Source organism: Burkholderia sp. Se-20378 (genome assembly GCF_017104665.1).
Classification (GTDB): Bacteria; Pseudomonadota; Gammaproteobacteria; order Burkholderiales; family Burkholderiaceae; genus Burkholderia; species Burkholderia lata.
Genome location: NZ_JAAGPG010000006.1, coordinates 1 through 57,671 on the forward strand (window position 1 = coordinate 1; position 57,671 = coordinate 57,671).

A 57,671-nucleotide genomic window follows, 5' to 3' on the forward strand; every position below is an offset into this window, starting at 1 on the left:
TACAAGGGCAAGAAGAAGTAACGCAGTCGCGAGCGCATCGTGCGGCCGGCCCGGTTCGCGCGATTGCGGTATCATCCGACGAAATGCAAGGAAACGCCGTCACCGAGGTGACGGCGTTTTTGTTTGTGCGCGGCGCGGGGGCGCTGCTTCGAAGGTCTTCATATAACAAGGGGAAGTGATGTCGTCGGTGCAGGTGAGGGTGCTCGCGCTGTTTTCGGTCGGGTATTTCGTGTCGTATGTATTTCGCGGCGTCAATCTGGGCTTCGCGCCGTTCGTCACGCATGAGCTCGGCTTGTCGGCCGCCGATCTTGGCCTGCTGACCAGTCTCTACTTCCTCGGCTTCGCGGGCGCGCAGATCCCGGCCGGCGTGATGCTCGACCACTTCGGCCCGCGCCGCGTGACGGCCGGCATGCTGCTGTTCGCGGCTGCCGGCGCGGCCGTGTTCGGCGCTGCGCACAGCCTCGGCACGATGATGGTGGGCCGGCTGCTGATCGGCGTCGGCGTATCGGTGTGTCTCGGCGCGGCGTTCAAGGCGCTCGCGCAGCATTTCCCGGTCGGCCGGCTGCCGCTCGTCAATGGCCTCGTGATGGCCGTGGGCGGCCTCGGCGGCGTGATGGTCGGTTCGCCGCTGACCTGGCTGCTCGGCTGGACGAGCTGGCGCGCGATCTGTTTCGGCCTCGCGGTGCTGACGGTGATCGTCGCGGCGTCGATCGGCCTGGGCGCGCCGGAGGCGAAGCAGGTGCGCCACCAGGGCGGGCTCGTCAGCCAGTTCAAGGGCACGTGGCATATCCTGAGCAGCCGCGCGTTCTGGAAGATTTCGTCGTTCTCGGTCGTCACGCAGGGCGTGTTCTACGCGATGCAGTCGCTGTGGGTCGGGCCCTACCTGCGCGATGTCGCGGGGTTCGATGCGCCGCATGCCGCGCGTCTCGTGTCGGTGCTCGGCTTCGCGATGATGGCCGGCTGCGTCGGTTTCGGCGCCGCGGCGCGCGTGCTCGAGCGGCGCGGCGTGTCCGTGTATGCGTTCTGCGGCGTCGGCATGGCGCTGTTCGTCGCGACGCAGGCCGCGATCGTCGCGCGCGTGCCGTTGCCGCCGGCCGTGCTGTGGGCCGCATACGGGATGTTCGGCGGCGTCGGCATCCTGACCTACGCGGTGATGGCCGGACATTTTCCCGCTCACCTGATCGGCCGCGCGAACACGACGCTCACGCTCGTGATCTTCCTGCTGATCTTTGCGTTCCAGATCGGTGTCGGCGCGGTGCTGTCGCACTGGCCGGCGGTCGACGGCCGCTATCCGGCCGCTGCGCACTTCACCGCATGGGGCGTGCTGCTCGCGCTGCAGCTCGCGAGCGCGGTCTGGTACGTCTGGCCCACGCGCGGCGCTGGTCAAGCGCACTGATCCGGCGGTACGCTGGCGGGTAGGGCGGCCGCGGAAACGGGGCCGCAGCGCGTTGCGCCGCGTCGCCGGACGCGGCGCGCGCACGATCGGACGGCCATATCGATTGAAGATAGGGCCATTTTCAGGCTATAATTTGAAAGTTTGTGCTGATCAACCTCGCACCCTAGCGCCCACCTCATTCATCCCGTTCATCCGCCGCACGCCGCCTGCCGGGCGATGCCGCGAAGCCTCGTGCGCCACGCGCCGGGTTCGCGTCTCGACAACGCAGGCCGCGTCCAGCAAGCGACCACGCGCGCCCACGCAGCGCGGCGCTCGCGCGGCAGGGTAGACAGGTCGGCAGCAGGGTGTTCCCCAAGGAGCCTCCCGTGTTGCCGTCTTTTACTCCCGCCTTGCTTGCACTCGCCGACGGCACGGTCTTTCGTGGTTATTCGATCGGGGCCGAAGGCCACACGATCGGCGAAGTCGTGTTCAATACCGCGATCACCGGCTATCAGGAAATCCTGACTGATCCGAGCTACTCGCGCCAGATCGTCACGCTCACCTATCCGCATATCGGCAACGTCGGCGTCAACGCCGAAGACGTCGAAGCCACGAAAGTCCATGCCGCCGGCCTGATCATCCGTGATCTGCCTTCGCTCGCGTCGAACTTCCGCATGGACCGCACGCTCGGCGATTACCTGCGCGACGAAGGCGTCGTCGCGATCGCCGGCATCGACACCCGCAAGCTGACCCGTATCCTGCGCGACAAGGGCGCGCAGAACGGCTGCATCCTGACGGGTTCGGACGACGAAGCGAAGGCGATCGAGCTCGCGCGCTCGTTCCCGGGTCTCGCGGGCATGGATCTCGCGAAGGTCGTGTCGACCACGAAGCCGTTCGAATGGAAGCAGACCGAATGGCGCCTCGAAGGCGGCTACGGCATGCAGGAAGCGCCGAAGTATCGCGTCGTCGCATACGATTTCGGCGTCAAGTACAACATCCTGCGCATGCTCGCGGAGCGCGGCTGCCACGTGACGGTGCTGCCGGCACAGGCGAGCGCGGAAGATGCGCTCGCACTGAATCCGGACGGCGTGTTCCTGTCGAACGGCCCCGGCGATCCGGAACCGTGCGACTACGCGATCGCGGCCACGAAGCAATTCATCGAGCGCGGCGTGCCGACCTTCGGCATCTGCCTGGGCCACCAGATCATGGGCCTCGCGGTCGGCGCGAAGACGCTGAAGATGAAGACCGGCCACCACGGCGCGAACCACCCGGTGAAGGATCTCGGCGACGGTCGCGTGGTGATCACGTCGCAGAACCACGGCTTCGCGGTCGATGCGGATTCGCTGCCGGCCAACGCGCGCGTGACGCACGTGTCGCTGTTCGACGGCACGCTGCAGGGCTTCGAGCTGACCGACAAGCCGGCATTCTGCTTCCAGGGCCACCCGGAAGCGTCGCCCGGCCCGCATGACATCGGCTATCTGTTCGACCGTTTCACCGCGCTGATGGACGCGGCGAAGCAGCGCAACGCTTAACGTCAACGACGCAACCGAAGGACGGGAGATTCGCATCATGTTCGGCCACGCACTCGGCATCACGGATATCTGGACCTACGTGTTCGGCGTGATCTTCATCATCCTGCTGCCGGGGCCGAACTCGATGTACGTGCTGTCGCTCGCGGCGCAGCGCGGCGTGAAGGCCGGCTATCGCGCCGCGTGCGGCGTGTTCGTCGGCGACACGGTGCTGATGGTGCTGTCCGCCGCCGGCGTCGCGTCGCTGCTGAAGGCGAACCCGCTGCTGTTCTCCGTCGTGAAATACGGCGGCGCCGCGTATCTGCTCTACATCGGCACCGGCATGCTGCGCAGCGCGTGGCAGAAGCTGCGCGCGCCGGCCCATGCGCCGGCCGATGCGCCGCCCGCGGTCGACGGCGAGCGGCCGTTCCGCAAGGCGCTGATCGTGAGCCTGCTGAATCCGAAGGCGATCCTGTTCTTCATCTCGTTCTTCATCCAGTTCGTCGACCCGGCATTCCCGCATCCTGCGCTGTCGTTCGTCGTGCTTGGGGCGATCGCGCAATGCGCGAGCTTCCTGTACCTGAGCACGCTGATCTTCGCGGGTGCGCGGCTTGCCGAGCACTTCCGCCGCCGCCGCAAGCTTGCAGCAGGCGCGGCGAGCAGCGTGGGCGGCCTGTTCATCGGATTCTCGGTGAAGCTCGCGCTCGCCACGATGAGCTGAGCGCAGCCGGCCGACCCACGACAACGATTACTTATTGAATTCACAAGCCATGCCAAAACGCACAGACATCAAGAGCATCCTCATCATCGGCGCCGGCCCGATCATCATCGGCCAGGCGTGCGAGTTCGACTATTCGGGCGCGCAGGCTTGCAAGGCGTTGCGTGAGGAGGGCTACAAGGTCGTTCTCGTCAACAGCAACCCGGCGACGATCATGACTGACCCGAACACGGCCGACGTGACCTACATCGAGCCGATCACGTGGGAAGTCGTCGCGCGCATCATCGAGAAGGAGCGCCCGGACGCGATCCTGCCGACGATGGGCGGCCAGACCGCGCTGAACTGCGCGCTCGACCTGCATCACCACGGCGTGCTCGAGAAGTTCGGCGTCGAGCTGATCGGCGCGTCGCCGGAAGCGATCGACAAGGCGGAAGACCGCCAGAAATTCAAGGAAGCGATGACCAAGATCGGTCTCGGTTCCGCGAAGTCGGGCATCGCGCACTCGCTGGAAGAGGCGACCCAGGTGCACGCCGAGATCATGGCGCTCACCGGCGGCAGCGGCTACCCGGTCGTGATCCGTCCGTCGTTCACGCTCGGCGGCTCGGGCGGCGGCATTGCGTACAACCGCGAAGAGTTCGAAGAGATCTGCAAGCGCGGCCTGGATCTCTCGCCCACGCGCGAGCTGCTGATCGAAGAGTCGCTGCTCGGCTGGAAGGAATACGAGATGGAAGTCGTGCGCGACCGCGCCGACAACTGCATCATCGTCTGCTCGATCGAGAACCTCGACCCGATGGGCGTGCACACCGGCGACTCGATCACGGTCGCGCCGGCGCAGACGCTCACCGACAAGGAATACCAGATCCTGCGTAACGCATCGCTCGCGGTGCTGCGCGAGATCGGCGTCGACACGGGCGGCTCGAACGTGCAGTTCTCGATCAACCCGAAGGACGGCCGCATGGTCGTCATCGAAATGAACCCGCGCGTGTCGCGTTCGTCGGCGCTCGCATCGAAGGCAACGGGCTTCCCGATCGCGAAGGTCGCGGCGAAGCTGGCAGTCGGCTACACGCTCGACGAGCTGAAGAACGAAATCACCGGCGGCCAGACCCCGGCATCGTTCGAGCCGACGATCGACTACGTCGTCACGAAGATCCCGCGCTTCGCGTTCGAGAAATTCCGCGAAGCCGATTCGCGCCTGACCACGCAGATGAAGTCGGTCGGCGAAGTGATGGCGATCGGCCGCACGTTCCAGGAATCGTTCCAGAAGGCGCTGCGCGGCCTCGAAGTCGGTGTCGACGGTCTCGACGAGAAGTCGACCAACCGCGACGAGATCGCGATCGAGATCCACGAGCCGGGTCCGGACCGCATCTGGTACGTCGGCGACGCATTCCGCATCGGCATGACCGCCCAGGAAATCTTCGCGGAAACCGCGATCGACCCGTGGTTCCTCGAGCAGATCGAGCAGATCATCCTGAAGGAAAAGGCGCTCGGCGGCCGCACGCTCGCGTCGCTGTCGTTCGACGAACTGCGCTACCTGAAGCAGAGCGGCTTCTCCGACCGCCGCCTCGCGAAGCTGCTCGGCGCGACGCCGGAAGACGTCCGCAAGCGCCGCGTCGAACTCAACGTGCGCCCGGTCTACAAGCGCGTCGACACCTGCGCGGCCGAATTCGCGACGAAAACCGCGTACATGTACTCGACCTATGAGGAAGAGTGCGAGGCGCAGCCGACCACCAACAAGAAGATCATGGTGCTGGGCGGCGGCCCGAACCGGATCGGCCAGGGCATCGAGTTCGACTACTGCTGCGTGCACGCGGCGCTCGCGATGCGCGAGGACGGCTACGAAACGATCATGGTCAACTGCAACCCGGAAACGGTGTCGACCGACTATGACACGTCCGACCGCCTGTACTTCGAGCCGCTGACGCTGGAAGACGTGCTCGAGATCGTCGACAAGGAAAAGCCGGTCGGCGTGATCGTCCAGTACGGCGGCCAGACGCCGCTGAAGCTCGCGCTCGACCTCGAAGCGCACGGTGTGCCGATCGTCGGCACGTCGCCGGACATGATCGACGCGGCCGAAGACCGCGAACGCTTCCAGAAGCTGCTGCAGGACCTCGGCCTGCGCCAGCCGCCGAACCGCACCGCGCGCGCCGAAGACGAAGCGCTCGCGCTGGCCGCTGAAATCGGCTATCCGCTGGTCGTGCGGCCGTCGTACGTGCTGGGTGGCCGCGCGATGGAAATCGTCCACGAGCCGCGCGACCTCGAGCGCTACATGCGCGAGGCCGTGAAGGTGTCGAACGATTCACCGGTGCTGCTCGACCGCTTCCTGAACGACGCGATCGAGTGCGACGTCGACTGTATCTGCGACGGCGACGCCGTGTTCATCGGCGGCGTGATGGAGCACATCGAGCAGGCGGGCGTCCACTCGGGCGACTCGGCATGCTCGCTGCCGCCGTACTCGCTGTCGAAGGAAACCGTGGCCGAGCTGAAGCGCCAGACGGGTGCGATGGCAAAGGCGCTGAACGTGGTCGGCCTGATGAACGTGCAGTTCGCGATCCAGCAGGTGCCGCAGGCGGACGGTTCGAAGCAGGACATCATCTACGTGCTGGAAGTGAACCCGCGCGCATCGCGCACGGTGCCGTACGTGTCGAAGGCGACCAGCCTGCCGCTCGCGAAGATCGCGGCGCGCGCGATGGTCGGCCAGAAGCTCGCGCAGCAGGGCGTGACGAAGGAAGTCGTGCCGCCGTACTTCAGCGTGAAGGAAGCGGTGTTCCCGTTCGTCAAGTTCCCGACCGTCGATCCGGTCCTCGGGCCTGAAATGCGCTCGACCGGCGAAGTGATGGGTGTCGGCCAGACGTTCGGCGAAGCGCTGTTCAAGTCGCAGCTCGCGGCCGGTTCGCGCCTGCCGGAGTCGGGCACGGTGCTGCTGACCGTGATGGACGCCGACAAGCCGAAGGCAGTCGAAGTCGCGCGCATGCTGCACGACCTTGGCTACCCGATCGTCGCGACCAAGGGTACGGCTGCCGCGATCGAAGCGGCCGGCGTGCCGGTGAAGGTCGTGAACAAGGTGAAGGACGGCCGTCCGCACATCGTCGACATGATCAAGAACGGCGAGATCGCACTCGTGTTCACGACGGTCGATGAAACGCGCCAGGCGATCGCCGATTCGCGTTCGATCCGCATGAGCGCACAGGCGCACAAGGTCACGTACTACACGACGATGTCCGGCGCGCGCGCGGCGGTTGAAGGCTTGCGCTACCTGAAGGATCTGGAAGTCTATGATTTACAAGGTCTTCACGCTCGCCTAAACTAAGCAGTCAGTTACCTGTCGAAGCAACACGTGCCGCGATTAGGCGGTGTTTCCAGTGCATCGGAAACGCGCTTAATCGCGGTGATTTTTTTTATAGCCGTTTTTAGCGATTGAGCCGTTTATGAGCACCATTCCGTTGACAAAGCGTGGCGCAGAACTCCTGCGCGATGAATTGCAGCGCCTCAAGTCCGTCGAGCGGCCGGCCGTGATCAACGCGATCTCGGAGGCCCGCGCACAGGGCGATCTGTCCGAAAACGCCGAATACGATGCTGCGAAGGAAAAGCAGGGCTTCATCGAGGGTCGTATCGCGGAACTCGAATCGAAGCTGTCGGCTGCGCAGGTCATCGATCCGACCGTGCTCGATGCCGAAGGCCGCGTGGTTTTCGCATCGACCGTCGAACTCGAGGATCTCGAGTCGGGCGACACCGTCAAGTACCAGATCGTCGGTGACGACGAAGCCGATATCGATCACGGCCTGATCTCGGTCAGTTCGCCGATCGCGCGCGCACTGATCGGCAAGTCCGAAGGCGACGTCGCGGCCGTGCAGGCGCCGAGCGGCGTGCGCGAGTACGAAATCATCTCGGTCAGCTACATCTGAAGCGGGGCGACGTGATGCCGCATCGCGTGTTCCGTCTGCTGTCGGCCGTGTGGGTCGGCAGCCTGCTGACGATCGGGTATGCGGTCGCGCCCGTACTGTTCAAGACGCTGGAGCGGATGACGGCCGGTTCGGTCGCCGCCCAGCTGTTCCGTATCGAGGCGATCCTCGGTGTCGTATGCGGCGTGCTGCTGCTTGCGCTGTCGAACCAGCAGGTGCGGCGGGGCAGCAACGAATATCGCCGCGTGCGCTGGGTCGTCGCCGCGATGGTCGTGTGCGTGCTGGTCGGGTATTTTGCGCTGCAGCCGTTCATGAACGCGCTGCGGGTGGCTGCGATGGACGCGGGCACCGATATTGCGAACTCGCCGTATGCGAGCCGCTTCGGGATGCTGCACGGCGTCTCGAGCGTGTTCTACCTCGTCGAGAGCGTGCTGGGGCTGATGCTGATCTGGCGTCTGCCGGCGCGCGACGCCTGACGCGAATGCCGCGCAGGCCCGGTCGATGCCGGGCCCGCGGGCAGGGCGGCGGTACGGCGTAGCCGCGCCGCCCCGATGCTTACTTGTCCTGGAACGGACGCTTCGTGCTGGCCTGGCGCTTCTTGGCGCGCTTCACGTTACCGCCTGCCGTCACACGCTCGTTGCCGCGTACGACGACCTTCGTTGGCTTCGGACGGCGCACCGGGCTCGCGTTCGGCGACACCTTGACGACCTTGACGGTGCGCGGTGCACGGCCTTTCTTGTCGTCGACGGCTTCGGCCGCGCTCGGCAGCGTGCCGGCACGGCGGCCGCGGGCCGGGGCCGCCGCGGCGGCTTCGGGCTTCCAGATCACCAGCAGCTTGCCGATGTGCTGGATCGGCGCCGCGCTCAGGCGATCGCAGATCTCGTCGTAGATCGCGATGCGCTCGTCGCGCTCGTCGCCGAACACGCGGATCTTGATCAGTTGGTGCGCGTTGAGGTGCACCTTGATTTCCTTCAGCACGGCGTCGGTCAGCCCTTCGGCGCCGATCAGCACGACGGGCTTGAGCGCATGGGCCTGGGAGCGCAGCGCGGAGCGCTCGGCGGGAGAAAGCGAAAGGGCGGGCATGGAAATGTCGAAATCTAAATAAGGGCGCGCTGACCGAAAAGCGATCGCGGGAAGTTACCGCGTCAGCCGTGCGCCGAAACCACGTAAAATCGCGGCTTGGGCCTCAAAAGGGGCCGCAGCCGCGCGAAGAAGACGCGTATTATCCGCTAAAAGCGCGGCTTCACGAAGCAATTAGCAGCAATCTCTCTCTCGAATGGCAAAAAACCGCTTCAACCAGCACTGGCTGCACGACCACATCAACGACCCCTACGTCAAAATGGCGCAGCGGGAGGGCTATCGCGCGCGCGCCGCGTACAAGCTGAAGGAAATCGACGAGCAGGACAAACTGATCCGCCCGGGCCAGGTGATCGTCGACCTCGGCGCGACGCCGGGCAGCTGGAGCCAGTATGCCCGCAACAAGCTCGCGCAGGGCAAGAAGCGTGACGCGGAGCGCGAAGGCGGCATCGACGGCACGATCGTGGCGCTCGACATCCTGCCGATGGAGCCGATCGCCGACGTCCACTTCCTCCAGGGTGACTTCCGTGAGGATGAAGTCCTTCACCAGCTCGAAGAAGTGCTCGAAGGGCGCGACGTGGACCTTGTTATTTCCGACATGGCCCCCAACCTCTCTGGCGTGGCCTCGGCGGACGCGGCGCGCATCGAGCATCTATGCGATCTGGCGCTCGAATTCGCGCAGAATCATCTGAAGCCGGACGGTGCGCTGCTCGTGAAGTGTTTTCACGGCAGCGGCTACAGCCAGATCGTCGAGAAATTCAAACAGCAGTTTAAGATCGTCGCGCCGCGCAAGCCGAAGGCGTCCCGCGACAAATCGTCCGAAACGTTCATTTTGGGTCGGCATCTGAAACGTCCGCGCTGATGCGCAACGGGGTGCCGCAAACGGGCTCCGGCCCTTGCCAGACAAGCGACGCGCTATCGCGGCGGTTGTCAATGCTTATGGCGAGGGTGGTCGGACTGGATTAGAATGACCGAGGGGCGCCGCAAGGAAAATGTAGGCGCTCGTCTACGAGTGAAGGAGTGGTGCTTTGAACAACAATATGTTTTCGAAGGCAGCGGTGTGGCTGGTGATCGCACTGGTGCTGTTTACGGTGTTCAAGCAGTTCGACAAGCCCCGCGTCCAGGAAGGCGTGTCCTATTCGCAGTTCATGGATGACGCCAAGAACGGCAAGGTCAAGAACGTCATCGTTCAGGGGCGCAACCTCACCGTCACTCCGGCTGATGGCCAGAAATACCAGATCGTGTCGCCCGGCGACATCTGGATGGTTGGCGATCTGATGAAGTACGGCGTGCAGGTCAGCGGCAAGGCCGACGACGAGCCGAACGCGCTGATGTCCGCGCTGTACTACCTCGGGCCGACGATCCTGATCATCGTGTTCTGGTTCTACATGATGCGGCAGATGCAGGGAGGCGGCAAAGGCGGCGCATTCTCGTTCGGCAAGTCGCGAGCGCGGCTGATCGACGAGAACAACAACGCGGTGAACTTCTCCGACGTCGCGGGCTGCGACGAAGCGAAGGAAGAAGTGTCCGAGCTCGTCGACTTCCTGCGCGATCCGCAGAAATTCCAGAAGCTGGGCGGTCGCATTCCGCGCGGCGTGCTGCTCGTCGGCCCCCCGGGTACCGGCAAGACGCTGCTGGCCCGCGCGATCGCGGGTGAAGCGAAGGTGCCGTTCTTCAGCATTTCGGGTTCCGACTTCGTCGAAATGTTCGTCGGCGTCGGCGCGGCGCGTGTGCGCGACATGTTCGAGCAGGCGAAGAAGCATGCACCGTGTATCGTGTTCATCGACGAAATCGACGCGGTCGGCCGTCATCGCGGCGCAGGCATGGGCGGCGGCAACGACGAACGCGAACAGACGCTGAACCAGATGCTCGTCGAGATGGACGGCTTCGAGGCGAACTCGGGCGTGATCGTGATCGCCGCAACCAACCGTTCCGACGTGCTCGACAAGGCGCTGCTGCGTCCGGGCCGTTTCGACCGCCAGGTCTACGTTGGCCTGCCGGACATCCGCGGCCGCGAACAGATCATGCGCGTGCACCTGCGCAAGGTACCGATCTCGAACGACGTCGATGCGGCAGTCATCGCACGCGGCACGCCGGGCTTCTCGGGCGCCGATCTCGCGAACCTCGTGAACGAGGCTGCGCTGTTCGCCGCACGCCGCGGCAAGCGTATCGTCGAGATGCAGGATTTCGAGGACGCGAAGGACAAGATCTTCATGGGTCCGGAGCGCAAGTCGGCCGTGATCCGCGAGGAAGCGAAGCGTGCGACCGCCTATCACGAGTCGGGCCACGCGGTGATCGCGAAGCTGTTGCCGAAGGCCGACCCCGTGCACAAGGTCACGATCATTCCGCGCGGTCGTGCGCTGGGTGTCACGTGGCAGTTGCCGGAGCATGACAACGAGACGTACTCGAAGGATTACCTGATGGATCGTCTCGCGATCCTGTTCGGTGGCCGGGTGGCGGAAGAGTTGTTCATGAACCTCGTCAGCACCGGCGCCTCGGACGACTTCAACAAGGCAACGCAGACGGCGCGTGCGATGGTGGCCCGTTTCGGCATGACCGACGCGCTCGGGCCGATGGTCTACGTCGACGACGAGAACGATGCATCGCCGTTCGGCCGTGGCTTCACGCGCACGATCTCGGAAGCGACGCAGCAGAAGGTCGACTCGGAAATCCGCCGCGTGCTCGACGAGCAGTACGGCCTTGCGCGCCGCCTGCTCGACGAGAACCGGGACAAGGTCGAGGCGATGACCGCCGCACTGATGGAGTGGGAGACGATCGATGCCGATCAGATCAACGACATCATGGAAGGCCGTCCGCCGCGCTCCCCGAAGAGCTCGCCGGCTGTCGGCGGCGATTCGTCGGGTGGTGGCAGCAGCGCCGAGGTGAAGCCCGGCAACGCGCCGGCACCTGCTTCGCCGGCGGCGTAATCTCCGCATAGCGCTTTAGCGCCGTTCACGGGCTGGTGTGGCTTCACACCGGCCCGTTTTGCATTCATTCACGCCAGTTGCTCGTGCCCGATTCCGCTGTTTCCCCATTCATTCCCGCGCCACTCCAGTGCGGCCGCTTCGAACTGACGTTCGAACGCCCGCTGGTGATGGGCATCCTCAACGCCACACCTGATTCGTTTTCGGACGGCGGCCGCTTTCTCGCGCGCGACGATGCGCTGCGCCAGGCCGAGCGGATGATTGCCGAAGGCGTCGACCTTCTCGATATCGGCGGTGAATCGACGCGCCCCGGCGCGCCGCCCGTGCCGCTCGACGAGGAGCTCGCGCGTGTGATCCCGCTCGTGGAAGCGCTGTGGCCGCTGAACGTGCCGCTGTCGATCGATACGTACAAGCCGGCCGTGATGCGTGCGGCGCTGGCCGCAGGCGCCGACCTGATCAACGACATCTGGGGGTTCCGCCAGCCAGGTGCGATCGATGCGGTGCGCGACGGCAACTGCGGGCTGTGTGCGATGCACATGCTGGGTGAGCCGCAAACGATGCAGGTCGGCGAACCCGATTACGGCGACGTCGTGACCGACGTGCGCGATTTTCTCGCCGAGCGCGCGCAGGCGCTGCGCGATGCGGGGATTGCGGCGGAGCGGATCTGCGTCGATCCCGGCTTCGGATTCGGCAAGGCGGTCATCGACGACAACTACGCGCTGCTGGCCGCGTTGCCGGACACGGCACCCGCGCGGCCCGACGGACGCGCGTATCCGATCCTCGCGGGCATGTCGCGCAAGTCGATGCTCGGCGCGGTGATCGGCGGCAAGCCGCCGATGGAGCGCGTCGCGGCGAGCGTGGCGGCCGCATTGTGCGCGGTCGAGCGCGGGGCGGCGATCGTGCGCGTGCACGACGTCGCGGCGACGGTCGACGCGCTGAAAATATGGAATGCCGTGCGCGAAGCTGCGCGGCAACGATAAGTCAGAAGACGAAGGAGGAAGATTCGCTATGGGACGTCGATATTTCGGCACGGACGGCATTCGCGGCACGGTGGGCGAGGCGCCCATCACACCGGATTTCGTGTTGCGTCTCGGCTATGCGGCCGGCAAGGTACTGGCCAGCTCGGCCGATGTCGCGGCAGGCTCGCGTCCGACCGTGCTGATCGGCAAGGACACGCGCGTGTCGGGCTACATGCTCGAAGCCGCGCTCGAGGCCGGATTCTCGGCGGCCGGCGTCGACGTGATGCTGGCCGGCCCGATGCCGACACCGGGCGTCGCGTACCTGACGCGCGCGCTGCGCTTGTCGGCGGGCGTCGTGATCAGCGCATCGCACAACCCGTATCACGACAACGGGATCAAGTTTTTCTCCGCTGACGGCAACAAGCTGCCGGACGAGACCGAAGCCGCGATCGAAGCGTGGCTCGACAAGCCGCTCGAATGCGCATCGTCCGACGGTCTCGGCAAGGCGCGCCGCCTTGACGATGCGGCCGGCCGCTACATAGAGTTCTGCAAGAGCACGTTCCCGGCCGCGTTCAACCTGCGCGGGCTGAAGCTGGTGATCGACTGTGCGCACGGTGCCGCGTACCAGATCGCGCCGCACGTGTTCCACGAACTCGGCGCGGACGTGATCCCGATCGGCGTCGCGCCGAACGGCTTCAACATCAACGACGGCGTCGGTGCGACCGCGCCCGACGCGCTGGTGCGCGCGGTGCGCGCGAACCACGCGGATCTCGGCATCGCGCTCGACGGCGATGCGGACCGCCTGCAGGTGGTCGATGCGACCGGTCGCCTGTACAACGGCGACGAGCTGCTCTACGTGCTCGTGAAGGACCGGATCGCGACAGACGGCAACGTCGAAGGTGCGGTCGGCACGCTGATGACGAACCTCGCGGTCGAAGTCGCGCTGCAGCGCGAGGGCGTGAAGTTCGTCCGCGCGGCGGTCGGCGATCGCTACGTGCTCGAACAGTTGCGCGAGCACGGCTGGCAACTTGGCGCGGAAGGCTCGGGCCACATCCTGTCGCTCGACCGCCACTCGACCGGCGACGGCATCGTGTCGGCGCTGCTCGTGCTGGCCGCGCTGAAGCGCAGCGGCCAGACCCTCGCGCAGATGCTCGACGGTGTCACGCTGTTCCCGCAGAAGCTGATCAACGTCCGGATGAAGCCGGGCGCCGACTGGAAGGGCAGCACGTCGATTCGTGCCGCGATCGACGCGGCCGAAGCCGCACTCGCCGGCAGCGGCCGCGTGCTGATCCGCGCATCGGGCACGGAGCCCGTGCTGCGCGTGATGGTCGAAGCGCGGCAGGCCGCTGACGCGGTCCGTCATGCGGAAACGATCGCCGACGCGGTGCGCGCGGCGACGACCTGACGCGCAGAGCCCGGCGCGGGGTGGTCAAACGCCCTGGCGTCGGCGCTCCTGTCAACGTGCACGCGGCGCCTTCGGGGCGCCGCGATTTCGTCAGACGCAAAGGTTTGCGATACCGATAAGAAGGGCACGTTGCCCACTGAATTCCTCAGTCGAGAAATCGTCTGACCCCAGATATCGGGCCAGTCACGAGCGGGGACTTTCCATGGCGCAGACACTGCGCTACGATCCGCTCGCACCCAGGTAAAACGGGTAGTGTCCCCTCCCTTCCAGGCAGGCAGTTCTTGCCGCCACCGCCGTTCCGGCGCCGTCCGCGCGCCGCGCGACCGGCACCCGATACTCCCTTTCAACCAGTCATGTTACTGTCACGCCAGTTTCATCGATTGTCACATTACCGTCATGAGGAGCCCCTAACCTTCGCGGTGCCGTAGTCATCCGCTCACACACTGGAGGTCTCATGAAATTGATGCAAACCGCGATTGCCGGCCTGGCTGGCGCGCTTTTCGCCGTCGCCGCTCACGCTGCCGACATCACGGGCGCAGGCAGCACGTTCGCGATGCCGATCTATACGAAATGGGCTGCTGACTACCAGCAGACCGGCGGCGCGAAGGTCAACTACCAAGGTATCGGTTCGTCGGGCGGCCTGAAGCAGATCGTCGCGAAGACGGTCGATTTTGCCGGTTCGGACGCTCCGCTGAAGGATGACGAGCTTGCAAAGGAAGGCCTGTTCCAGTTCCCGACGGTGGTCGGCGGCGTGGTGCCGGTCGTCAACGTGCCGGGCGTGAAGGCCGGCGAACTGACGCTGTCGGGCCCGGTGCTCGGCGACATCTACCTCGGCAAGATCAAGAAGTGGAACGACCCGGCGATCGCCGCGCTGAACCCGAAGGTCAAGCTGCCGGACACGGACATCGCCGTGGTTCGCCGCGCTGACGGCTCGGGCACGAGCTTCATCTGGACGAACTACCTGTCGAAGGTCAACGACGAGTGGAAGTCGAAGGTCGGCGAAGGCACGACGGTCAACTGGCCGACGGGCACGGGCGGCAAGGGCAACGACGGCGTCGCAGCCTTCGTGCAGCGTCTGCCGGGCGCAGTCGGCTACGTCGAATGGGCGTACGCGAAGAAGAACAACATGGTCTACACGGCCCTGAAGAACTCGACGGGCACGGTGGTCGAGCCGAAGACGGAAACGTTCAAGGCCGCTGCTGCTGGCGCGAACTGGTCGAAGTCGTTCTACCAGATCCTGACGAACCAGCCGGGCAAGGAAGCATGGCCGGTCGTCGGCGCGACGTTCGTGCTGCTGCACGCGAAGCAGGAGAAGCCGGAGCAGGGCGCGGAAACGCTGAAGTTCTTCAGCTGGGCGTTCAAGAACGGCGAGAAGGCTGCTGACAGCCTCGACTACATCTCGCTGCCGCCGGCAGTCGAAGTGGAAATCCGCAAGCAGTGGAAGGCGAAGGTGACGGACGCTTCGGGCAAGTCGGTCGCCGCAGAGTAAGCATTGCAGCGGTTCGCTGCCTGGCCGTGCCGGTCGGGCAGTGTGTGCGGTAAAGCCGGGCGTTACGGCGCCCGGCAATCAAAAGCAGGCACCCATGTCTGATATTTCCTATACGTCCTCACGGTCCGCCGACGTTGCGCAGCAACGCGCGCCGAGCCGCCTCGGGGATGTCGTATTCGGCGGTCTTGCACGGCTTGCCGCCATCGTGACCCTGCTGCTGCTCGGCGGGATCATCGTTTCCCTGATCATTGCGTCGATGCCGACCATCCAGAAGTTCGGCCTCGGCTTCCTGTGGCAATCCGAGTGGGATCCCAACTCGGACATCTACGGCGCGCTCGTGCCGATCTACGGCACGATCGTGACGTCGGTCATCGCGCTCGTCATCGCCGTGCCGGTCAGCTTCGGCATCGCGCTGTTCCTCACCGAGCTGTCGCCCGTGTGGCTGCGCCGCCCGCTCGGCATCGCGATCGAGCTGCTCGCCGCGATTCCGTCGATCGTGTACGGCATGTGGGGCCTGCTCGTGTTCGCCCCGATCTTCGCGGAATATTTCCAGAAGCCGCTCGGCCACCTGTTCAAGGACGTGTGGATTCTCGGCCCGCTGACCGCCGGCCCGCCGATCGGTATCGGCATCCTGGCAGCCGGCGTGATCCTCGCGATCATGATCATCCCGTACATCGCATCGGTGATGCGTGACGTGTTCGAAGTCACGCCCGTGCTGCTGAAGGAATCGGCCTACGGGATCGGCTGCACGACCTGGGAAGTGATGTGGAAGGTCGTGCTGCCCTATACGAAGACCGGCGTGATCGGCGGCGTGATGCTCGGCCTCGGCCGCGCGCTCGGCGAGACGATGGCCGTGACCTTCGTGATCGGCAACACGAACCTGCTCGACAGCATTTCTCTGTTCGCCCCGGGCAACAGCATCACGTCGGCGCTCGCGAACGAATTCGCTGAAGCGCAACCGGGCCTGCATACGTCCGCGCTGATGGAGCTGGGCCTGATCCTGTTCGTGATCACGTTCATCGTGCTGTCCATCTCCAAACTGCTGCTGCTTCGTCTCGAGAAGGGAGAGGGCAAGAAATGAGCGAGCCCATCATGAATTTCCCGGGTCCGGACGGCGCCGTGCTCGACGCGATGCGCAACCGCCTGCAGCGCAAGCGCAAGGCCATCAACGCGATCGCGCTGGCCGCATCGCTCGGCGCGATGGCCTTCGGCCTGCTGTGGCTCGTGTGGATTCTCTACACGACGGTGCATCTCGGCGTGAGCGGCCTGTCGCTGCAACTGTTCACGGAATCGACGCCGGCACCGAACACGGAAGGCGGCGGTCTCGCGAACGCGATCGTCGGCAGCTTGCTGCTGTGCGGTTTCGGCACGCTGGTCGGCACGCCGATCGGCATCCTCGCGGGCGTCTATCTCGCCGAATACGGCCAGAAGAACCTGCTGGCGAGCACGATCCGCTTCATCAACGACATCCTGCTGTCCGCGCCGTCGATCGTCATCGGCCTGTTCGTGTACGCGATCGTCGTCGCGAAGTCGGGGCGCTTCTCGGGCTGGGCCGGCGTGATCGCGCTCGCCCTGCTGCAGATTCCGATCGTGATCCGCACGACCGAGAACATGCTGAAGCTCGTGCCGAACGCGCTGCGCGAAGCGGCCTTCGCGCTCGGCACGCCGAAGTGGCGCATGGTGCTGAAGATCACGCTGCGCGCATCGGTCGGCGGCATCGTGACGGGCGTGCTGCTCGCCATCGCGCGGATCGCCGGCGAAACGGCGCCGCTGCTGTTCACCGCGCTGTCGAACCAGTTCTTCTCGTGGGACATGAGCCAGCCGATGGCGAACCTGCCGGTCACGATCTACAAGTTCGCGATGAGCCCGTTCGCGGAATGGCAGTCGCTGGCGTGGGCGGGCGTGTTCCTGATTACGCTCGGGGTGCTCGGACTCAACATCCTGGCGCGCTCGATCTTCTCGAAAAAGTAACGGCGGAGCAATCCGATGAATATGGCAGAAAGCCACCTGAATCCTGTCGAGCGCACTGCAGCGCCGGCCGGCACGCAAGAAGCGGCGCACGGCCGTCCGCTCGAGCCGCTGAACGCGAAGATCGAGGTCAACAACCTCAACTTCTTCTACAACAAGTTCCATGCGTTGAAGAACATCAACCTGAGCATTCCCGAAGGGAAGGTGACGGCGTTCATCGGCCCGTCGGGCTGCGGCAAGTCGACGCTGCTGCGCACGTTCAACAAGATGTTCGCGCTCTATCCGGAGCAGCGCGCCGAAGGCGAAATCATGATGGACGGCGAGAACCTGCTGACGACGAAGCGCGACATCTCGCTGCTGCGCGCGCGTATCGGCATGGTGTTCCAGAAGCCGACCCCGTTCCCGATGTCGATCTACGACAACATCGCGTTCGGCGTGAAGATGTTCGAAAAGCTCACGCGCTCGGAAATGGACGACCGCGTCGAGTGGGCGCTCACGAAGGCTGCGCTGTGGAACGAAGTGAAGGACAAGCTGAACCAGAGCGGCTACGGCCTCTCGGGCGGCCAGCAGCAGCGTCTGTGCATCGCGCGCGGCATCGCGATCCGTCCGGAAGTGCTGCTGCTCGACGAACCGTGCTCGGCGCTCGACCCGATCTCGACGGGCCGCATCGAAGAACTGATCGCGGAGCTGAAGAGCGACTACACGGTCGTGATCGTCACGCACAACATGCAGCAGGCCGCACGCTGCTCGGATTTCACGGCCTACATGTACCTGGGCGAGCTGATCGAATTCGGCGAGACCGAAAAGATCTTCATCAAGCCGGTACGCAAGGAAACGGAAGACTACATCACCGGCCGCTTCGGTTGATGACGGAGAACAACAGCCATGTCGGATAAACATCTGTCGAGCCAGTTCGACGCGGACCTGAATGCCGTGTCGTCGAAAGTGCTGGAAATGGGCGGGCTCGTCGAGTCGCAGATCGTCGGCGCGATGCACGCGCTGAACGAATTCGATCGCGATGCAGCCGAAAAGGTGATCGCGAACGAGGAAGTCCTGAATGCGATGGAAGTCGACATCGACCAGGAGTGCGGCAACATCATCGCGCGGAGGCAGCCTGCTGCGCGTGACCTGCGCCTTTTGATGTCGATTTCGAAAACGATTACGAACCTCGAGCGCGCAGGCGACGAGGCCGAGAAGATCGCGAAGCGTGTGCGTCGCCTGGTCGACGAGCCGGCCGCGCGCACGGTCAACATCGCCGAGATCAAGGTGTCGGGCGAAATGGCCGTGACGATCCTGCGCCGCGCACTCGACGCGTTCGCGCGTCTCGATACGGTGGCCGCGGCACAGATCGTCAAGGACGACAAGGAAATCGACCTGGAATTCCGCGCGTTCGTGCGCAAGCTCGTGTCGTACATGCAGGAAGATCCGCGCACGATCTCGGTCGGCCTCGAGTATCTGTTCATCGCGAAGGCGATCGAGCGGATCGGCGACCACGCGAAGAACATCGCCGAATTCATCATCTACATCGTGAAGGGCACCGACGTGCGGCACCAGCCGCGCGACACGCTCGATCGCGAAGCCAACAGTTAATCGACTCCGTACAGGAAGAATAGAGGTGCCGATGCCCAGCAACATTCTCGTCGTTGAAGATGAGCCCGCGATTTCCGAACTGATCTCGGTGAATCTACAGCACGCCGGTCACTGCCCGATCCGCGCGTACAACGCCGAACAGGCTCAAAACCTGATCAGCGACGTGCTGCCCGATCTCGTGCTGCTCGACTGGATGCTGCCGGGCAAGTCCGGTATCGCGTTTGCGCGCGACCTGCGCAACAACGAACGGACCAAGCACATCCCGATCATCATGCTGACTGCCCGCGGCGACGAGCAGGACAAGGTGCTCGGCCTCGAAATCGGCGCGGACGACTACGTGACGAAGCCGTTCTCGCCGAAGGAGCTGATGGCGCGGATCAAGGCTGTGCTGCGCCGCCGCGCGCCGCAGCTGACCGAGGACGTCGTGGCGATCAACGGGCTGCGCCTCGACCCGGCCACGCATCGTGTCGCCGCGCATGCGGAAGGCAGCGAGATCAAGCTCGATCTCGGCCCGACCGAGTTCCGCCTGCTGCATTTCTTCATGACGCATCCGGAGCGCGTGCACAGCCGCACGCAACTGCTCGACCAGGTGTGGGGCGACCACGTGTTCGTCGAGGAGCGCACCGTCGACGTGCACATCAAACGATTGCGCGCGGCCTTGAAACCGGCCGGCTGCGATGCGATGATCGAGACCGTGCGCGGCAGCGGCTACCGGCTCGCCAAGCACGCGTAACGTATCCACGCATGCCGTGTGCCACGGCATGCCGTTCATTCTTTCGGGCGCTGAATCATGAACATCATCTGGGCGCGCTTTCTGGTGTCGCTCGTGCTGCTCGTGCTGATCGGCGTATTGGTCGGCGTCTTCGCCGGCCCGACCGCGGGCCTCGTGTTCGTGGCCGTGATGCTGGTCGCGCAGGGCTTTTTCAGCACCTTTCATACGCAACGTCTGTGGCGGCTGCTCGATGCACCGGTCTATGGCGAGGTGCCGAGTGCGCCGGGCATCTGGGGTGAGATCTACTATCGTCTGCACAAGCTTGCGAAGCAGTGGCATGCCCAGGTGCGTCAGGTCGAGCAGCAGCACTCGCGCTTCATCCAGGCGATCCAGGCGTCGCCGAACGGCGTCGCGATGCTCGACGACCACGACCAGATCGAGTGGTGCAATGCGATCGCCGAAGTCCACTTCGGCCTCGACGCGAAGCGCGACCTGCGCCAGCACATCACCAACCTGGTTCGCCATCCCGAGTTCGTCCGCTATCTGAACGCGCAGCATTACGACGAGACGCTCGTGATGCGCGGCATGGGCGATTCACGGCAGAACGTGCTGGAAGTGCAGGTGTTTCCGTACGGCGAGAATCGCAAGCTGCTGCTCACGCAGGACATCACCGAGCTCGAGCGGACCGACGCGATGCGGCGCGACTTCGTCGCGAACGTGTCGCACGAGTTGAAGACGCCGCTCACCGTGCTGTCGGGGTTCCTCGAGACGATGCGCGAGCTGCCGCTGAACGAGGAAGACCGCGCGCGCTATCTCGAGATGATGGAGCAGCAGGCCTCGCGGATGCGGCACATCGTGACCGACCTGCTGGTGCTCGCGAAGCTGGAGGGCGAGAGCAAGCCGCCGCTCGATCGCGCGATCGACATGCGCGCCGTGTTCGACCATCTGAAGGAGGACGCGCAGACGCTGTCGAACGGGCATCACGACATCGCGTTCACGATCGACGAGACGCTCGGCGTCACCGGCGCGCAGACGGAGCTGTTCAGCGCGTTCGCGAATCTGGTCACCAACGCGATCCGCTATACGCCGGAAGGCGGCAAGATCGTCGTGACGTGGCGGCGCGAAGGCGCGCAAGGCGTGTTTTCCGTCACGGACAGCGGCTTCGGTATTCCGGCCGCAGACTTGCCGCGGTTGACCGAACGCTTCTACCGTGTCGACCGCAGCCGTTCGCGCGACACGGGTGGCACGGGGCTCGGCCTTGCGATCGTCAAGCACGTGCTGCAGCGGCATGACGCGCACCTGTACGTGCAGAGCGAGGAAGGGCGTGGCAGCACGTTCACCGCGCGCTTCCCGGGCTCGCGCATCATCGCGATCCGGCCGGCCGCATACGAGGCATGATCGCGTAATGGCATCCGTCGCTCGTTCGGCGAGCGGCGGCATGTTGGATCCGCAACAAAAAAGCGCAGCCCGTGGGCTGCGTTTTTTTTATTGGCGACGCGGCGCGCGATTCGCGCCGCGCTACCGGTTCAAGAACAGAACTTCGCGAGCAACCCGAGTTGCGCGTTGCGGATCGTCTTGCCGGCGCGACGGCGACGGTAGTGGCCGTCGCTGTGCATCTGCCATGCCGACTGGTTGTCGCCGAGGCACACCGACAGGCCTTCGGCGATCACGCGCCGCTTGAGCTTGCGATCGCGGATCGGGAACGCGACTTCGACGCGGCGGAACAGGTTGCGGTCCATCCAGTCGGCGCTCGACAGATAGACGTCCTCGGCGCCGTTCGCGTGGAAATAGTAGATCCGGTGGTGCTCGAGGAAGCGGCCGACGATCGAGCGCACGGTGATGTTTTCCGACAGCCCCGGCACGCCGGGCTTCAGCGCGCAGACGCCGCGCACGATCAGGTCGACCTTGACGCCGGCCTGCGACGCTTCGTACAGCGCGGCGATCACCGTCGGCTCCAGCAGCGCGTTCATCTTTGCGACGACGCGTGCGCGCTTGCCGGCGCGTGCATTGTCGATCTCGACGCGAATCGCGTCGATGATGCGCGGATGCAGCGTGAACGGCGACTGCCACAGCTCGTGCAGCGTGAGCTCGCCGCCGATGCCGGTCAGTTGCTGGAACACGTGATGGACGTCCTCGCAGATTTTCTGGTCGGCCGTCATCAGCCCGAAGTCGGTGTAGAGGCGAGCCGTACGCGGGTGGTAGTTGCCGGTGCCGAGGTGCACGTAGCGGCGCAGCGACGCCTTGCCGGCCTGCACGACGCGTCGCACGATCAGCATCATCTTCGCGTGGCACTTGTGGCCGACCACGCCGTACACGACATGCGCGCCGACGGCTTCGAGCTGCGACGCCCAGTTGATGTTGGTTTCCTCGTCGAAGCGCGCGAGCAGTTCGACGACGACCGTCACTTCCTTGCCGTTGCGCGCGGCTTCCATCAGCGCGTCCATCAGCGGCGAATCGGTGCCGGTGCGGTAAATCGTCTGCTTGATCGCAACGACGCTCGGATCCCTCGCGGCCTGCTGCAGCAGTTCGAGCACCGGCTGGAAACTCTCGTACGGGTGGTGCAGCAGGATGTCGCCGTTGTCGATCGCGTCGAACATCGTCGGCGCGTTGGTGATCGCGGACGGGGTCGACGCGGTGAACGGCGTGAATTTCAGGTCGGGTCGATCGACGAGATCGGGAATCTGCATCAGCCGCACGAGATTCACCGATCCCGCCACGCGATAGCAGTCCTTCTCGCTGAGTTCGCTTTCCACGAGCAGGCGCCGCACGATGTGCGGCGGCGTGTCGGCCGACACCTCGAGGCGCACCGCGTTGCCGAGGTGGCGCGCGGGCAGTTCGCCCTGCAGCGCGACGCGCAGGTTCGTGATTTCGTCTTCGTCGACGAACAGCTCGCTGTTGCGCGTGATGCGGAACTGGTTGCAACTCTTCACGGTCAGTTGCGGGAAGAGTTCACCGACGAAGTACTGCATGAACGAACTCAACAGCACGAAGCCGTGCTCGAAGCCCGACAGCGCGTGCGGCATGCGCACGACGCGCGGCAGCGCGCGCGGCGCCTGCACGATACCCATCACGGCCTGACGGCCGAATGCGTCGCGGCCTTCGAGCTCGACGACGAAGTTCAGGCTCTTGTTCAGCACGCGCGGAAACGGGTGGGCGGGATCGAGGCCGATCGGCGTCAGCACGGGCAACAGCTCGTCGAGGAAGTAGTGCCGCGCCCATTCGAGCTGCTCGTCGTTCCACGTGTCGCTCGCATGGAAGTAGATGCCTTCCTGTTCGAGCGCGGGCAGCACGGTTTCGTGCAGCATCGTGTACTGTCGATGGACGAGCCGTTGCGCGCGTTCGACGACGAGGTCGTAAGCATGTTGTAACGACATGCCGTCGGGCGTCAGTGCGCCGGGGTTGTCGCGGATCTGCTCCTGCAGCCCGGCCATCCGGACTTCGAAGAATTCGTCGAGGTTGCTGCTGGTGATGCAGATGAAGCGGAGGCGCTCGAGCAACGGGACTTGCGGATCGGCTGCCTGGGCCAGCACGCGCTCGTTGAAACCGAGGATGCCGAGTTCACGATTGAGAAGCGGGTAACGGACGGACATCGGCAGAGTAGGGGGTGATTCAGGCGATGATTCGAAAGGACGCTCGGAAACTCTCACGGTACGATGACGTGCTGATGACAATAATGTATTTATATCGGGAAATTCTACGCTGTAACCATTTCGTCTCATAAATGTTTCGACGATATGCAAACGAGCAGAGTGCATGCCCGTGAAGCGTGGCAATGGCAAGCGTTCCACGCTTAAAATGTCGCCTTTGATTGATCGCCCAGGGTTGCCGCATAGGCTGCCGTGGGAGAACGCGCACGGAGCCCCCTTCTGATGGTTACAACCCCCCACTTGCTGGCTGCCGTGGATCTCGGCTCGAACAGCTTCCGGCTGATCGTCGGTCGTGTCGAGGAAACGCCGGCAGGCAGCCAGATCTATCCCGTCGACGCGCTGCGCGAGCCGGTCCGGCTGGCCGCAGGCCTGTCGAGCGACAAGATGCTCGATCGCGCGTCGCAGGAGCGTGGCTGGGAGGCGCTCAAGCGGTTCGGCGAGCGCCTGCGCGATTTCCATCCCGATCATGTGCGCGCGGTGGCGACCAACACGCTGCGCGTCGCGAAGAATGCGGGCGAATTTCTCGGTGAGGCCGAAGCGGCACTCGGTTTCCCGATCGAAGTGATTGCGGGCCGCGAAGAAGCGCGGCTGATCTACGCGGGTGCCGCGCACTCGGTGCCGGCAAGCGCCGGCAAGCGGCTCGTCGTCGACATCGGCGGCGGCTCCACCGAATTCATCATCGGCTCGCACTACACGCCGATCGTGATGGAGAGCCTCTATATCGGCTGCGTGAGCCACAGCCGCACGTTCTTTCCCGCCGGCAACGTCGACGAATACACGATGCGGCAGGCCGAACTCGCGGCCAAGCGCGAGATCCAGATCATTTCAAGCGAGTACAAGAAGGCGGGCTGGGACCAGGCGATCGGCTCGTCGGGCACCGCGCGTGCACTCGCGGAACTCGTCGAGGCGAACGGTTTCAACGATCCGGGCATCACGCACGGCATTTCGCGCGGCGGCCTCGAACGGCTGAAGCGGGCGCTGATCAAGTCGGAGAACGTCAACCGGCTGAAGCTGATCGCGCTGAAGCCCGATCGCGTGCCGGTGCTCGCGGGCGGCCTCGCGATCATGCTCGCGGTGTTCGAGGAACTCGGTGTCGACTACGTCGATACGACCGACGGCGCGCTGCGTCTCGGTGTGCTGTACGACCTGCTCGGCCGGACGCAGCACGAGGACATGCGCGCGGTGACCGTCGAGGGCTTCACGCGCCGCTACGGTGTCGATCGCGCGCAGGCCGAGCGGATCGGCGCGCTGGCGGGGCGTTTCTTCGACGAGCTCGAAGAAGCCGATGAAGAAGCGCGCGAGGAAGGGCGGATGTTCCTTGGCTGGGCGGCCGCGTTGCACGAGATCGGTTTGTCGATCTCGCACAGCGCGTATCACAAGCACTCGGCCTATATCGCGAGCAACGCGGACATGCCGGGTTTTTCGCGCACCGACCAGGCGCGCCTCGCCGCGCTGGTGCTCGGTCACGCGGGCAAGCTCGGCAAGCTGTCGCAGGCGCGCGAGGTCGAGTGGCCGCTGCTGTTCTGCCTGCGGCTCGCGGCGCTGCTGTGCCGGCGCCGGACCGATGCCGGGCTGCCGGACATTTCCGTTTCGCAGATGAAGAAGGGCGGGTATGAAGTGCGCCTGCCGAGCGCATGGGTCGAGCAGAACCCGCTGACCGACTACAGCCTCAGCCAGGAGGCAGCCGAGTGGGAGAAGGTCGGTATCCCGTATCGCGTGGTGTACACCGGCGCGTAACGGGTCGACGGAGGTCGATAGCGGGGCTGGGAGGGGCCGGGCAGCGGAAGGCTTGGCACTCCCTCAGGATGGCCGCATGATCGTCGTGATGGCCGCTCAGTCCGACGAGCAGACGATCGCGGTCAGGAATGGAAACGCCTGCTTGACGGTCGCGTCGCTGCCGGCCTTGCGCACGGCTTCCTCCACCGCGCTTTTCGTCCCGCGCACCACGACGCCATAGGCCCAGTCGCCGATCGGCGTGCCGTCGCCCGCGCGGAAGATCGGGTCGTTCGCCTGGTATCCGAGTACGACATACACGCCGAAGCCGTACGCCGTCAGCGAGCGGCTCGTGCGGAAGGCGTTGACCGAGTTCGATTCGACGTGCATCGGCTCCGACTGGATGTCGCCGGCGGCGAGCAGCGGTGCGACGAACTTGTGGCCGGTCGAGTGGCAGTCGAGCGCGTCGTCGAGTGCTTTGGCCGACGCGGTGCCGGCAGTCGCGAACGCGAGCAGCGATGCGCAGAGTGCGGTCTTGAGAATGTTGTTTTTCATGCGCGGTGGCGGGTTGTCCACGCGCATTATCGCGTGTTCCGGCAAGTGCCGTATGCGGGCTGCGGATGGCGCGTTGGCTCGTATGCCGTCGGCGACCCGATGAGCCGGCGAGGCGGGCGCTCGATCATTTCCAGCCGGTTTTCCTGCATTGAAAGCGAAAGGCCGTCGGCCATTTGCGCTGCGCTGACCATCGAACAATGGCCGCCGTGGTGCGTCGATCGTTGTCGCGTCGACGCCCAAATTGATCCCTACAATGAACTGAGGCGCTGCGAACCGGGAATCCCGGCTGACGCTCAAAAGGGCCCAGAAACGGAAAAGGGGCTACGGTGTTTAACCGTAACCCCTTGATTCCTTTGGTCGGAGCGATAGGATTCGAACCTACGACCCTCTGATCCCAAATCAGATGCGCTACCAGGCTGCGCTACGCTCCGACGAGCCAAAGATTGTATCGTTGAACGTTCGATCCGGTCAATCCCTATATGCGGGTAAATGCCGCGGCGGCGAGCCGTCCCGATTTGCGACAATTCGCCCGGTAATCGGCGGGCCCGGACGCATGGGCGCGGGGCCGCTCGCCGAAGCAAGGAGAACATCATGATGAACCTGATCCTGTGGCGCCACGCCGAAGCCGAAGACTACGCGTCGAGCGATCTCGCCCGCCAGTTGACCGTCCGGGGCCGCAAGGACGCGCAGGCGATGGCCAAATGGCTGCGCGGGCGGCTCGAGACGAACGCGGTGATCCTCGCGAGCCCGGCGGCCCGCACCGTGCAGACCGTCGAGGCGCTGACCGACCAGTACCGGACAGTCGATGCGCTCGCACCGGGCGGCAGCGTCGACGACGTGCTGGCGGCGGCCGGCTGGCCGGAAGGCATCGCGCCGACGGTCGTGATCGTCGGGCACCAGCCGACGCTCGGCAGCGTTGCCGCGCAACTGATCGCCGGCGGCGACGACAGCTGGAGCGTCAAGAAGGGCGGAATCGTGTGGCTCGCGAGCCGCACGCGTGACGGCAGCCGTCAGGCCGTGCTGCGCGCGGTATTGACGCCCGATCTGCTGTGAGGCCCGCCTGAAGGGCTTTGAAGGGATTCATCATACGGTTTCGCAAGCTTTCTGCTAAAGTCAATTCGGCGACACGTCATTGAAAGGACACGGTCGTGCCACATAACGGTCACGGCCGATTACTACATTGGCGGGCATGTCGTCCTATTCCTTACGACCAGGAAAGCCTAATGCGAGAACTGCCGACGCCTACGCTCCCTTTTGCCTCGCTGCCCCTCGACACGTCGCGGCGCCACCTGCCGCGCGCTGCTGAAACCGTCACATCGGAGTATCGCCTGCGCGCCGCGTGGGCGCGTACGGAAGACGAATTGCGCGAAGCCCAGCGCCTGCGTTACAGCGTGTTCGCCGAAGAGATGGGCGCGCAGGTCAGCGGCCCCTCCGGTCTCGACGTCGATCCGTTCGATGCGTACTGCGACCACCTGCTGGTTCGCGATCTCGACACCCTGAAGGTCGTCGGCACGTATCGCGTGCTGCCGCCGCACCAGGCGGCGCGTGTCGGCCGCCTGTATGCCGAAGGCGAATTCGACCTGTCACGCCTCACGCACCTGCGCGGCAAGATGGTCGAGGTCGGTCGCTCGTGCGTGCACAGCGACTACCGCAGCGGCGCCGTCATCATGGCGCTGTGGGGCGGCCTTGGCGCGTACATGATGCAGAACGGCTACGAGACGATGCTCGGCTGCGCGAGCGTGTCGATGGCCGACGGCGGCCACTATGCGGCGAACCTGTACCAGTCGCTGTCGGCAGGCTCGCTGACGGCGCCCGAATATCGCGCGTTCCCGCACACGGCCCTGCCGGTCGACGAACTGCAGACGGGCACCGTCGTGGCGCCGCCGCCGCTGATCAAGGGTTACCTGCGTCTCGGCGCGAAGATCTGCGGTGCGCCGGCCTGGGATCCCGACTTCAACTGCGCGGATTTCCTGACGCTGTTCCGCCTGTCCGACATCAACGCGCGCTACGCCCGCCACTTCCTGGGCTGAGCCGTCTGAATCGCGGTGCACCCGTCCGGGTGCGCGCAAGCGAACGCCGCCGCGTGGCACGAGCCGCGCGGCGGCGTTCGTCCATCTGGTCGATGTGTGTGAGTCGGACCCTGTTAATTTCGGCGATACGTGATCACCAGCGTGCCGCGGGACGGCACGTTCGGGAGCGGCCCCGGGAAGGGCCGGACGGCAGCGGCGCGCCTAGTGCTTGCGCCGCCAGTCGAGCAGGTGGTGTTCGGCCATCCAGTGATGGATCATCCCTTCGCCTTCATGGCTGCGCTTGTATTCGCGCGACTCGAAGAACGACAGGGCGACGAGCACCATCAGACCGACGAACAGGCCGATCAGGCCGGCAATTTCTTCAGACGACATGGCAGCCTCCTTTCCACGGCACAGCGCCATGCGTACATAGTAGGACATGCGCAGCGCGACTCCGAAGCAGGATTTCCGCTAGACTCGGCGCGGTCCCGGCGTGCGATGGGCGCGCCGATTTCCGGAGCCATACCCGATGACCCGTTTCATGCTGGCCGTGCTGGCCGCATCTTTCCTCGCCGCCTGTACCAGCGATCCGCATCAGGCCCGTCGCGGCCATCCGCCGGAAGATCCGGCCGACTATCACGGCGTGCCGACCGACATGACGCCGCCGTCGATGCTCGACGCGCCGCCGCCGAAACCCACGCAATAACGGCCGGGTCGACCCGCCGTCAGGCGCGGGCCGCGGGCGCGTCGGTGCCGATGTGCCGCAACAGCGCCGGCAGGTAGCGTGCCAGCGTCGCACCGCGTGCGGCCATGAACAGCAGCAGCGCGAACCAGAGGCCGTGATTGCCGAACGTGCCGACGGCGGCGAGCGTGGCCACGACGAAGATCGAGAGCGACGCGACCATCGCACGCATCAGCGATTGCGTCTGCGTGGCGCCGATGAACACGCCGTCGAGCAGGAAGCCCCAGACCGACACGATCGGCGAGATCGCGGCCCACGGCAGGTAGCGCAGCGCCACTTCGCGGATCTCGGCCTGGTCGGTCAGGCGCGCGACGATCCAGCCGCCGGCGGCCCAGTACACGAGCGCGAACAGCAGCGCGCCGAGCGCCGACCAGAACAGCGTGACGCGCACGGCCTGCCGGAACGCGCTGCGGTCGCGCGCACCGGCGGCCGCGCCGACGAGCGCCTCGGCCGCATGCGCGAAGCCGTCGAGGCCGTACGCCATGAACGTCTGGAAATTCAGCAGCAGCGCGTTTGCCGCGAGCGTCGCATCGCCCTGTTTCGCACCAAGGTGCGCGAACCAGCCGAATGCGCCGAGCAGGCACAGCGTGCGCAGGAAGATGTCGCGATTGAGCACGATCAGCCGCTTGAGCGCGACGCGATCGGCGAGCGCACGTACCGCGATCGGCGCAAGGCCGCGCGGCCGCAGTCGCCACAGCATCCATGCGCCGAGCGCGAAACCGCATGCGTCTGCGGTGGCCGTCGCGGCGCCGATGCCGGCAATACCCCAGCCGAAGCCATACACGTAGAGCAGCACGGCGCCGATGTTCACCGCATTGATGAACACTTGCGCGACGAGCGCGAGCCGCACGCGCTGCATGCCGAGCAGGTAGCCGAGCACGACGTAGTTCGCGAGCGCGAACGGTGCGCTCCAGATGCGCGCATGACTGTAGGCAAGCGCCGTCGTGCGGACGGCATCGCTGCCGCCGAGCGCGGACAGCGCAACGGACAGCAGCGGCACCTGCAGCGCCAGCACCGCGGCGCCGAGTGCGAACGCGACGATCAACGCGCGCAGCAGGTTCAGGCGGATCCCGGCGGCGTCGCCGGCGCCATGCGCCTGTGCGACGAGGCCGGTCGTCCCCATCCGCAGGAAACCGAACCCCCAGAACACGAAATTGAAGAACAGCCCGCCGAGCGCGACGCCGCCAAGGTACTGCGCGCCGTCGAGGTGGCCGGCGACGGCCGTGTCGACCGCACCGAGGATCGGCTGGGTCAGGTTCGCGAGGACGATCGGGAACGCGAGCGCGAGGACGCGCCGATGCGTGACGGGGGCCGAGCCGGCCCCGTGCGGTAACGCGGATTCGGACATGGCGGACGCGTCAGGCGCGTTCCTGCACGCAGACCCACGGCGATACGACGACCGCCCACAGCTCCGGGTTGCGCGCTGCGTAATCGGCGGCGGTTTCGGCCGGCATGCGTGCGACGAGGCCTGCCGACAGCCAGCGCGTGACCTGCTCGGCATCGTCGTCGGCAACGGCTTCCGCGACGCTGACAAGATCGAGGTCGCGTGCAACGGACAGCAGCTTGCCCTGCGCGAAGAAGCGTTCGAGATCGCACCAGTCGATCTTGGCGGTTTCGCCGAGGAGTTTGGCGTAGAGCGGGCTGTGCGACGCGCCCGCGTCGGAGTGGTGATCAGAGGACATCGTTTTCTTGGAAAGACTGCGTAGTGGCGCCACTATAAACCATCCGGACCGGCGGGCGGCGCGGGTGGCGGCCGGCCTACGCGTCGCGCAGCGCGCGGCGCACGATCTTGCCAGTCGCGGTCATCGGCAGGCTGTCGACGAACGCGATCGCACGCGGATACTCGTGCGCGGCGAGGCGTGTGCGCACGTGTGCCTGCAGCGCCTGCACGAGCGCATCGTCGCCGGTGTGGCCGGGATTCAGCACCACGAACGCCTTGACGATCTCGGTGCGCGTTGCATCGGGCACGCCGACGACGGCTGCCATCCGCACCGCCGGATGCGTGAGCAGGCAGTCCTCGATCGTGCCCGTGTCGCCGGTGAGCAGGTAGTCGCCGGCGAACTTGTCGCGCGTCGCGTCGGCGTTGCGCCAGTATTCGAGGAACATCACCGGATCGGGGCGGCGCACCGCGATGCGCCCTTCGACGCCGGGCGGCAGCGGCATGCCGTCCGCGTCGACGATCGCGACCGCATGGCCGGGCACCGCCTTGCCGATTGCGCCAGGCTGCGCATCGAACAGCGCCGCGCACGACGACAGCACCATGTTGCACTCGGTTTGCCCGTAGAACTCGTTGATCGTCACACCGAGCGCGTCGCGCCCCCAGGCCGTCAGCTCAGTGCCGAGCGATTCCCCGCCGCTCGCGACGGATTTCAGCGACAGCGCGTAGCGTTCGCGCGGTGCCGCGACGGTGCGCATCAGCTTCAGCGCGGTGGGCGGCAGGAACGCATGGGTGACGCCGTGCCGTGCCATCAGCGCGAATGCCGCATCGCCGTCGAATTTCTCGAAGCGGCGCGCAAGCACGGGCACGCCGTGATGCCATGACGGCAACAGCACGTCGAGGAGGCCGCCGATCCATGCCCAGTCGGCGGGCGTCCAGAACAGGCGCGCGTCGCGCGGGAAGTACTGCTGCGACATCTCGACGCCCGGCAGGTGGCCCAGCAGTACGCGATGCGCGTGCAGCGCGCCTTTTGGTTTGCCCGTCGTGCCGGACGTATAGATGATGACCGCCGGATCGTCGGCGGCCGTATCGGCCGGCACGAAATCGGGCGTCTCGGCGGCGAGCGCCGCGTCGTAGCGCAGCACGCCCGGCTGATCGGGCGCATCGTCGCCGATGCAGTAGACGGTATGCAATGCCGGCAGCTGGGCGCGCAGCGGCGCGATTTTCGCGTAGCCGGCCGCGTCGGTGACGAGTGCAGCCGCCTCGCTGTTCGCGAGCCGGTATTCGAGCGCATCGACGCCGAACAACGTGAAGAGCGGCACCGCGATCGCGCCGAGCTTGTACGCGGCGAGGTGTGCGATGGCCGTTTCGGGACCCTGCGCGAGAAAGATGCCGATACGGTCGCCGCGCCTCAGGCCTGCGCGCACAAAGCTGTTCGCGAGCCGGTTAGAGGCATTCTTCAAGTCGTCGAACGTGATGCGAAAAACGTCGCCTTGCGCCGTTTCGTGGATCAGCGCGAGGCGTCCGCTGCCGTCGGCCCATTTGTCGCAGACGTCCACGCCAATGTTGTAGCGCGCCGGAACGCCCCACGCGAAGCGGGAGAGCAGGTCGTCGTAGCGGTCGGCGGCGGGCAGCATCGAGGTGTCTCCTGGGGCGAACGGGGTGTCGCGCGAGCGGATTACATCAGGATTTCACGCAGACGAATCCACAATGGCGTCTGAGGGTAGGGAATCTTCGTACTCGTCCAATGGCCTCGGCTCAGTGCACGATTCCACAATGACGCATAAGATCACGAAAAAATCAGTGTGTGACCATGGATTTGCTTCTGATAGCTGCGGGGTTCAGCCTGATCGGAATTGGCGTACTGGTAGCGTTTGCCCGTCACGTCGATCCGTTGTCCGGCCGGTTCACCGGACGTCTGCGCAAGCGCTGACATCACCTTTCCCGAGTTTCGCCGCGACGGCACGCGATGCGCGCCGGCATCGCGTGTCGTCCATCGGGCGCTCAACGTGCCGGCAGGTAGCGTGACGGGTCGATCGATCGGCCGCCGTAGCGCAGCTCGAAATGCAGCGCGACGCGATCGCTGTCGCTGTTGCCCATCTCGGCGATCGACTGCCCCTGCGTGACCGACTGGCCTTCCTTCACCAGCAGCGCGCGGTTGTGCGCGTAGGCGGTCAGGTAGTCGGCGTTGTGCTTGAGGATGATCAGGTTGCCGTAGCCGCGCAGCCCGTTACCCGCGTAGACCACCACACCCGGCGCAGCCGCGACCACCGGCGTGCCCGGCGAGTTCGCGATGTCGATGCCCTTCGATTTCGAGCCGTCGAACGTGCGGACCACGTTGCCGGCTGCCGGCCAGATCAGCGCGATGCTCGTGGCCGGCTTGACGGCCGATTCGACCGGTGCGGAAGGCGCGGGGCGGGCCCGACCGGCACTGCCGGTGCCGGTGGTCGACGGCGTCGATGCGGTGGTCGTGCCGGGCGGCGGCGCGACGCGCAGCACCTGGCCGACTTCGATCGCATCGGGGTTCGTCATCTGGTTCCAGCGCACGACGTTCGACACCGACGTGCGGTTGTCGCGCGCGATCTTGTAGAGCGTATCACCGCGCTCGACGCGATAGAACCCGGGGCCGACAGGCGCGGAGCCGCACGCGACGAGCAGGGCGGCACAGGCGGCTGCGAAGAGTCGCTTCGTTGTTGTTCCGAACATTGAACCTCGCAAAACCCTGCCGCTCGTGACGCGGCAGGCAACACAAAACGTCCGATTTTAACGGGTTCGACCCGCGCACCGCAGTTTGGGTCGTTGCCGGGGCTGCGGCGCGCCGGTTCGGCGCGCGGATTGACGGTGTCTTAGCCTACGAAATCAGCCGGCGAGCGGGAGGACGCGAATCCGCAGGGTGGCGGTTTCCGTCGCGCCCGGCGCGAGCATGCGCAGCCCGAGGCCGTTGTGGATCGCATCCGGCAGGCCGAGCCACGGTTCGACGCAATAGAAGTCCGAATCCGGCTTTTCGGTCCAGGTCGTGACCGCGTACCACGGGATCGAGCCCGGCACGTCGAGCGCGATCTCGATCGTGCGGCGGCGGCCCGGCATCACGATGCGCACCGGCGTTGCCGGCACGCCGTCGAGGCAGTGGAAGCGATCGAGGATGTCCGGGTTGTCGAGGCGATAACGGGCTTCGCCCGGTTCGGGCGTACTGATCGAACCGTCCGCCTGCTGCGCGCAACGATCCGTCGGCGGCAGTTCGAGCGTGGTTTCGGCGCGCTCGCCGTGCGGCAGCGCGAAATAGAAGTGGTGGCCGGCGTAGTAGGGCAGCGACGCGTCACCGCGATTGGTCGTCGTCAGCGCGACTTCGAGCGTGTGCGAGTCGGCCAGCCGGTAGGTCGTTTCGAACCGGAAATCGAACGGGTAGCTCGCGCGCAGCGCGTCGGTCGCGTCGAGCGTCATCGTCAGCGCGGCGCCATCGGCCGACGGTTGCGCGGCAAACGGCAGGTCGCGCGCGAAGCCGTGCATCGGCAGGTCGCGCACCACGCCGGCGGCATCGCGCCAGCGGCCGAGTTCGCCGTCGACGCGGTGACGGCCGAGGAACGGGAACAGCAGCGGGTTGCCGCCGCGCACGCGCGCGAGGTTGCTCCAGTCGGCTGTTTCCGGCCAGAAGATCACCGGTTCGCCGTCGACATCCCATGACAGCAGGCGGCCGCCGAATTGAGGAGCGACCCGGACGAGCGACGGGCCGGCGTGAAGTTCGTGAATCTCGTGTTGCTGGAAGGTCGGCATGGCGAATCGGGTTGGGCGGTTGGACGGGAACGGCGCGCTCCATTATCGGGCCGTGGCGGCTCGGGGAAAACCCTTCTCGGGAAATCGCGAGTTTTTAAGACTGTCAACGGTCGGGATAATGCCTCTAAACCGGTGAGGTTGCCGGGTCATGACACTTCGTGGAGGGGGCCATGGATCTGGCAATGGCAATGGGTATCGCACTGTTCGGCATGTTCACAGGCAGCACGGTATTATTTTTCTATCAGCTCGGCCGCTGACGGCAATTCCTGCCGAAGTCGAAAGGCCCGCCATGCAAATGGCGGGCTTTTTGCTTTCTGACTGCTTACAAATTGCAAGCGTTTGTGTGCATTGCCGCAATATCCAGCCAAATGCCTTGGCGCAGTAATCGTGGCTCGGCATAATCGGGGCGCGTTTTTTTCGGACGCGCATCGCGTCGTCCGCTTTTCTTCCCGCTCAATCTTCACTAAAAGGACCGACGCGTGAGTCTCTGGTTTCTGGTATTCCTGAGCGTCCTGCAGGGCGTCACCGAACTCTTCCCCGTCAGCAGCCTTGGCCATACGCTGCTCGTGCCGGCGCTGTTCGGCATGCACATCGACAAGCACGCACCGCAACTGCTGCCGTTCCTCGTCGCGCTGCACCTCGGCACCGCGCTGGCGCTGCTGTGGTACTTCCGCGCACGCTGGGTCGCGCTGATCGGCGGCTTCTTCGCGCAGCTTGGCGGCCGCAAGAACGACGACGGGCACCTGATGTGGGCGCTCATCATCGGGACGATCCCGACCGGCATCGTCGGGCTGCTCCTCGAGAAGCGCATCGAACGCGTGTTCCACGACCTGCGGATCGTCGCGATCGCGCTGATCGTGAACGGCGTGCTGCTGTGGCTCGGCGATCGGATCCAGCGTAGCCGCGCACATCAGGCGCCCGAGAAAATGACGTTCAAGCAGGCGTTCTTCGTGGGTCTCGCGCAGATCGGCGCGCTGATTCCGGGTTTCTCGCGCAGCGGTCTGACGATGATCGCCGGCAATGCAGCAGGGCTGACGGCGGAGAAGGCCGCGGAATTCTCGTTCCTGCTCGGTACGCCGATCATCTTCGCGGCGGGTGTGCTCGAGCTGCCGAAGCTGTTCCATGCGCGCGACCAGCTCGCCGATGCGCTGCTCGGCGGCGTGCTGACGGCGATCGCCGCGTACCTGAGCGTGCGGTTCCTGATGCGCTACTTCGAAGGGCGTGGCCGGCTGGCTTCGTTCGGCGTGTATTGCGTGATCGCCGGCGTGTTCTGCCTCGGCTGGTTCATGCTGCATCCGCAGCCGGTTTGACGCTGGGTTGGCCGGCTCGCGTGATGTGGCGCGATGATCGGGTATAATTTCGGGCTCGGCTTCATGCCGGGCCCGTTTTGTTTCGGGGTTTCGAGTTGGGTGGTTTTGTCGTTGCTCGATGCCTTGTGTCAAATGCGGTCCGCGCCAGCCGTGTCTTTTCTCCCCGACCGCCCTTAGCTCAGTTGGATAGAGCAACGGCCTTCTAAGCCGTAGGTCACACGTTCGAATCGTGTAGGGCGGGCCAAGTCTTCCCCGTGAAATCAAGCCACTACGTCGCTTCCGGTGGCGGCATGTGTTCTGTGCAACGTTCTGAGATTGACCAAAATTTGACTGCTCTAGCGTACCCGTCCCGATGGCGTGGTGCGAACGGCTATCGGGCACGCTAAACCCGGCGGGCTAATCTATTCCCGGGCGTGCTTGCCCTGGATCTTTTCTTCGCGTTCGACGACGATATTCCTGAGTTTTTCGTTCCAACTTTGCCCATCTTCACCGCAATGAATTCTACGGTGGCAGGTTGGGCAGATCGCTCCAACATACAGAGGATGATCTAGGCCACCATCGGAAAGCCGATTGATGTGGTGTGGCTCAAGGTACGGCGTTCCGTCGCTCTTTCGGTTGAATGGCGCAGGTTCTGCGCATAGTTCGCACTTACCTTCGGCTCTTTCAAGAACGTACCGCTTAACTTTGACACTGCGTTGATAAGTTATCCGTATGGCTTCTTTGGGATCGGCGATCGCTTGTTGAATCTGACATGCCTCAATTGCGACAGTACGCAACGCGCGAAGATCCTTAGCTGATGCTGGCGAGTCGATCGCAGGCACACCGTTCTCGATCGCCGCGTCCTCGCCGAGTTCGGTGAGAAGAGTGTTTGATACGGGGAAGAGGCGAAAGATAATGACGTTTCGATCATCACCGTTCTTGTCCGGTCCACGTTCAATGAAGTGTGAGCTATAGGCGAACTCGCCGCGGTAGATACAGGGCTTTCCTTTTCCGGTGGTTTCGAAAACATGGAGCGCGCGCCCGTCATGCGCGTGCCTCGTAATCGCGAGGTTACCCCGCGTCATGACCATATCGCCGATCTGACCTTCACCGGTATAGAGGAAACAGTTCGATTCGTCGAAACGATCCGCGTAGCCGTACTGTTCGCCGGAGTCGCCGGTAAATAGAAACACTGCCTTAGACAGGCTTGACGGCGCGATGCCACTTTGTCCGCTACCGCCGTATTTACCGGTGACATCTTCGCTTCGACGATATTTCTGGCCGACAAGAAAAGTCGGAATCTCGCCAACTTGCGGCTCGGTGCCCCGGAGCCGGATGACATGAAAGCTGAGCGATTTGAGATAAGAGTTTGTCTGATGGCCGCCGGTAAATTTTGCGACCGGGACGCCGGTCGCCATCGAAACTATCTGTTTCGGTGGATAGAGTTTTCCAAGTGCCTCGATGGCAAATTTTTGACTGGCCTTGTCTTCCCAGCCTAACCATTCAGGTTGGGGCCGGAGATGTGAGTCAAATTTTGCCATCGCAGACTCGATGGCAGTTTTATCTACGAGTGGTAGCACTTGGTCTCCTGCGCTGAAATGTTCTTTGCGTACTTATTTTAAGATAAGCCGCGGCGCTGGTGATTGACCAAAATTTTTATAACGCTTCAGAACCTGACGAAAAACGATACGAAGGCGCAATCGATAGTCAGGCAAATACCACCGCAAATCATTGATTTGATTGAGCTCGCGCTCCTGTCCATTTGAAGCGTGCTTGAGCACCAAACCGTAGGTCACACGTTCGAATCGTGTAGGGCGGGCCAGCTACATCCCTCAAAGACCTTCACCAGTCCGCCCCGGGTTACCCAACCCCGTCACTCAACCGTCACCGATTTCGCCAGATTCCTCGGCTTGTCGATATCCGCGCCGCGCAAACATGCCGCGTGATACGCGAGCAACTGCAACGGCACCACATGCAGGATCGGCGACAACAGCCCGTAGTAATCCGGCATCCGCAACACCGACACGCCTTCGCTGTTGTCGATCCGCGTATCGGCATCGGCGAACACGTAAAGCTGCCCGCCGCGCGCGCGCACTTCCTGCATGTTCGACTTCAGCTTCTCGAGCAGCGCGTCGTTGGGCGCAATCGTCGCCACTGGCATCGTGTGCGTCACGAGTGCGAGCGGCCCATGCTTCAGCTCACCCGCGGGATACGCCTCCGCGTGGATATACGAAATCTCCTTCAGCTTCAGTGCACCTTCCAGCGCGATCGGGTAGTGCAGCCCGCGCCCGAGAAACAGCGCATTCTCGTGCTGCGAGAACTCCGCCGCCCAGCGCTCGATCTGCGGCTCGAGCCCGAGCACATCCTCGAGCGCGCTTGGCAGCCGCCGCAGTTGCATCGTATAGCGCGCAAGCTGCGCATCGTCGACATAGCCGCGCAGCCGCCCGAGCGTGACGGCGAGAATGAACAGCGCGACGAGCTGCGTCGTGAACGCCTTGGTCGATGCGACACCGATTTCCGGGCCGGCCCGGGTCAGGAAGCGCAGGCCGGTCTGCCGCATCATCGCGCTGGTCGGCACATTGCAGATCGCCAAGGTGTCGATATGGCCGAGCGCCTGCGCGTACTTGAGCGCGGCGAGCGTGTCGGCGGTCTCGCCGGATTGCGACACGCTCACCACCAGCGTATTCGGCATCGCGAGCGCGTCGCTGTAACGGTATTCGCTCGCGATCTCGACCTGCGCGGGCACGCGCGCGATCGTCTCGAGCCAGCGCCGCGCGGTCAGGCCGGAGTAGTGACTCGTACCGCACGCGAGAATCAGCACGTTGTCGATCTGCTCGAACGCCCGCGCGGCGTCGGGGCCGAATACGGCCGGATCGAACAGCCCCGCATCCGGGATGGTCGCGGCCACGGCCTCCGGTTGCTCGAAGATCTCCTTCTGCATGAAATGCCGGTACGGCCCGAGTTCGACCGCGGCCTGCGCGGAGGAAATGGTTTGTATCGCGCGCTCGACCGGTGCGCCGCCGCGATCGAGTACGCGCACGCCGCCCGGCGTCAACTCGACGATGTCGCCTTCCTCGAGAAAGATGAAGCGGTCGGTGATGCCCGCGAGCGCGAGTGCGTCGGAGGCGAGAAAGCATTCGCCGTCCTTCACGCCGACGACGAGCGGTGAGCCGACCTTCGCACCAATCAGCCGTTGTGGCTCGTGCTTGCTGAACACGGCGATCGCATAGGCGCCGTGAAGCTGTGAAGTCGCTGCGCGCACGGCGGCGAGCAGGTCACCGCGGTACTTGCTGTGGATCAGGTGCGCGACGACCTCGGTGTCGGTCTGGCCATCGAATTCGTAGTGCGCATCGGAAAGTTGCTTGCGCAACGTTTCGTGGTTTTCAATGATGCCGTTGTGAACGAGCGCGATTTCATCGCGCGAGAAGATCGGATGCGCGTTGCAGGTTGCCGGCGCGCCGTGCGTCGCCCAGCGCGTGTGCGCGATGCCGGTGCTGCCGGTCAGTCCGGCAGTGCGCACGTGCGCGTCGAGATCGGCGACGCGCGACACACTGCGTTCGCGACGCGCCTGGCCGTCGACGACCGTCGCCACGCCGCATGAATCGTAGCCGCGATACTCGAGGCGACGCAAACCTTCAATCAGAATCGGGACGATGTCCCGTTGCGCGACCGCGCCGACGATGCCACACATGACACGTCACCTCCCTGTTAGTCATCATGGACCGCGCGCACCATTGCGTCAGCGCGATGCGGTCGCCGTTGCCGCCGCCGTCGTGAATCCGCATCGAGCGGGTATGACGGGGTCGGCCATCCGGCTTTCGAATGCCAGATAAAGCGACTCCTCCAGTACGTTCCAGTGCGCGCCGTGCCGGTATGGGCCCGACCGGGCCTTCCAGCAGGCAACCGTGCCCCAATCGTTCATCTTGAGCGCGACCAGCGCGATCAGGCTCCACGGATAGTCGGTGTCGGCGAGTTGCGGCCAGCTCTTGCCGTACTTCCGCATCCACTGCGCGTAGATCGTCTCGCCGGATTGTTCGGGAACCTGAATACCGGACAGGAGCGGGAGGATCTGCGCGATCTTCGCCGGATAAAAGCTCGTATCGCTGACCTGTTGCGTGCTGGCGCGAAAGCCGGATTCGGTGCCGCGCCAGAAGACCTTCAGGATCGCGGATGCCAGCCGGTCGGCACGCTGGCTCCACGGCCCCGCATGCGTGTAGTCGGCGCGCCGGACGTAGTACGCCGCGAGGGCCTGGAATGCGCTGTGCACCTCGACGTTGTCCATCAGCAAGGCGACATGCAGCGATGACGAGATCTGATAGACGCCGGAGGGCTTGTCGAGCAGCGTGTCCAGATGCACGCCGGCGCGGTTCAGGCTGAGCTCCCATGCGGCGGGCAAGCCGTCGGGCGGCGCGAAGCGGGCGAGCAATTCGATCCAGGTCGCCATCATCGCGTCGTCGGTTTCCGCGTCGGCACATGCGCGGTAGCGGCCGTTCTTCACGCAGTAGCGATCGAAGCTGCCATCCGGGCGCTGGCGCGGCAGCAACCATGCGATCCACGCGAGTGCGGCCTGACGGGCGTCGAGTTGCGCGTCGGACGCGGCAAGCAGCGCCTTCGCCGCGAAATACGGGTCGATGCCGACGCCGTTCAGGCGCACGGTGATCGCACCGTCGGCGCGTTGGTACAGCCCGTTGAGGCGGAGTTCGGCGGCGCTCGCGTGCAGCGCGAAACCGCACGCGGCGATACAGCAGGCGACGTGCCACCGGCGACACAGCGCGACGGTGGCCGCTACGCGCGAGCGTACGGTCGGGCAAAGCGCGGGCCGATTCATGGTCTTGGGCTCCTGCGCGGCGGTCCTGTGCAATCGTCGCCGGGCGCGGCGTTGGCCGCGTCGCGCCTGGCGAGCGTGTCGACGTTGGGGCTCGGTTCACCGTGGCGAGGGTGAACCCGAGGCTGGTACCGATATTTGCGTTCACGGGCCGGTTCTTTACTCTGGAGCCGGAACCAGGCGCGTAGATCGCGCGTACTTCAACAGGGCACGTCGGCACGTTCGGCACGCAGGAGCGCTTGTCTTTCGCTCCGGGCGCACGCGTCGCGTTTCCTTCCTGTCTTGTTGCTGCGTGGGCGTCCCCGTTCGTCCGCTGCCGGGCGAGTGCTCCGGGGCACACCTGACTGTCATTAAGCAAGGCGTGAGCCATCGGCCGCGATGCCGCGCGCAGCAAGGGGCGGGGGTGGAGGGTGGGCGCGTGGCGCGAGCGACGGTGGCGAATTTTGATTCATCGAAGAATCAGCGTGCGCGCAGGCCGAATGCCCGCGCGCGATCGGCGTCGCAGCCCGTACGCGTCGTGCGTCGAGCGAATTGTCTGCCGAACCTGTGCCGCCTTGACGGCACGACGTTGCACGGAGATGCGCATCGCGTCGTTCGTTGCGTGTGCATCGGCCGGATTGCCGGAGTGCTCGACGAGAGCAGGTGCGCTGCATGGGCCGGACTCCGATGCAAGCACCCCGTTCCGGACCCGCGTTACACATTCGCAACATTTCCCGCCCCGTTGATTCGTGCGACGTGAATGACGTTGCGTGTCGGGTTGATCCCTCGTGCGCAACCGTGGCCACGCGTTCGATCGTGCGGCCGACTGCACAGACAAAAGTGGCGGATCAAGGAAGCGCAACGCGCTTCGACAGATACGAGCGATTCGATGCGCAATGGACGCTCGACATGCGTTCGAGATTCGTCGGACGACGTCGTCGGAGGGGCCGTGCAACTGCCCCGATGTTTGCCTGTATCGCGCCTGATTGGCGCTGAGACACGCGTAGCAGTTGTGAAACATTCCGTCGCGCACCGCGTGTGCGTGGTGCATGCAGTGTGAACCGGGCACGGTCGCAGGGCGGCTGGTTTGAATATTGCTGTAGAGGAAAAGACGTGACGAACAGACGTGACGCCTGGCCAAGCGAGGAACGACTCATGACGTGACAGATCAAGTGCAACGGGACGCCGGTAGTACGACGATTCGCGCGGCGTAGACCGCGTGAACCGGGCGGCGCGCTCGCTCCGCGACACCCCATCGTGTCGACCGCGTGCGAGTACGGGAGGTGCCGCCTGAATACATGCTTCGCGCCACGAGCAGGGTCATTCAGCGCGAAATGGCTCAACGAGGATAACGATGAAAAAGATTTTGCTTGTGTTCGGGACTCGGCCCGAGGCCATCAAGATGGCACCGCTGGTGCGTGCCTTGAAGGCGCAAGCGGGTGTCGACGCCAGGGTATGCGTGACCGCGCAGCATCGCGAAATGCTCGATCAGGTGCTGACGCTATTCGACATCAAGCCCGACTACGACCTCAACGTGATGCGCCAAAGCCAGACGTTGACCGACGTGACGACGGGGATTCTGCAGGCAATCGGCATCGTCTTCGACGAATTGCGTCCGGACGTCGTGCTGGTACACGGCGATACGACGACCACGCTCGCGGTCAGTCTTGCTGCGTTCTACCGCTATTTGCCGGTCGGGCATGTCGAGGCCGGCTTGCGCAGCGGCGACATCTGGTCGCCGTGGCCGGAGGAGTTGAACCGCCGCGTGACCGACGCGGTGTCGTCGTGGCATTTCGCGCCGACCGGGCAGGCACGCGACAACCTGCTCAGCGAGGGCGTGCCGGGCGGGGCGGTCGTGCTGACGGGCAACACCGTGATCGATGCGCTGCACGAGGTCAAGCGCATGCTGGACTGCACCGGCGCGCTGACGGAAAAGGTCGCCGAACAGTTTCCATTTCTCGAACCGTCGCGGCGCGTGGTGCTGATCACCGGGCATCGACGAGAAAGTTTCGGCGAACCGTTCCAGAATTTCTGCGACGCACTGTGCACGCTCGCGAATCGCTATCCCGACGCGCAGTTCGTCTATCCGCTGCACATGAATCCGAACGTTCGGGAGCCGGCGCGCGCACGGCTCGGCCACCTGTCGAACATCTACCTGATCGAGCCGCAGGAGTATCTGTCGTTCGTATTCCTGATGTCGCGTGCGCATTTCATCATCACCGATTCGGGCGGCATTCAGGAGGAAGGGCCGGCGCTGGGCAAGCCGGTACTGGTTACGCGCGAGACGACGGAGCGGCCGGAGGCGATCCAGGCGGGCACCGCGCGGCTCGTCGGCACCGACCAGGAACGGATCGTGTGGGAGGCGTCACGGCTGTTCGACAGCGAGAGCGCGTACGGGGAAATGGCGCGCGCGAGCAATCCGTATGGCGACGGTCATGCGAGCGAGCGGATCGTTCACGCGCTGATGCGCAATCCGGGAGTGCCGTCGAAGGCGACGAGCTTCTCGATGGGGGCGTCGGAGATGCCGTTCAACCCGCTCACGCTGGGGTTGCAGGCGTTGAGGTCGCGGTGAGCGCCCGATTGCGTGAAACACCTGCGCTCGGCTTCGACGCCACGTGAAGCCGACGGTGTTTCACGCGTGATTCATCGGGCACGGCGGTGCGGGACGGACGAAGCCGGACTCAATCGATCCGGTGCGTTTCGATCGCGCCTATCCGGCTTTCGCGTGCCGGCGCGCCGGTGCGCAGATGAATGACGAGATCGCGAGTCGTCGATGCGCGGGTCAACATCAGGCAGGTGACTTCGGGCTGCGCCACGCGCGTTGCATGCCACGTGCGCGGGTGCATCACGAGCCCTTGTCCCGGGTCGATGCGGAACGCGCGCATGGTCGACAGGTCCGGCGTATTGTCGGGCGTCGAACAGGCGACGACATGAACGATCGAACCGGTCAGCGGGACGATCGCCTGCTCGGTCAGGTCGTGTGCTTCGAGCGTGCTGACGCTCATGTCGCGATTGCGATAGCGGACCCACAGAATTTCAGCCGTGTCCGGCGTGCCCGGATCGAAAAGATGTTCGCGCCAGAAATCGGACGGTGGACTGAAGAACGCGGATGCATCGTCATCGGTTCTCGGCGGCTTGCCGAGCATCGTGCCGTAGGGCGAGCAGGCGTCCGCTGTTAACGGCTGAATCGAAATGATCGGCATGGCGCAGAGGGGTGTCGTCGGGATCAGGTGTTTGAAGGGGGCGCGTTGACGGTTTCCGGAAGCAGCGCGAATTGCGGTCCGTTCACGAGCGCGAAGTTGAGCATGACGGCGAGTGCGAGTTGCGCGATCGACTCGGGCAGCAGGCTGTCCGGATTGCGCCGGTAGGCGGCGATCAGCGGCAAGGCCGGCACGCGATGGGTGACTTTCAGCATTTGCAGTCGGGCGTCGGCCAGCTCCTTCATCACGAAGGCACTCGGCAGCACGGCGATACCGAAGCCGTCGATCACCATGTGGATGATGGCGGCGACCGACGACATGCAGTTGATCTGGGCCGTCGGTTCGCCGACCGATTCGAACAGGTCGACGAGGAAGGTGTGCGGCAGCGAGTGGCGCGCGAACCCGATGATCGGGAAGGCGGCGAGCTCCGCTTCCGACAGCGCCTCGTCCGAGATGTTGAGGGACGGGCTGGCGATCCAGCACATCGGCAGGCTGCCGAGCGCAATGCTCGACGTCTCCGTGCCGGACGTCACGGTGGTCTGCAGCGCCACGTCGATGTGGCCGCTGGCCAGCTGGGCAACGAGATGCGATGAGGTGTCGCCGGTCAGTTCGATGGCGAGATTCGGATACGCGTCGCGTACGCGCTTCAGGAGTTCCGGCAGCCACGTGTGAATGATCGATTCCACGGCGCCGAGCCTCAGCAACCCGGAAATCTTCGAGCGGTCGCCGACGCTGTCGAGCATCAGCTGGTTCAGCTTGAGTATCTGTTCCGCAAAAGGGAGCGCTTTCGTGCCGACCTGGGTCAGCGTGACTTCACGCGGCCCGCGGTCGAACAGCCGCACGCCCATTTCCTGTTCGAGTGCGGAAATGCGGCTCGATATCGCCGCCTGGGTCGCGTGCATGCGTTCGGCAGTCAGGCGGAAGTTGCGCAAACGGGCCAGCCAGACGAAGGTCTCGAGAAAACGCACGTTCATGTCGCGTGACCCAATTTTTGCAAGATTGAGCGGCAGTTTAGCGCGGCACGCCAGCCGTCGCGGCAGAAAAGCCTCGTGGTTTACGCGGGAAAATCCGGACGAGCATGGGCGCTTTCGTTGCCGCGCGCGGTTCGATGGCCGGCCCGCGCGCGGCATGCGGTGCGATAAGTTTTATTTGTCGGCGGCGAACGGAATTTGTCGTTGGACGCGGAATTTCGGCGATTGAACACTGGTTCGCATGCAGTCGCACGGTCGTGAATCGACGAGGCTGCACCGTTCGTTCATTTCGATCACGGAGCCGCCAGTGAAGCCCATCTCTCCCCGCATGCCGCTCGTCGGCGCAACCGTCGTGCTGGTCGCGGCAAGCATGCAGGCCCGTGCGGACAGTCCGTCCGTCGTGCTCATCGGGCATGCCGCGCCGCTCACCGGGCAACTGGCGAACATGGGCAAGGACAGCGAGAATGCCGCGCGTCTTGCCATCGAGGAAATCAACAGCCGGCAGCCGGTCGTCGGCGGCAAACCCGTGCGTTTCCAGCTCGATTCGCAGGACGACGCGGCGGATCCGCGTACCGGCACGCAGGTGGCGCAGAAGCTGGTGGACGACGGCGTCGTCGCGGTTGTCGGCGACATCAATTCGGGCGTGTCGATTCCGGCCTCCCGGATCTACAACGACGCGCACGTCACGCAGATATCGCAGGGATCGACGAACCCGGTGTTCACGCAGCAGGGCTATCGAACCACCTATCGCCTGGTCGCGACGGACGCGATGCAGGGGCCGGCGCTGGCGCGATACGCGATCACGACACTCGGCGCAAAGCGCGTCGCCGTCATCGACGATTCGACCGCGTACGGCCAGGGGCTCGCGAACGAGTTCGAGAAGGCCGCGAAGGCGTCGGGTGCCCAGGTCGTCACGCGAGAGGCCACGAACGACAAGGCGATCGACTTTCGCGCCATCCTCACCAAGATCAAGGGCCTGCAGCCCGACGTGATCATGTACGGGGGCTCGGACGCGACCGCCGGCCCGCTGGTGAAGCAGGCGGCGAATATGGGGATTCGGGCGCGCGTGCTGGGCGGAGACGGGGCGTGCACCGACAAGATGATCGGGCTGGCAGGCGACGCGATCGACAACCTGGTCTGCTCGGAGGCCGGTCTTGCCCTGTCGAAGATGCCGAAGGGGCAGGATTTCAACAATCGGTACGTAGCCCGCTACAACGCGCAGATCGATGCGTACGCGCCGTTTGCCTACGATGCCGTGTACGTCATCTACGATGCGATCAAGCGTGCCGGGACGACCGACCGGGCGAAAGTGCTCGCGGCGATGCCCGCCACGCAGTATGACGGCGTGACCGGGCGGATTGCGTTCGATTCGCACGGCGACCTGAAGAATGCCGCGATCACGATCTATCGCTTCAAGGACCGCAAGAAGGCGGTAGCGGACGTGGTCCGGATGTAACGAAGCGCCGCCGCGGCCCCGCCGTGCGTTGATTCGCGGGACTTCCCGTTCCGGCGTGGCGCTCGATCCCCTTGGGTACGCGCCACGTCGCTCGTGGGTGACGCGGCGGCATCGCGCCCTCATCGCTCGCCGGGACCGGCGTGTCAGTCGGTCCCGGTCGCATGACGCACGTCATGCGTCATCGATTCCCTTCCTCCTTTCCCCCGGTTCGCTACGTCCGTGCCGATCTGCGCCGCCGGCGCAAAACCGCCACACATCAGTTAGAGTTGGAGCCCGGGCCATTCCGCATACGATTCTGGCTCCGCTGAGCAATGTCGAAGCCGCCGGGGCCGAACCTGGCACGCAGGTGCCGCGATCCGGGTCGCCGTTTCTGGCAGTCCCGACATGCTCGCGTTGCCTGAGTGACGGTTTGCGTGGGGCAGAATCCCGGCTGGTGCGGGTCCGCCATCAATCCGGATCGCATGCCCGATAGCCATCCTCAGCCAGCCGCACCGATAACCACGCATCGACCGCTGGTCCTGCCGGCGGAGCAGTCCACGAGACGGCACCGGGCCGGCGCAGCCGAGCGCGCCCGCTGCCGATCGAATTCCCACCCGGCACCCGTGGTGCGATGCGGGCGCCTCGACCAGGAGGTGAACGATGATCACGCTGACCATCAACGGTAGCGAGCAGCACTTCGACGGCAATCCCGACATGCCGTTGCTCTGGTATCTGCGCGATGTCCTCGGCCACACCGGCACCAAGTTCGGCTGCGGCATGGCACTCTGCGGCGCGTGCACCGTGCACCTCGACGGCGTTGCGATCCGGTCGTGCATCACCCCGGTCGCGGCCGCTTCCGGCAAGCGCGTGACGACGATCGAGGGCCTGTCGACTGACGTCGATCATCCGCTGCAGCAGGCCTGGCAGGAACTGAACGTCGCGCAGTGCGGCTACTGCCAGTCCGGGCAGATCATGCAGGCCGCGTCGTTGCTGAAGACGAATCCCCATCCGACCGACGCCGACATCGACGATGCGATGTCCGGCAACATCTGTCGCTGCGGCACCTATACGCGCATTCGCGCGGCAATCCGCCTGGCCGTGCGCCGCGGAGGTGCCGCATGAGCGCGCCCGAACTCTCCGTCCATAACGAAAGTCGCCGCGCGTTGCTGCTCGGCTTCGCGTCCGGCGGGCTGCTGCTCGCGTTCGGCGTGCCGTCGCTCGTGCGCGCAGCCGTGCCGGTGCAGCCGCCCGTCAGCGCGAATCCGCAGTATGGCGGCGCGGGGATGCCGCACGGGTTGCGCGACGATCCGCACCTGTTCGTCGCGATCGCGCCGGACGGCACGGTCACCGTGACCTGCATCCGCTCCGAGATGGGGCAGGGTGTGCGCACGAGCGTCGCGCTCGTGGTGGCGGACGAGCTGGGCGCGGACTGGGCGCGCGTGAAGGTTGCGCAGGCCGTCGGCGACGAACCGCGCTACGGCAACCAGAACACCGACGGATCGCGCAGCCTGCGTCAGAGCTTTGCCGCGTTGCGGCGCGCCGGCGCGGCCGCGCGCACGATGCTCGAACAGGCGGCCGCCGCGGCGTGGGGTGTCGATGCGCGTCAGGTCAAGGCGACGGTGCATGAGGTCGTCGACACGAAGAGCGGGCGCAAGCTCGGCTTCGGCGAACTGGCGGCGAAAGCGGCTGCGCTGCCGACGCCGGATCCGGCAACGGTGGCGCTGAATGCGCCGGCCGAATTCCGCTATATCGGCAAGGGCGAAACGGCGCTGATCGACGGACGCGATATCGTCGGCGGCCGCGCGCACTACGGGATCGACACGCGGCTCGACGGGATGCTGTATGCGGTCGTCGCGCGACCGCCGGCCTACGGAGACACGGTAGCGTCGTTCGACGCATCGACCGTGGAGAAGCTGCCGGGTGTCGTCAAGGTCGTGCAGCTCGCGCCAACACCGCTGCCGTCCGGCTTCCAGCCGCTCGGCGGCGTAGCCGTCGTCGCGCGCGATACGTGGACGGCGATCCAGGCGCGCGCGCAGCTGAAGATCGACTGGAAGCGCGGGCCCAATGCGAACTACGACTCGGCCGCCTATCGCAAGACGCTCGAAGCGGCTGCCGCGCAACCGGGCGACGTGATCCGCAACGATGGCGATGCGGCGGCAGCGCTGGCCGGCGCCGCGAAGCGCGTGCGCGCGACGTACTACATCCCGCATCTCGCGCACGCGACGATGGAGCCGCCCGCGGCCGTCGCGCGCGTGGCGGACGGCCGCTGCGAAGTGTGGACCTGCACGCAGGCGCCGCAGACCACGCGCGACGAGGTCGCGAAAGCGCTCGGGTTGCCGACGGAGCGCGTGACGGTCAGCGTGACGCTGCTCGGCGGCGGTTTCGGCCGCAAGTCGAAGCCCGACTATGTGGTGGAGGCGGCGCTGCTGTCGAAGGCGGTCGGCGCGCCCGTCAAGCTGACATTCACGCGCGAGGACGATATCGCGCACGACTATTTCCACGCGGTGTCGCTCGAGGCGTTCGACGGCGGGATCGATGCATCGGGGAAAGTGGTCGCGTGGCAGCATCGCACGGTCGCGCCGTCGATCCAGTCGACGTTCCGGGCCGGCGTCGTGCATGAGCAGCCGGGCGAGCTTGCGCAGGGGATCGCGGATCTGCCGTTCGCGATTCCGAACGTACGGATCGAGAATCCGGCCGCGGAAGCGCATACGCGGATCGGCTGGTTCCGCTCGGTCTACAACATCCCGCATGCGTTCGGCATCCAGAGCTTCGTGTCGGAGCTGGCGCACGCGGCCGGTCGCGATCCGAAGGATTTCCTGCTCGAACTGATCGGGCCCGCGCGGCGTTTCGAGCCGCACATCACCGTGAAGAACGTGAACTACGGCGAGGATCCGGCGCTGTATCCGGTCGATACGGGCCGGCTGCGGCGCGTGGTCGAGACGGTCGCGCGCGAAGCCGGCTGGGGGCGCACGCTGCCGAAGGGGCACGGGCTCGGGATCGCCGCGCATCGCAGCTTCGTGTCATACACGGCGGCGGTGTGCGAGGTGCAGGTCGATGCCGACGGCAGGATCACGGTGCCGCGAGTCGACATCGCGATCGACTGCGGGCCGCAGGTCAATCCGGAGCGGGTACGCTCGCAGCTCGAGGGCGCGGTGGTGATGGGGCTCGGCATCTCGCTGCACGGCGAGATCACGTTCAAGGACGGCCATCCTGAGCAGAGCAACTTCAACGGCTTCCAGGTACTGCGCATGAACGAAGCGCCGCGCGAAATCCGCGTGCATCTCGTCGCGCCGGACGATTTTGCAACACCGCTCGGCGGCGTGGGCGAGCCGGGCCTGCCGCCCGTTGCGCCGGCGCTGACCAATGCGATCTTCGCGGCGACCGGCACGCGCATCCGCAGCCTGCCGGTTGCCGATCAGCTCGCGAAGCCCCGCGCGGGGTGACACAATCCCCAGGCCGGGCCGCATCGTGCGGCCCGGTACGCATCCATCCTTGAACAAGGAGTGTCGACGTGGCCTCATCCGATGTCAGCGTGAAACAGGCAGTTTCCCCCACCGAATGGGATGCGCGAGTCAACCTGGCGGCGGCCTACCGCCTCACCGCGCTGTTCGGCTGGGACGATCTCGTGTTCACCCATATTTCCGCGCGCGTGCCCGGCCCGGAGCACCACTTCCTGATCAACCCGTACGGGATGATGTTCGACGAGATCACCGCATCGTCGCTGGTGAAGGTCGACCTCGACGGACGCAAGGTGTCCGAATCACCTTACGAGATCAACCCGGCCGGTTTCACCATCCACAGCGCGGTGCATGCGGCCCGCGACGACGCGCTGTGCGTGATGCATACGCATTCGATCAACGGCGTCGCCGTGTCGGCGCAGGAAGGGGGCTTGCTGCCGCTGTCGCAGCAGTCGCTCGGCGTGCTGGCGTCGCTCGGCTATCACGACTACGAGGGCATTGCGCTCAACGAGGGCGAGAAGGCGCGCCTCGTGCACGACCTCGGCGCCAACACGAACCTGATGCTGCGCAACCACGGCCTGCTGACCGTCGGCGCGACGCCGGCAGACGCGTTCGTCGCGATGTACTTCTTCGAATCAGCCTGCATGATCCAGGTCCGTGCGCAGGCGGGCGGCTCGGCGCTGTTGCCGATCGCGCAGCCGATTCTCGACGGCATCAAGCAGCAGATCGCCGCGGTGACGCGCGGGATGGGCGCCGGGGCGCTCGTCTGGCCGGGCCTGCTGCGCCGGCTCGATCGGCGCAATCCCGGTTACGCGGACTAGCGCATCCGTCGTTGTCGTTTTAGAACGACCGTGCTAAATTCCTGCCAGCACTAGCGGTCACGGAACCCTTCATTCGGCTGACGAAGCCGGCCCCGGGAGGCAGCACGATGAGCTTGTTGATGTCGCGACGCGATCTCGCGTTCCTGCTGTATGACTGGCTCGACGCGGAAGCGCTCGTCGCGCTGCCGCGTTACGCCGAGCACAGTCGCGAGACGTTCGACGCGGTACTCGATACCAGCGAGCGGATTGCCGAAGACCTGTTCGCGCCGCATGCGGCGCGTGGCGATCGCGAGGAGCCGCAGTTCGACGGCGAGCGCGTGACGCTGATTCCAGACGTCGCACCGGCCGTGCGCGCCTTTGCGGATGCCGGGCTGATCGCCGCGGGCCATGACGAAGCGCTCGGCGGCATGCGCTTGCCGAAACTGGTCGAAGCCGCGTCGTTCCTGTTCTTCCAGGCCGCGAACATCGCAACGGCCGCCTATCCGTTCCTGACCGTCGCCAACGCGAACCTGCTCGTCGCGCACGGCAGCCCCGCGCAGATCTACGCGTTTGCACGCCCCGAACTGGAAGGGCGCTACCTCGGCACCATGTGCCTGTCCGAGCCGCAAGCCGGTTCGTCGCTGTCCGACATCGCGACGCGCGCGGATTTCGAAGGCGACTCGCCGCTCGGCCCGCGCTACCGGCTGACGGGCAACAAGATGTGGATCTCGGGCGGCGAACACGAGCTGACGGAGAACATCGTCCATCTCGTGCTTGCGAAGATTCCCGACGAACACGGCCGGCTGCTGCCCGGCACGCGCGGCATCTCGCTGTTCATCGTGCCCAAGTACCTGCCGGGCGCCGACGGCGCGGCGCAGGGCGAGCACAACGACGTGGTGCTCGCCGGGCTGAACCACAAGATGGGTTACCGTGGCACCACCAACTGCCTGCTGAACTTCGGCGAAGGCACGCGCTACCGTCCGGAAGGGCGCGCAGGCGCGATCGGCTATCTGGTCGGCCAGCCGAACCACGGCCTCGCGTATATGTTCCACATGATGAACGAAGCGCGCATCGGTGTCGGCGCGGGCGCGGTGGCGCTCGGTTACACGGGTTATCTGCACGCGCTCGACTACGCGCGCAACCGGCCGCAAGGGCGCCCGCTCGGGCCGGCGGGCAAGGACGCCGCCGCGCCTCAGGCGCCGATCGTCGAACATCCCGACGTGCGGCGCATGCTGCTCGCGCAGAAGGCCTATGTCGAAGGCGGTCTTGCGCTGATCCTGTATTGCGCGAAGCTGGTCGATGAAGCACGCGCGCACGACGACGCGGACGTGCGCGCCCATGCTACGCGCCTGCTCGACATCCTGACGCCGATCGCGAAAAGCTGGCCGTCGCAGTGGTGTCTCGCTGCGAACGACCTCGCGATCCAGGTGCACGGCGGCTATGGCTACACGCGTGATTACGCGGTCGAACGGCTCTATCGCGACAATCGTCTCAATCCGATTCACGAAGGCACGCACGGGATCCAGGCGCTCGACCTGCTGGGCCGCAAGGTCGCACAGGACGATGGCGCGTTGCTGCACGCACTCGATGCACGGATCGGCGCGACCGTCGAACGTGCACGCACGCTCGATGCCGGCCTGCGCGAACAAGCCGATGCGCTGGCGCAGCGCTGGGCGCGGCTGGTCGAGGTCACGCGGCAACTCGGCGCGATCGGCGATCCGCAGGCGCGGCTCGCGAACGCGAGCGTCTACCTGGAAGCGTTCGGCCATGTCGTCGTCGCGTGGCTGTGGCTCGACGTAACGCTCGCCGCGCACGGGCAGGCCGACGATTTCCACGACGGCAAGCGTGCGGCGGCCCGCTATTTCTTCAACTGGGAATTGCCGAAAGTGGATGCGCAGCTCGATCTGCTCGCGAGCGTCGACACGACGACGCTCGACATGCGCGACGCGTGGTTCTGATCATTGCTTCACTGACATTCCGGAATGCAGACGATGTCGCGGATGCCGATTCCGTCGGCTGTCGAGGGTTCGTCGTGAACCGGCCGTGCGGGCCTGCCCCGCAGGATGACTCGATGCGCGGCCACGCCGCACAAGGAGAGAGACGAACATGAAAGCCCTGTTGTGTACCGCATTCGGCCCGATCGACAGCTTGCGCATCGAGGACGTGGCGACTCCCGAACCGGCCGCGGGCCAGGTCCGGGTGCAGGTGAAGGCCGCGTCGCTCAATTTCCCCGACGCGCTGATCGTCCAGGGGTTGTACCAGGTGAAGCCGGCGCTGCCGTTTTCGCCGGGCGCGGAATTTGCCGGCGTGATCGACGCGGTGGGCGAGGGCGTGACCGCGTGGCAGCCGGGTGATTCGGTGGTCGCGTTCACCGGGCACGGCGGGTTCGCGCAGCAGTGCGTGGCCGACGTGCACCAGATTGCCGCATTGCCGCCGGGCATGACCTTCGAGCAGGGCGCGGCACTGGTGCTCGCGTATGGCACGTCGCTGCACGCATTGCAGCAGCGGGCGCGGCTGCAAGAAGGCGAGACGTTGCTCGTACTGGGCGCGGCGGGCGGCGTTGGCCTCGCGGCGATCGAGATCGCGAAGGCGCTCGGCGCGCGTGTGATCGCGGCCGCGTCGAGTGCGGACAAGCTGGCGTTGTGTCGTGAGGCGGGCGCCGACGAGACGATCGACTATGCGACCGAAGACCTGCGCCGCCGTGTGGACGAGTTGACCGGCGGGCGCGGCGCGGACGTCGTCTACGATCCGGTGGGCGGCGCCTACAGCGAGGCGGCGTTGCGCGCGACCGCCTGGCACGGCCGGTTCCTCGTGGTCGGTTTCGCGGCCGGCGAGATTCCGAAGATCGCGCTGAACCTGGCGCTGCTCAAGGAGCGCGACATTCTGGGCGTGTTCTGGGGCGATGCCGTGCGCCGCGACCCGAAGCAGCATGTCGCGAACATGCGCCTGCTTGCCGAATGGTTCGCGGCCGGCAAGGTGCGGCCCGCGATCACCGAGCGCGTGTCGCTCGCCGGTGCGACCGACGCGATCGCGCGGATGGCGAACCGGCAGGTGAAGGGCAAGGTGGTGATCCTGCCGGACGCGTGACCGGCGTTCCGCGCGCGGCGTGCCGGTGGACGCCGCGCGGTTGCGGTTTAGCGCTCGTGCGCGTTACGCAATCTGCTGCAGAAGGGCGGCGACCCGCTGCCCGAGCGCACGATGCTGATCGGCCGCGAAGTGAACGCCATCCACCGGGCTCACCTCGATGATCGCGCCGGCGTCGAGAAAGTGCGCACCGGCATCGTTTGCCACCTGTTCGTACCGCTTCGCGAGCTGCCGCGACTTCGCTGCGCCGCCCGCGAAGATCTCGCCGAGGAAGCCGACCTCGACGATCGGCGCAGGCGCCATCAGCACGAGCTTCGGTGCCGCACCGGACGGACCTGCGTCGCACGCAGCGATCTCGGCAAGCAATACGCCGACCGACGTCGCGATATCGGCGGGCGTGACGGAGAAGCGTGTCTTCAGATCGTTGGTCCCGAGCATCAGCACGACGACGTCGACCGGCAAGTGGCTTTCGAGGCACGCGCGCAGATACGACAAACCGTTCTTGTGCCGGCCTTCGATCGGATCGTCATGCACGGTCGTCCGCGCGGGCAACCCTTCTTCAATGACCCGCCAGCTCGCACCGAGCGTCTGCGCCAGCACGCCGGTCCAGCGTTCCTCGCGGGCAAACCGCTCCAGTACGCCGGCACGCGTCATCGGGCGTGTGCCATGCGTGTTCGAATCGCCGTAGCAGAGCACGGTTTTCTGCGTCATCGTCATTTACTCCGTCAGTCGGTCAGTCTTTCGGCGAGCGCAGCACGTCGAGCGCATGCTGCGAGAATTCGACCCAGAACCGCTCGTTCGCGATGCCGGCCTGCAGCACCAGATGCTGAAGGCGCTTCGTGCGCGAATCGGCGTCTTCCGAAAAATCGCGCGCCTCGATCTGCAGATACAGGTCGAGCTTTTCCTGGTGCAGCGCGATGCGTCGCCTGATTTCGTCCTCGAGGCCGGCCGGGCCGAGCACCGCTTCCGCGCGCAGACGCACCATCAGCGCTTCGCGCAGCGGCGTCGGATCTTCCGGTTCGGCGATCCAGCGCCGCAACTCCTTCTTGCCGGCCGGCAGGATCCGGTACGCGCGCTTGCGGCCGCGCCCCGACTCGGCCGGCAGCGATTCGATCCAGCCCGTTTCCTCGAGACGCCCCAGCTCGCGATAGATCTGCTGGTGTGTCGCCTGCCAGAAATAGCCGATCGAGCGATCGAAGCGGTCGGCGAGTTCGGAGCCTGAACCCGGGCGTTCGGCGAGGGCGGTGAGGAGTGCGTGGGGCAGGGACATGTCGGATCGGAGGAGGCCGCGGAATGAACCGCATCTTGCCATATCGGGGCCACGGTACAAGATGCTGGATGCGTTTATGCAACGGGTTGCATAAACGAAAAGGGTGATCTACTATCTGTGCAACTTGTTGCATAAAAAATGGAGACACCCCATGACATCGCGTTATCCGCATCTGACGACCCCGCTCGAGCTCGGCTTCACGTCGCTCAGGAACCGAGTGCTGATGGGGTCGATGCACGTCGGCCTCGAGGAAGCACCGAACGGCTTCGAGCGAATGGCGGCGTTCTATGCCGAGCGCGCGCGCGGCGAAGCCGGCCTGATCGTGACGGGCGGATTCGCGCCGAACGAGCGCGGCCGTCCGGCGCCGGGTGGTGCAATGCTGACGAACGAAGCGGAAGCCGAGCGTCACCGTGTCGTGACGCGTGCGGTGCACGCGGAGGGCGGCAAGATCGCACTGCAGATCCTGCATTTCGGGCGCTACGCGTATCACCCGGCGCTCGCCGCGCCGAGTGCGCTGAAGGCGCCGATCAACCCGTTCACGCCGCATGCGCTGAGCAGCGATGAAGTCGACGAGACGATTGCCGATTTCGTGCGCTGCGCGGCGCTCGCGCAGCATGCCGGTTACGACGGCGTCGAGATCATGGGGTCGGAGGGCTACCTGATCAACGAGTTCATCGCCGCGCGCACGAACCATCGCGACGACGCATGGGGCGGCGCCTACGAGAACCGCATCCGGTTCCCGGTCGAGATCGTGCGACGCGTGCGCGAGCGGGTCGGCACGAACTTCATCGTGATCTACCGGCTGTCGATGCTCGATCTCGTCGAAGGCGGCTCGACGCTCGACGAAGTGATCCGGCTCGCACAGGCAATCGAAGCGGCCGGTGCAACGATCATCAATACGGGCATCGGCTGGCACGAGGCGCGCATTCCGACCATCGCGACGAAGGTGCCGCGCGCCGCGTATGCATGGGTCACGCGGCAGTTGATGGGCAAGGTCGGCATCCCGCTCGTCGCGACCAACCGGATCAACACGCCGGAAGTCGCCGAGCAACTGCTCGCCGACGGCTATTGCGACATGGTGTCGATGGCGCGGCCGTTCCTCGCCGATGCCGAGTTCGTCCGCAAGGCGCGGGAAGGGCGTGCGGACGAAATCAACACGTGCATCGGCTGCAACCAGGCCTGCCTCGACCATACGTTCAGCGGCAGGATCACGTCGTGTCTCGTGAATCCGCGCGCGTGCCATGAAACCGAGCTCGTGATTCGGCCCGCGCAGCAGCGCAAGCGGATCGCCGTCGTCGGCGCCGGGCCGGCGGGCCTCGGCTTCGCGGTCACCGCGGCCGAGCGCGGTCATGCGGTGACGCTGTACGAAGCCGGCGCCGAGATCGGCGGCCAGTTCAACATCGCGAAGAAGGTGCCCGGCAAGGAAGAATTCAACGAGACGCTGCGCTATTTCCGCCGGCAGATCGAACTGCGCGGCGTGACGCTTCACCTCGATACGCGTGCGACCGCCGAGATGCTGCTGCAAGGCGAATTCGACGAAGTGGTGATCGCGACGGGCATCGTGCCGCGTACGCCGCCGATCGATGGTGTCGGGCACGCGAAGACGCTCGGCTATCTCGACGTGTTGCGCGATGACCAGGCCGTGGGCAGCAGCGTTGCGATCGTCGGCGCCGGCGGAATCGGCTTCGACGTCGCGGAATACCTCGTTCATCGCGCGGGCGCCGAGCACGTCGACGCGGGCCGGTTCTTCACGGAGTGGGGTGTCGACCCGTCGTATGCGAACGCAGGCGGCTTGCGCCACGCGCACCCCGAACCGGCGGCGCGACAAATCCATCTGCTGCAGCGCAAGGCGTCGAAGGTCGGCGACGGGCTCGGCAAGACCACCGGCTGGATTCACCGCACGGGGCTGAAGGCGCGCGGCGTCGGGATGTCGTCGGCGGTGACCTACCGGCGCATCGACGACGATGGCTTCCATGTGACGATCGACGGCGTCGAACAGACGCTGCCGGTGGACAACGTCGTGATCTGCGCGGGACAGGAGCCGTTGCGCGAACTGGCGGAACAACTGGAGGCCGCCGGGCGCAAGGTGCACGTGATCGGTGGCGCGTACGAAGCGGCCGAGCTCGATGCGAAACGCGCGATTCACCAGGGCACGACGCTGGCCGCCACCCTTTGAGATTTGAGACCGATTCGCTTCTTTTCCGCCCGACGATACAGGAGTCTTCGATGACGAACGCACCGCTGCATCTTCAACCCGCCGTCGCGCAATCGCTCGACAAGTGGCATGCGATGATCGAACGCAAGGATTTTGGCGCACTGGAATCGATCGTCCATCCGGACGCCGTGTTCCGTTCGCCGATGGCGTTCAAGCCCTACGGGCCGGCGCCCGCGCTATTGCTGGCGCTGCGCACGGTGATCACGATCCTCCAGGATTTCACGTATTACCGGCAGTTCGTCACCGACGACGGCAAGAGCGTGGTGCTGGAGTTCAGCGCGGCCGTCGGCGACAAGGCGCTGAAAGGGATCGACATGATCCGCTTCGACGACGAAGGGCGGATCGTCGAATTCGAGGTCATGATCCGGCCGTTCAATGCGCTGCAGGCGCTCGGTACGGAAATGGGCGCGCGGCTCGCGCAGCAGTTGACGGCGTTCAAGATCGGCAACTGAGCGGGGCGATTGCGGCGCGGCGGCCGCCGCGTTCAGCGCGCGAGCTGGGCCCGTGCGAGCCGGCCCAGGCATCGGACGCCGTCCTCGATGTGTTCGTTCCATACATGCCCCGCGCTCAGGCGCAGGCAATGACGAAAGCGCCGGCTGGCGGAGAAGATGTCGCCCGGCGCAAAGCAGATACCTTGTTCGAGCGCGGCATCGAACAGCGCGCGTGAATCGAATCGCTTCGGCAGTTCGAGCCAGAGCACGAATCCGCCGGCTGGCCGGCTTACTTTCGTGTCGGCCGGAAAGCTGGCCTCGATCGTGCGCGTCATCCGCGCCAGGTTGTCCTCGAACACGCGCCGGATGCGGCGCAAATGTGCATCGTATGCGCCGCTCGCGAGGAAGTCGGCCACCGCGACCTGCAGCAACACGGGGCCGCACAGGCTGAGCGCAAGCTTGCGTTCCATCACCTGCCGAGTGCGCGCACCCGCCGCGATCCAGCCGATCCGGTATCCCGGGGCGAGGCTCTTCGAGAACGAACTGCAGTAGATCGTATCGGCCCCGCTGTCGAGCGCGCTGAACGGCCTCGGCCTATCTCGCCCGAAGTGGATGTCGCCGTAGACGTCATCTTCGATCAGCGGCACGCGATGGCGTGCGAGCAGGGCAAGCAGCGCCCGTTTGTCGTCCTCGCTCATCGCGGAGCCGAGCGGATTGCCGAAGCTCGACGACAGCACGCAGGCGGCGATCGATTCCGCTTCGAGCCGCTGCGCGAGCATGCCGACGTCGACACCGCGCAGCGGGTCGGTCGGCAACTCCAGCGCCTTCAGTCCCAGTGCCTCCAGCGTGTGAAGCAGGCCGAAGTAGGTCGGCGATTCCACCGCAATCGTGTCGCCCCGCGTCGCCACCTCATTCAGCGCGAGCGTCAACGCTTCGGTGCAGCCGTTCGTGACGAGGATGTCGTCGGCGGACAGCGGATGGCCGAAGCGCATGGCC

The 57,671-nt window shown here is 65.4% G+C and carries 49 protein-coding genes and 2 tRNA genes (1 of these 51 running past the window's edge); 32 read left to right on the top strand and 19 right to left on the bottom strand.

The genetic code is table 11. The features are described from left to right. Positions 1–178: 178 nt before the first annotated feature. The 6 genes from G3N93_RS01755 to G3N93_RS01780 all read left to right on the top strand — a co-directional run bounded on the left by G3N93_RS01755 (position 179) and on the right by G3N93_RS01780 (position 7,976). Positions 179–1,396 carry a nitrate/nitrite transporter gene (locus G3N93_RS01755; RefSeq protein WP_206132189.1) on the top strand — a complete coding sequence of 406 codons (1,218 nt, stop codon included), beginning with the start codon at positions 179–181 and terminating at the stop codon, positions 1,394–1,396. A 365-nt stretch (positions 1,397–1,761) separates the two neighbouring features. Continuing rightward, on the top strand, positions 1,762–2,907 hold the full coding sequence (gene carA / locus G3N93_RS01760; RefSeq protein ID WP_041492797.1) for a glutamine-hydrolyzing carbamoyl-phosphate synthase small subunit: 1,146 nt from the start codon (positions 1,762–1,764) through the stop codon (positions 2,905–2,907). Positions 2,908–2,944: 37 nt separating this feature from the next. Continuing rightward, the gene (leuE, locus tag G3N93_RS01765) at positions 2,945–3,604 is read left to right on the top strand and encodes a leucine efflux protein LeuE (RefSeq protein ID WP_174915262.1); all 660 of its coding nucleotides are present in this window, start codon (positions 2,945–2,947) and stop codon (positions 3,602–3,604) included. Between the two features lie 49 nt (positions 3,605–3,653). After that, the gene (gene carB / locus G3N93_RS01770) at positions 3,654–6,908 is read left to right on the top strand and encodes a carbamoyl-phosphate synthase large subunit (RefSeq protein ID WP_174934850.1); all 3,255 of its coding nucleotides are present in this window, start codon (positions 3,654–3,656) and stop codon (positions 6,906–6,908) included. 118 nt (positions 6,909–7,026) lie between these two features. Next, positions 7,027–7,503, top strand: coding sequence for a transcription elongation factor GreA (gene greA, locus G3N93_RS01775; RefSeq protein WP_011351601.1), 477 nt, complete (start codon positions 7,027–7,029; stop codon positions 7,501–7,503). Between the two features lie 14 nt (positions 7,504–7,517). Next, a complete protein-coding gene (locus G3N93_RS01780) occupies positions 7,518–7,976 on the top strand; it encodes a DUF4149 domain-containing protein (RefSeq protein ID WP_011351602.1) in 459 nt (152 codons plus the stop codon). 79 nt (positions 7,977–8,055) lie between these two features. On the opposite strand, the gene G3N93_RS01785 is transcribed toward G3N93_RS01780, so the two are convergent. Further along, positions 8,056–8,583: a YhbY family RNA-binding protein gene (locus G3N93_RS01785; RefSeq protein WP_166963144.1), complete on the bottom strand. Its 528-nt coding sequence runs from the start codon at positions 8,581–8,583 to the stop codon at positions 8,056–8,058. Between the two features lie 193 nt (positions 8,584–8,776). On the opposite strand from G3N93_RS01785, the gene G3N93_RS01790 reads away from it, so the two are divergent. The 11 genes from G3N93_RS01790 to phoR all read left to right on the top strand — a co-directional run bounded on the left by G3N93_RS01790 (position 8,777) and on the right by phoR (position 21,022). Continuing rightward, a complete protein-coding gene (locus G3N93_RS01790; protein ID WP_174941229.1) occupies positions 8,777–9,439 on the top strand; it encodes an RlmE family RNA methyltransferase in 663 nt (220 codons plus the stop codon). 166 nt (positions 9,440–9,605) lie between these two features. Further along, positions 9,606–11,504, top strand: coding sequence for an ATP-dependent zinc metalloprotease FtsH (gene ftsH, locus G3N93_RS01795; protein WP_174951848.1), 1,899 nt, complete (start codon positions 9,606–9,608; stop codon positions 11,502–11,504). 35 nt (positions 11,505–11,539) lie between these two features. Further along, positions 11,540–12,481 (top strand): dihydropteroate synthase, encoded by a 942-nt coding sequence (gene folP, locus G3N93_RS01800; RefSeq protein ID WP_206132190.1) that lies wholly within the window; start codon positions 11,540–11,542, stop codon positions 12,479–12,481. Positions 12,482–12,509: 28 nt separating this feature from the next. Beyond that, on the top strand, positions 12,510–13,865 hold the full coding sequence (gene glmM / locus G3N93_RS01805; RefSeq protein WP_174987146.1) for a phosphoglucosamine mutase: 1,356 nt from the start codon (positions 12,510–12,512) through the stop codon (positions 13,863–13,865). A 454-nt stretch (positions 13,866–14,319) separates the two neighbouring features. Continuing rightward, positions 14,320–15,354, top strand: coding sequence for a phosphate ABC transporter substrate-binding protein PstS (pstS, locus tag G3N93_RS01810; protein ID WP_174915268.1), 1,035 nt, complete (start codon positions 14,320–14,322; stop codon positions 15,352–15,354). Between the two features lie 94 nt (positions 15,355–15,448). Next, complete coding sequence (gene pstC, locus G3N93_RS01815) at positions 15,449–16,435, top strand: phosphate ABC transporter permease PstC (RefSeq protein ID WP_011351610.1); 987 nt, start codon at positions 15,449–15,451, stop codon at positions 16,433–16,435. Beyond that, on the top strand, positions 16,432–17,325 hold the full coding sequence (pstA, locus tag G3N93_RS01820) for a phosphate ABC transporter permease PstA (protein WP_206121885.1): 894 nt from the start codon (positions 16,432–16,434) through the stop codon (positions 17,323–17,325). Before pstC ends, pstA begins: the two co-directional genes overlap by 4 nt. Before the next feature lie 15 nt (positions 17,326–17,340). Beyond that, complete coding sequence (pstB, locus tag G3N93_RS01825; protein WP_011351612.1) at positions 17,341–18,189, top strand: phosphate ABC transporter ATP-binding protein PstB; 849 nt, start codon at positions 17,341–17,343, stop codon at positions 18,187–18,189. Between the two features lie 18 nt (positions 18,190–18,207). Further along, a complete protein-coding gene (phoU, locus tag G3N93_RS01830; protein WP_043182294.1) occupies positions 18,208–18,912 on the top strand; it encodes a phosphate signaling complex protein PhoU in 705 nt (234 codons plus the stop codon). Positions 18,913–18,943: 31 nt separating this feature from the next. Beyond that, a complete protein-coding gene (phoB, locus tag G3N93_RS01835; protein ID WP_011351614.1) occupies positions 18,944–19,645 on the top strand; it encodes a phosphate regulon transcriptional regulator PhoB in 702 nt (233 codons plus the stop codon). A gap of 57 nt (positions 19,646–19,702) precedes the next feature. Continuing rightward, a complete protein-coding gene (phoR, locus tag G3N93_RS01840) occupies positions 19,703–21,022 on the top strand; it encodes a phosphate regulon sensor histidine kinase PhoR (protein WP_174941235.1) in 1,320 nt (439 codons plus the stop codon). A gap of 128 nt (positions 21,023–21,150) precedes the next feature. Here phoR and ppk1 read toward each other — a convergent pair whose 3' ends face one another. Then, positions 21,151–23,214, bottom strand: coding sequence for a polyphosphate kinase 1 (ppk1, locus tag G3N93_RS01845; RefSeq protein WP_174941237.1), 2,064 nt, complete (start codon positions 23,212–23,214; stop codon positions 21,151–21,153). A 279-nt stretch (positions 23,215–23,493) separates the two neighbouring features. Between ppk1 and ppx the strand changes: the two genes are divergently transcribed. After that, entirely contained in the window at positions 23,494–25,008 is a 1,515-nt protein-coding gene (gene ppx, locus G3N93_RS01850; RefSeq protein WP_174934829.1) for an exopolyphosphatase, read from the top strand. 96 nt (positions 25,009–25,104) lie between these two features. Here the strand turns inward: ppx and G3N93_RS01855 are convergent, their stop codons facing one another. Together G3N93_RS01855 and G3N93_RS01860 are read right to left on the bottom strand one after the other, a co-directional pair. Then, the gene (locus G3N93_RS01855) at positions 25,105–25,539 is read right to left on the bottom strand and encodes a hypothetical protein (protein ID WP_174934827.1); all 435 of its coding nucleotides are present in this window, start codon (positions 25,537–25,539) and stop codon (positions 25,105–25,107) included. Positions 25,540–25,893: 354 nt separating this feature from the next. Next, positions 25,894–25,970: transfer RNA gene (locus tag G3N93_RS01860), tRNA-Pro, on the bottom strand. A 160-nt stretch (positions 25,971–26,130) separates the two neighbouring features. Here G3N93_RS01860 and sixA point away from each other — a divergent pair. Beyond that, entirely contained in the window at positions 26,131–26,592 is a 462-nt protein-coding gene (sixA, locus tag G3N93_RS01865; protein WP_174934815.1) for a phosphohistidine phosphatase SixA, read from the top strand. A 170-nt stretch (positions 26,593–26,762) separates the two neighbouring features. After that, a complete protein-coding gene (locus G3N93_RS01870) occupies positions 26,763–27,569 on the top strand; it encodes a GNAT family N-acetyltransferase (RefSeq protein ID WP_011351620.1) in 807 nt (268 codons plus the stop codon). Positions 27,570–27,770: 201 nt separating this feature from the next. Here G3N93_RS01870 and G3N93_RS01875 read toward each other — a convergent pair whose 3' ends face one another. Then, complete coding sequence (locus tag G3N93_RS01875) at positions 27,771–27,941, bottom strand: hypothetical protein (protein ID WP_011351621.1); 171 nt, start codon at positions 27,939–27,941, stop codon at positions 27,771–27,773. 136 nt (positions 27,942–28,077) lie between these two features. Between G3N93_RS01875 and G3N93_RS01880 the strand changes: the two genes are divergently transcribed. Beyond that, positions 28,078–28,254 (top strand): hypothetical protein, encoded by a 177-nt coding sequence (locus tag G3N93_RS01880; protein ID WP_174941319.1) that lies wholly within the window; start codon positions 28,078–28,080, stop codon positions 28,252–28,254. Positions 28,255–28,273: 19 nt separating this feature from the next. Here G3N93_RS01880 and G3N93_RS01885 read toward each other — a convergent pair whose 3' ends face one another. From G3N93_RS01885 to G3N93_RS01910, 6 genes are all read right to left on the bottom strand, one after another. Further along, on the bottom strand, positions 28,274–29,638 hold the full coding sequence (locus G3N93_RS01885) for an MATE family efflux transporter (protein ID WP_206132191.1): 1,365 nt from the start codon (positions 29,636–29,638) through the stop codon (positions 28,274–28,276). Between the two features lie 10 nt (positions 29,639–29,648). Further along, a complete protein-coding gene (locus G3N93_RS01890) occupies positions 29,649–29,972 on the bottom strand; it encodes a DUF2288 domain-containing protein (protein WP_069247660.1) in 324 nt (107 codons plus the stop codon). A gap of 76 nt (positions 29,973–30,048) precedes the next feature. Next, entirely contained in the window at positions 30,049–31,584 is a 1,536-nt protein-coding gene (locus tag G3N93_RS01895) for an acyl-CoA synthetase (protein WP_206132192.1), read from the bottom strand. Between the two features lie 152 nt (positions 31,585–31,736). Further along, positions 31,737–31,883 (bottom strand): hypothetical protein, encoded by a 147-nt coding sequence (locus G3N93_RS01900; protein WP_174933824.1) that lies wholly within the window; start codon positions 31,881–31,883, stop codon positions 31,737–31,739. 68 nt (positions 31,884–31,951) lie between these two features. Then, the gene (locus G3N93_RS01905; protein WP_174934807.1) at positions 31,952–32,653 is read right to left on the bottom strand and encodes a peptidoglycan DD-metalloendopeptidase family protein; all 702 of its coding nucleotides are present in this window, start codon (positions 32,651–32,653) and stop codon (positions 31,952–31,954) included. Between the two features lie 153 nt (positions 32,654–32,806). Continuing rightward, positions 32,807–33,718 (bottom strand): aldose epimerase, encoded by a 912-nt coding sequence (locus G3N93_RS01910; protein WP_206132193.1) that lies wholly within the window; start codon positions 33,716–33,718, stop codon positions 32,807–32,809. A 479-nt stretch (positions 33,719–34,197) separates the two neighbouring features. Between G3N93_RS01910 and G3N93_RS01915 the strand changes: the two genes are divergently transcribed. Continuing rightward, positions 34,198–35,028, top strand: coding sequence for an undecaprenyl-diphosphate phosphatase (locus G3N93_RS01915; protein ID WP_011351628.1), 831 nt, complete (start codon positions 34,198–34,200; stop codon positions 35,026–35,028). 167 nt (positions 35,029–35,195) lie between these two features. Next, a tRNA-Arg gene (locus tag G3N93_RS01920) sits at positions 35,196–35,272 on the top strand. A 157-nt stretch (positions 35,273–35,429) separates the two neighbouring features. Here G3N93_RS01920 and G3N93_RS01925 read toward each other — a convergent pair. The 3 genes from G3N93_RS01925 to G3N93_RS01935 form a co-directional block, all read right to left on the bottom strand. Beyond that, a complete protein-coding gene (locus G3N93_RS01925) occupies positions 35,430–36,587 on the bottom strand; it encodes an HNH endonuclease (protein WP_241026366.1) in 1,158 nt (385 codons plus the stop codon). Positions 36,588–36,880: 293 nt separating this feature from the next. After that, positions 36,881–38,698, bottom strand: coding sequence for a glutamine--fructose-6-phosphate transaminase (isomerizing) (glmS, locus tag G3N93_RS01930; protein WP_174934793.1), 1,818 nt, complete (start codon positions 38,696–38,698; stop codon positions 36,881–36,883). A gap of 48 nt (positions 38,699–38,746) precedes the next feature. Beyond that, a complete protein-coding gene (locus G3N93_RS01935; protein WP_174934791.1) occupies positions 38,747–39,835 on the bottom strand; it encodes a hypothetical protein in 1,089 nt (362 codons plus the stop codon). Positions 39,836–41,165: 1,330 nt separating this feature from the next. Between G3N93_RS01935 and wecB the strand changes: the two genes are divergently transcribed. Next, positions 41,166–42,383: a non-hydrolyzing UDP-N-acetylglucosamine 2-epimerase gene (gene wecB, locus G3N93_RS01940; protein ID WP_174934789.1), complete on the top strand. Its 1,218-nt coding sequence runs from the start codon at positions 41,166–41,168 to the stop codon at positions 42,381–42,383. Positions 42,384–42,492: 109 nt separating this feature from the next. Here the strand turns inward: wecB and G3N93_RS01945 are convergent, their stop codons facing one another. After that, the gene (locus G3N93_RS01945; RefSeq protein WP_206132194.1) at positions 42,493–43,014 is read right to left on the bottom strand and encodes an ureidoglycolate lyase; all 522 of its coding nucleotides are present in this window, start codon (positions 43,012–43,014) and stop codon (positions 42,493–42,495) included. A 23-nt stretch (positions 43,015–43,037) separates the two neighbouring features. Beyond that, entirely contained in the window at positions 43,038–44,141 is a 1,104-nt protein-coding gene (locus tag G3N93_RS01950; protein ID WP_241026367.1) for a LysR family transcriptional regulator, read from the bottom strand. Between the two features lie 211 nt (positions 44,142–44,352). Between G3N93_RS01950 and G3N93_RS01955 the strand changes: the two genes are divergently transcribed. From G3N93_RS01955 to G3N93_RS01980, 6 genes are all read left to right on the top strand, one after another. Then, positions 44,353–45,438 (top strand): branched-chain amino acid ABC transporter substrate-binding protein, encoded by a 1,086-nt coding sequence (locus G3N93_RS01955; RefSeq protein ID WP_241026369.1) that lies wholly within the window; start codon positions 44,353–44,355, stop codon positions 45,436–45,438. Between the two features lie 639 nt (positions 45,439–46,077). Beyond that, entirely contained in the window at positions 46,078–46,539 is a 462-nt protein-coding gene (locus G3N93_RS01960; RefSeq protein ID WP_206121892.1) for a (2Fe-2S)-binding protein, read from the top strand. Then, the gene (locus tag G3N93_RS01965; RefSeq protein WP_206132196.1) at positions 46,536–48,860 is read left to right on the top strand and encodes a xanthine dehydrogenase family protein molybdopterin-binding subunit; all 2,325 of its coding nucleotides are present in this window, start codon (positions 46,536–46,538) and stop codon (positions 48,858–48,860) included. Before G3N93_RS01960 ends, G3N93_RS01965 begins: the two co-directional genes overlap by 4 nt. A 68-nt stretch (positions 48,861–48,928) precedes the next feature. Further along, entirely contained in the window at positions 48,929–49,696 is a 768-nt protein-coding gene (locus G3N93_RS01970; RefSeq protein ID WP_174934778.1) for a class II aldolase/adducin family protein, read from the top strand. A gap of 107 nt (positions 49,697–49,803) precedes the next feature. Next, positions 49,804–51,633, top strand: coding sequence for an acyl-CoA dehydrogenase (locus G3N93_RS01975; protein ID WP_206132197.1), 1,830 nt, complete (start codon positions 49,804–49,806; stop codon positions 51,631–51,633). 148 nt (positions 51,634–51,781) lie between these two features. Beyond that, the gene (locus tag G3N93_RS01980) at positions 51,782–52,762 is read left to right on the top strand and encodes an NADPH:quinone oxidoreductase family protein (protein WP_206132198.1); all 981 of its coding nucleotides are present in this window, start codon (positions 51,782–51,784) and stop codon (positions 52,760–52,762) included. 63 nt (positions 52,763–52,825) lie between these two features. Here the strand turns inward: G3N93_RS01980 and G3N93_RS01985 are convergent, their stop codons facing one another. Together G3N93_RS01985 and G3N93_RS01990 are read right to left on the bottom strand one after the other, a co-directional pair. After that, positions 52,826–53,470 carry an SGNH/GDSL hydrolase family protein gene (locus G3N93_RS01985; RefSeq protein ID WP_206132199.1) on the bottom strand — a complete coding sequence of 215 codons (645 nt, stop codon included), beginning with the start codon at positions 53,468–53,470 and terminating at the stop codon, positions 52,826–52,828. Positions 53,471–53,492: 22 nt separating this feature from the next. Continuing rightward, positions 53,493–54,029, bottom strand: coding sequence for a PadR family transcriptional regulator (locus G3N93_RS01990; RefSeq protein WP_174934771.1), 537 nt, complete (start codon positions 54,027–54,029; stop codon positions 53,493–53,495). Positions 54,030–54,180: 151 nt separating this feature from the next. Between G3N93_RS01990 and G3N93_RS01995 the strand changes: the two genes are divergently transcribed. Further along, on the top strand, positions 54,181–56,205 hold the full coding sequence (locus G3N93_RS01995) for an FAD-dependent oxidoreductase (RefSeq protein WP_206132200.1): 2,025 nt from the start codon (positions 54,181–54,183) through the stop codon (positions 56,203–56,205). A 50-nt stretch (positions 56,206–56,255) separates the two neighbouring features. Continuing rightward, on the top strand, positions 56,256–56,696 hold the full coding sequence (locus G3N93_RS02000; protein ID WP_206132201.1) for a nuclear transport factor 2 family protein: 441 nt from the start codon (positions 56,256–56,258) through the stop codon (positions 56,694–56,696). 32 nt (positions 56,697–56,728) lie between these two features. On the opposite strand, the gene G3N93_RS02005 is transcribed toward G3N93_RS02000, so the two are convergent. Next, on the bottom strand, positions 56,729–57,671 hold the 3' portion of the coding sequence (locus G3N93_RS02005) for a PLP-dependent aminotransferase family protein (protein ID WP_206132202.1). It continues 491 nt past the right edge of the window; 943 of the gene's 1,434 nt are visible here — the last part of the coding sequence; its start codon lies off the right edge, out of view; the stop codon is at positions 56,729–56,731.

What these genes read in the sequence shown, in the direction of transcription:
- G3N93_RS01895 (WP_206132192.1), bottom strand. Translation starts at nt 31,584, where the DNA reads ATGCTGCCCGCCGCCGACCGCTACGACGACCTGCTCTCCCGCTTCGCG.
- phoU (WP_043182294.1), top strand. Translation starts at nt 18,208, where the DNA reads ATGTCGGATAAACATCTGTCGAGCCAGTTCGACGCGGACCTGAATGCC.
- pstS (WP_174915268.1), top strand. Translation starts at nt 14,320, where the DNA reads ATGAAATTGATGCAAACCGCGATTGCCGGCCTGGCTGGCGCGCTTTTC.
- G3N93_RS01855 (WP_174934827.1), bottom strand. Translation starts at nt 25,539, where the DNA reads ATGAAAAACAACATTCTCAAGACCGCACTCTGCGCATCGCTGCTCGCG.
- G3N93_RS01955 (WP_241026369.1), top strand. Translation starts at nt 44,353, where the DNA reads ATGCAGGCCCGTGCGGACAGTCCGTCCGTCGTGCTCATCGGGCATGCC.
- G3N93_RS01945 (WP_206132194.1), bottom strand. Translation starts at nt 43,014, where the DNA reads ATGCCGATCATTTCGATTCAGCCGTTAACAGCGGACGCCTGCTCGCCC.
- greA (WP_011351601.1), top strand. Translation starts at nt 7,027, where the DNA reads ATGAGCACCATTCCGTTGACAAAGCGTGGCGCAGAACTCCTGCGCGAT.
- G3N93_RS01900 (WP_174933824.1), bottom strand. Translation starts at nt 31,883, where the DNA reads ATGTCAGCGCTTGCGCAGACGTCCGGTGAACCGGCCGGACAACGGATC.
- phoR (WP_174941235.1), top strand. Translation starts at nt 19,703, where the DNA reads ATGAACATCATCTGGGCGCGCTTTCTGGTGTCGCTCGTGCTGCTCGTG.
- G3N93_RS01870 (WP_011351620.1), top strand. Translation starts at nt 26,763, where the DNA reads ATGCGAGAACTGCCGACGCCTACGCTCCCTTTTGCCTCGCTGCCCCTC.
- G3N93_RS01880 (WP_174941319.1), top strand. Translation starts at nt 28,078, where the DNA reads ATGACCCGTTTCATGCTGGCCGTGCTGGCCGCATCTTTCCTCGCCGCC.
- G3N93_RS01755 (WP_206132189.1), top strand. Translation starts at nt 179, where the DNA reads ATGTCGTCGGTGCAGGTGAGGGTGCTCGCGCTGTTTTCGGTCGGGTAT.
- G3N93_RS01980 (WP_206132198.1), top strand. Translation starts at nt 51,782, where the DNA reads ATGAAAGCCCTGTTGTGTACCGCATTCGGCCCGATCGACAGCTTGCGC.
- G3N93_RS01990 (WP_174934771.1), bottom strand. Translation starts at nt 54,029, where the DNA reads ATGTCCCTGCCCCACGCACTCCTCACCGCCCTCGCCGAACGCCCGGGT.
- G3N93_RS02000 (WP_206132201.1), top strand. Translation starts at nt 56,256, where the DNA reads ATGACGAACGCACCGCTGCATCTTCAACCCGCCGTCGCGCAATCGCTC.
- leuE (WP_174915262.1), top strand. Translation starts at nt 2,945, where the DNA reads ATGTTCGGCCACGCACTCGGCATCACGGATATCTGGACCTACGTGTTC.
- G3N93_RS01780 (WP_011351602.1), top strand. Translation starts at nt 7,518, where the DNA reads ATGCCGCATCGCGTGTTCCGTCTGCTGTCGGCCGTGTGGGTCGGCAGC.
- sixA (WP_174934815.1), top strand. Translation starts at nt 26,131, where the DNA reads ATGATGAACCTGATCCTGTGGCGCCACGCCGAAGCCGAAGACTACGCG.
- phoB (WP_011351614.1), top strand. Translation starts at nt 18,944, where the DNA reads ATGCCCAGCAACATTCTCGTCGTTGAAGATGAGCCCGCGATTTCCGAA.
- glmS (WP_174934793.1), bottom strand. Translation starts at nt 38,698, where the DNA reads ATGTGTGGCATCGTCGGCGCGGTCGCGCAACGGGACATCGTCCCGATT.
- G3N93_RS01935 (WP_174934791.1), bottom strand. Translation starts at nt 39,835, where the DNA reads ATGAATCGGCCCGCGCTTTGCCCGACCGTACGCTCGCGCGTAGCGGCC.
- ppx (WP_174934829.1), top strand. Translation starts at nt 23,494, where the DNA reads ATGGTTACAACCCCCCACTTGCTGGCTGCCGTGGATCTCGGCTCGAAC.
- G3N93_RS01910 (WP_206132193.1), bottom strand. Translation starts at nt 33,718, where the DNA reads ATGCCGACCTTCCAGCAACACGAGATTCACGAACTTCACGCCGGCCCG.
- G3N93_RS01785 (WP_166963144.1), bottom strand. Translation starts at nt 8,583, where the DNA reads ATGCCCGCCCTTTCGCTTTCTCCCGCCGAGCGCTCCGCGCTGCGCTCC.
- G3N93_RS01885 (WP_206132191.1), bottom strand. Translation starts at nt 29,638, where the DNA reads ATGTCCGAATCCGCGTTACCGCACGGGGCCGGCTCGGCCCCCGTCACG.
- G3N93_RS01995 (WP_206132200.1), top strand. Translation starts at nt 54,181, where the DNA reads ATGACATCGCGTTATCCGCATCTGACGACCCCGCTCGAGCTCGGCTTC.
- pstA (WP_206121885.1), top strand. Translation starts at nt 16,432, where the DNA reads ATGAGCGAGCCCATCATGAATTTCCCGGGTCCGGACGGCGCCGTGCTC.
- G3N93_RS01985 (WP_206132199.1), bottom strand. Translation starts at nt 53,470, where the DNA reads ATGACGCAGAAAACCGTGCTCTGCTACGGCGATTCGAACACGCATGGC.
- glmM (WP_174987146.1), top strand. Translation starts at nt 12,510, where the DNA reads ATGGGACGTCGATATTTCGGCACGGACGGCATTCGCGGCACGGTGGGC.
- ppk1 (WP_174941237.1), bottom strand. Translation starts at nt 23,214, where the DNA reads ATGTCCGTCCGTTACCCGCTTCTCAATCGTGAACTCGGCATCCTCGGT.
- pstC (WP_011351610.1), top strand. Translation starts at nt 15,449, where the DNA reads ATGTCTGATATTTCCTATACGTCCTCACGGTCCGCCGACGTTGCGCAG.
- G3N93_RS01960 (WP_206121892.1), top strand. Translation starts at nt 46,078, where the DNA reads ATGATCACGCTGACCATCAACGGTAGCGAGCAGCACTTCGACGGCAAT.
- G3N93_RS01875 (WP_011351621.1), bottom strand. Translation starts at nt 27,941, where the DNA reads ATGTCGTCTGAAGAAATTGCCGGCCTGATCGGCCTGTTCGTCGGTCTG.
- G3N93_RS01790 (WP_174941229.1), top strand. Translation starts at nt 8,777, where the DNA reads ATGGCAAAAAACCGCTTCAACCAGCACTGGCTGCACGACCACATCAAC.
- pstB (WP_011351612.1), top strand. Translation starts at nt 17,341, where the DNA reads ATGAATATGGCAGAAAGCCACCTGAATCCTGTCGAGCGCACTGCAGCG.
- G3N93_RS01950 (WP_241026367.1), bottom strand. Translation starts at nt 44,141, where the DNA reads ATGCCGCGCGCGGGCCGGCCATCGAACCGCGCGCGGCAACGAAAGCGC.
- G3N93_RS01905 (WP_174934807.1), bottom strand. Translation starts at nt 32,653, where the DNA reads ATGTTCGGAACAACAACGAAGCGACTCTTCGCAGCCGCCTGTGCCGCC.
- G3N93_RS01965 (WP_206132196.1), top strand. Translation starts at nt 46,536, where the DNA reads ATGAGCGCGCCCGAACTCTCCGTCCATAACGAAAGTCGCCGCGCGTTG.
- G3N93_RS01975 (WP_206132197.1), top strand. Translation starts at nt 49,804, where the DNA reads ATGAGCTTGTTGATGTCGCGACGCGATCTCGCGTTCCTGCTGTATGAC.
- carB (WP_174934850.1), top strand. Translation starts at nt 3,654, where the DNA reads ATGCCAAAACGCACAGACATCAAGAGCATCCTCATCATCGGCGCCGGC.
- G3N93_RS01890 (WP_069247660.1), bottom strand. Translation starts at nt 29,972, where the DNA reads ATGTCCTCTGATCACCACTCCGACGCGGGCGCGTCGCACAGCCCGCTC.
- wecB (WP_174934789.1), top strand. Translation starts at nt 41,166, where the DNA reads ATGAAAAAGATTTTGCTTGTGTTCGGGACTCGGCCCGAGGCCATCAAG.